This window comes from Cryobacterium adonitolivorans (genome assembly GCF_004402695.1).
GTDB lineage: Bacteria > Actinomycetota > Actinomycetes > Actinomycetales > Microbacteriaceae > Cryobacterium > Cryobacterium adonitolivorans.
In genome coordinates this window covers 1-57,255 of sequence record NZ_SOFL01000002.1, presented here as the reverse complement: position 1 = coordinate 57,255, position 57,255 = coordinate 1, and the positions used below count along the sequence as shown (strand labels likewise).

The following is a 57,255-nucleotide window of genomic DNA, read 5'->3' as shown; positions in this document are numbered from 1 at the left end:
GATCACGACCACTTCATCGACCCCGACGAACGGCTCCGCATCGCCATGGCCAGGCAATAGCTGCTCCGCTCACAACTAGCCCACGACGGACCAGGTCGGCCTGACGATCTGGTGGTTCGCAAGCAGTGAGGGAAGCGCTGTGAGATTGAACTTGAGGCGGCCGGTGAGGTTTTCGATCATGCGACCATCCGCAAGTTGCGGAGGAAGAGTTTGATCTACACCAGATACCGTAGCGCGCTTGGGCGCGCCATCGTCATGGGCCTACTCGTCGCCGCCGATTTTATCAAGACGGTCGCGATCAATCCGTCCCTCGAAGCGCCTCACTGACCTCGGCCTCGTCGTGCTGACCCGCACCTAGCTCAGTTGGATGCTCGAGGTGGAAACCGCCCACAGGGCCTCATTCGGCACGCCGACTGCCACCGCGCGACGCAAGCTAGAGGCCTCGGTGAGTCTGACGCGGCGCTACGCGTGCCGTCACTGCGAAGAGGCTCGAGTCACGTTGTGTGTGCCACGTGTCGAGCGAGGCTCAAGGTTACTCTGCGGCCGTCAACGGTGCGCGACTTAGGACTCGAGATACGAGCTCCCCGCCTCGCGTATGCCGGCGCCACGCTGGCGGCCCAACTTGCGGACAAACTTCGGCCTGGAGACTCTGCTACCCCAGTCCCGCCGTAGTTCACGTCATTGCTGCGCAGCCGGGGCCGACGGCCGCCGGAAGTTGAGAACGAGAATGAGGATGCTTACTCCGAGCACCCACGCAGGGAAAATGAGGCTTACCCACCAGCTGAGGCTGGTTACGAACAGCAGCACAATTGCGACCCCATAGGTGGTTGCTGCGATCCATCGAGGCATCACACCGGTGCGCAGCCACATCGTTCCAAGGGAGATCAGAAGCACTCCCGCCATCCTGAGCGCGTAGATATTGCTCACCTGCAGCATCATCGCGCGGCCGAAAGTCGTCACCTCCGTGCCCCCGCCTTCATCGGTGACCAGCGGGATCGTGGCGACGATACCACCGGCGATGGCCGCGGAAACGAAGATCATCGCAACAAAGAGCAGGCCGCTGCCGATGAACACGAAGGAGAAGAGCTGATCTTCGGTCTCTTTGAACCGGTCTCGGACGACGCCCATAAACCACAAGAAGGCGATTCCCGCGAACGGCATAAGCGCAAGTCCTAGGCTTATTCGTGTCGTCGCGCCGTCATCCAGAAAATTGACGTTGGCCTCGATGTCGGCGGGCAAGGCGGAGCGGATCAAGGCAAGGGCAGCGGTGAATAGCAGGGCAAAAAGCACCCCTGCTACTGCTGCCGCGCGGGGAGAATCGACGGGCCGTCTGACGCTGGAGCTGCTTAGCTCGGACACAGGAACACCTCTGTGCCGATTGCCCTCTGGGCGTACCGCCGTGGCATCCCCACGTCGTCGATGAGGTGCCGGGTGGTCGTGGAGACAGGAAGGACGAGCACATCGCGGAGCCACCGGCCATACCGGCGGCCGCGCTTTGAGCGAAGTCGCGCGAGGCACACAATGAGGTCGACTCCGAGCAGTAGGAGCATCGCGCTGCGCATCCTGACCTCCAATTCATTTGTGATCGGTGGCTTCCGAATCGACCGGCACCCATCAACGTCAGGCATTATGGCTGAGAACGCTGTGGTGCTTCTGTCTCCAAGGCTTGCCGAGTCCGACGTCTCAACTAGATGCGGCGCCGCCGTCCAGGGGTGATGGCGGCCCCGACGACTGCGGCCTTTGCGATCGGGGATGGTCCTGGGCGGACCGCCGCCGTTACGACGGCTGCTTTGGCGACGGGGGCGCCCACGACGCCGACCCGTCCAACTCGTGCCGCTCTGAGTGGCATCTCATGCTCCTGTCGTCTCGAGTGCCTCATCCGCCTCGAGCGAGGCGATGATCGCTTGGATGGGGATGCGGCCATTGGCGATAAGTTGACCGCCGGCTCGTCGTGTAGCGGACGCGAACGGCCCCGCCCACACGTTCTCATAGACGAGCACTCCCGCGACACTGCCGGGGTCCATGGCGTTCGCGAGCTTCTCGACGTCTTCGGCGGCCAGTAATTCCGCCAGCTCGGCTTCGAGTTTCACAAGCTCACCGAGATCGCCAGCATCGGCCAGCTCGCTGGCGTCGACATTACCGTCCTCGTCTTTGGTCAGAATGATGGCATCGATCACCCGAATCGTACCGGCCTCGGCCAGCCGGAGAAGTTCTTCAGCGATCTCGCCACGGAAATTTTGATGACCCGCCGGAAATTCGATGACGAGGTAGTCAACGGGTCCTAGTTCCGATAGTTCGTACTCACTCATGTTGTGTCCGTCCTCGTGTTTGTCAATCAGAAAATGCGCTTCAGGTACTCCACGTCCGGTCCCGTGCTCGGTGCCTCACCGCCTGTTCTGCGCGATTGCATTCACCACAGCGCCCAACGGACCCAACGGACCCGCGACGGTGGACCCCACGTTCTGCGATCACGCCGGAATGAGAGCGCGAGTTATGAGCGTGTCGAACTCGGACTGAGAAATGGCGCCCGAGTCCAGAAGGCGTTTCGCGGATTCGATTTCGGCGCCGGGCGAAGAAGTACCGGCATCTTCGCGAAGGTAGCTGTTCGTGTCCCCCTGAGCCTGTTGCGCCTGGTCAGCCTGCCGTCGCGACATTTTCTTTCCCCGAGCGATCAGATTGATGAACGTGCCCAGGAACGGCAAAAGGACCAGGAGCAAAACCCACAGGACCTTGGCCCCGCCGCCAAGATCCGAGGAGCGGAAGACGTCCATGATGACGGTGATGAAAACCCAGATGCAGGAGACGGTGACATAGAACCAGAACATCCACACGAAGGAGGCGAAGATCGCGCCGACGCCTTGCATGACTCCGAACATTCCGTTGATCAGGATCATGAATGCGGCGAACCCGGTCCATCCGGATTTGTCTTCGGTGCTCAAAGTTCGCTCTGCAGCGCTCATGGTGTGGCCTCTTGCTCTAGTGCTCTAGATCCTGCGTCGTCGTGGAGTGACGGCTGCGGCCACGACCGCGGTCTTGGCCACGGGTGCAGGTCCGGGCGTGACGGCACGAGTCACAACCGCTGCCTTGGCGATAGGGGCTCGAATTACTCCAACTCGTCCTACTCGTCCTGGTCTCATCTCATGCTCCTAAGTTCTCGAGTTCGCGTTCAGCGTCGATTGCCGCTGCAAGGTCTTGGGTATGAATCCGTCCGTCTGCGACAAGCGTGCCGCCTGCACGCCGAGCAGCCGCGGCGAACGGGCCAGCCCACACGTTCTCGTAAACGAGGACGCCGGCAACGGTACCGGGGTCCATGGCTGCCGACAGGTTGCCGAGGTCGTCTTCTCCGAGGAAATCGCGAAGCTCGCTCTCGAGCTCCGCGAGGGGCCCATCTGCATCGACCTCGCTGAGTTCAAGCGCTTCGACGACTCCGGCGGCGTCCTTGACCAGAATTATCGCGTCTATAAGTCGGATGGTGTTCGCGTCCATCAGTTCCCCGAGTTCGTCAATCATCTCGCCGTTGAAGTTTGATTCCCCTGCCGGGAATTCGACGATGATGAAATCGATCGGGCCCACCACTGTGGGGTCGGTATCCGTCATTTCTTCCCTCCAGCTGTGAAATTCTTTATCGTCGGCTGCCCAATGCCGCTCGGCGAGGTCTGCACGATCAAATCGCCGATGTCGATTGGTTGAGTGGGCAGCGAATCACTCGCTGCAGAATCCGACGCATTCATGAGGACCTTTCCCGATCTGTCTTCGCTGAAGGTATTCCTGCCAGAACACAATGACATCACCCTCGCGGGATGAGCTGGCCAGCGTGAGGAAACACGGTTCGTTGGAGCGAATTTGGGCGTGCTGGCTATTCGAGCAGTCCCAGCTCATTGGCGCGCTTGATCGCCGCGTTCCGATTCGTGACATCCAACTTGCGATAGATGTGCGACATGTGACTCTTGATCGTGTTGACCGAGACGAAGTAGCGGGCGGCGAGTTCTCTATTCGAGAAACGGGTCGGCAGAAGGACCAGCACCTCCATTTCGCGCTCGGTAAGCGGATCAGTCGGCATACTGTTGGCTGAAGTATGAGTTCTGCCCGCTGCCTGACGAAGCACGGTCCCGGCGATTGCAGGGAGCGAGGGGGCGCCGAGAGCGGCGATGCGAGTGGTGATCTCAGGGCCGCTGTCGCTGAACACGGAAATCAAGTTGTATTGGTCGGCCACACTCAGCGCCTGAAATACGAGCGAATCGGTTTGCGCCGTGCGGCCGGAGGTCGTTGAGAGCCACGCGCCGAGGAGCAACCTACGGATTCTCGGTAGTGGGTCGTCGGCATCAGGCAATTGGGCCAGCGACTGTTGGACCTCGCGGGCCTCACTCGAGTGACCCAATGAAAGCTTGGCAGCACCCAGCTCGAACAGCACCGAACTGGAGTGGCTTGGCCGTTCGGACAGGGTTCGGACCGCTGCGCCCGGGGAGCCGTCGAGACGCAGCTCTCGTGCCCGCACAGCCAACAGCAGGTCCGCCACGACCGGCGGGGGAACCCCCGGTGGTGGAGCCTGGATGTGCGGGTGCGACTGCGCGAACCGAAGTCGAACCGATAGGCCATGCGCGACCCAGAGCAATTGCAGGCGCTCGTTCGCTTCCACACGTGCCCGGGCTTCCTGTAGCTCGAACTCCGATTGGTCCGCGTCACCGGCATCGAAGGCAATTAGGGCACGGGCGAGGAACGCATCTGCGGTTGCTGGATGGACGTACATTTCCGTGGTTTCGGCGACGGCGAGGGCCTCGTCAGCGCATTCGATAGCGCGGAGCGTTTCTCCGCACCAGGCCTCAGCGAGCGCTAGCGAGCCCAGGGCGCTGATCCGCCACACCGAATAGCGGGCGCCCTGACTGGAGAGTCCACGCTCGAGCCAGTCCCGGGCCTGCTCAAAGTTGCCGGCCAGGAAATGTGCACGGCCTCCAGCGATCAACGCCACTGCTGTGAGTGAGTGTGTGTCGGTGAGTTGCAGGAGGTGAGGGGTAGGGCCGTCTCCGAGCCGGTCAAGCGCGTCCAAAGCTCGCTCTGCGCAGTCGATGGATGCTTGGGGATGTGGCCGCCATTGTGCCAGGTCGGCCAGAAAACTCAGGGCGCAGGCCGATTGACCGAGAGTCGCCTTGGGGTGGCTGGCAGCGGTACGAAGCAGGTTCTCCGAATCGGCGGCATGGCCGTCCATGCCGGTGAGGATGCCGTGGAGGAGCAGTAAGTCGACGCTGTCGGCCCGGAAGCTTTGCGGTATGCGGCGGATCCAGCCAATGAGCTTTGCCATCTCGCCTTGCTCGAACACGCTGGAGCCGTGAGCAAGGATTGACTGGGCCGCGCGTTCCCATCTGCCTGCGCGAAGGAGGTACTCGATGGCGGTGGCGGAGTCACCCTGTCGGAGATGCCACTCGGCTGCTTCTGTCAGAATCCGATTTTCAGCCGCGGCATTTTCTGAGCGGGCACGAACGCGAAGGAGATCACGAAACAGGTGGTGAAAACGAAACCATTCCTGATGATCGTCGAGCGGGATCACAAACCGTGAGTCTCGTTGCAAGCGGGCCAGGAGTGCCAGGAGCGCTGGTGCGGACGATACCTCGGCGACCAACGGCAGGCTCATCCTGTCCAGGATCGACAACTCGAGCGCGCCGTTGCGGTCTTCGTCGCTGAGTGTGGCGAGAACCTCGTTGCTGAGATATTCGGCCACAAGTCGGTCTGATCCGCTGAACTCCGCAATGAAGGTACTCGGTTCTGGATGGGTCCGGAGCGTGACTGCGGCGAGGAGCAATCCCGCCGGCCAGCCTTCTGTTCGCTCGACCAACGCCCTGATGCTGGCGCCATCCAGGTCGAGCTTGGTGACGCGGCGCAGGAGTTCAGCCGTCTGTTCCACCGTGAATGCCAACTGAGCTTGCCGGATCTCGTGCACCTCGTTGCGCAGACGTGCGCGGCTACGTGGAAGCGGAAGATCGACACGGCTTGACGTAATGACGTGAACATTGCTGGGAAATTTCCCGATCAGTCCGGCCACGTCGAGCACGTTTCCCGCATCAGCGAGGTGGTGGATGTCGTCGAAGATCACAGTGAATTCACCTGCGGCGCGCAGCTGGTCGACGATCGCGTCGGCCAGCGAGTCGGTGATGCCGACCCGAGACAGGGTCTCCGGTGATGCGATTCCAGCTATCCCCGGGGCAACGTCCTCGAGGGCACTGAGGAAGTGCTGGAGAAAATGGCCAAAGTCGGCGTCATCAACTTCGAGGTCAATCCAAACCAAGCGAACTTCAGGATGGGAATCCGCCCACTGTGTCAGCAGTACGGACTTTCCGGCGCCCGCGCCGGCAACGAGGACCGTCAGGGTCCGCACAAGTGAGACATCCAGCTCGCGACGAAGATCCGGTCGGTCTACTGCATGCGCGGGAACAAAGCGGCTCGAATCCATTCTGGGTCTCCCTCCACGGAGTGCCCACTTTTGCACGCCGTGCCGACGGCGGCTAGGAGCAGGCGGGGCAATCATCCTTCGGGGATGACGACCGCTGCGGTGCCATGAAGCAGCATGTGAGCTAGAGCATCGCAGACGATGCGCTAAGGAAGGCAAATCGTGCGTGCCGGAACCTTCGAGCTTGTGGTCTCTACGGTGCTGAGTCCTGCTCTCGTCGCTGCCTTCGACGGCTTCACGGTGAGCAGGATTGACAGCGGCAGAACCTATCTAGTGGGATGGGTCGACGATCAGGCGCGCTTGAATGGTCTGCTCGAACTTATGGCTGACCTGACCATCGAGTTGGTCTCTGTAAACCGGATACCAGACGTCTCAATGTCCGATTGAGGGCACGGCAAATAGCGGCGCGAAGCGTTACCGCAGATGGGAAATTCATGATCACCGGCACAAATGTGCATCTGATCATGACCGCCGACGTCGGCGCCTTGCACCACGGATCAGTGGGCGCGGGGAACACCGAATCGATCAGAGCAGCCATGTCTACGGTCGCTCCCCCGGGGATGATGTGGATACCTGGCGGCGACCTTTTCTCCTCTTTCGTCGCCAGCACGGGCTACGTCACCGTCGCCGAGCGCCGCCCCAATCTTGCGGACTACCCGGGCGCGTCGGAGGACATGCTCGACCCTGGGTCGTCCGTCTTCATCAAACCGACGCACCGAGTGAGTCTCGGTAACTCCTACAACTGGTGGTCCTACGTGCCGGGCGCCCAGTGGCGCCACCCCCATGGACCAGACAGTTCAATCGCCGGTATCGAAAGCCATCCGTTGGTGCACGTCGCTTGGGAGGACGTCGAGGCTTACGCCACGTGGGCCGGTAAGGTTCTTCCGACTGAGGCCGAGTGGGAATTTGCGGCCCGAGGTGGCCTGGAGGGCGCCGAGCACGCGTGGGGCGCTGAACTATCCCCTGGCGGGACGTCGATGGCGAACACGTGGCAGGGTGGGTTCCCGATCTAGAACACGATGGACGACGGCTTCGAAGGAACAGCCCCTCACGGCTCGTTCCCACCCAACGGCTACGGGTTGTAAGACATGATCGGTAACGTCTGGGAATGGACCGCCGACTGATTCGGACGCCACGAGGCGATGGCGCACGCCTGCTGCAGCATGAACAATCCGCGCTGCGGAAGCGCCGAGAATAGCGTTGACTCAGCAGAGGGCTTGTCCATTCCGCGAAAGGTGATGAAGGGCGGCTCTCACCTGTGCTCACCCAACTACTGTCAACGCTAGCGACCCGCGGCGCGGATGCCACAACACATCGATACCGCCACATCTCACCTTGGATTCCGCTGCGTGCTACGCCCTGACGTGAAATCGTTCGGTGACTATGACGCGTCGAATGATGAGGTGAGTGCGGCGATCGCTGCGCGATTGGTGGGGTAGACGGTTTCGTCATCGAGTAGGCCGAGGTGACGCATCCGCTTCAGCAGAGGGGGTCGGCCCCGGCTGAACGCGAGGGTGACTCCTTGCGCGTGTAGCCATTTCTTCAGAACGCTGAACGCTTCGGCCCCGGTGACGTCGACGTCGGTCACTGCTTCAAGGTCGAGAACGATTTGACGCACGCCGGAGCCGCTCGTGCGTGCACCGGTCACCGCCCTGGTGACGGCGTCAGAGAACACTGTTCCATTGGCGAAAAAGAGTGGCGCGGCCAGTCGGATGACGAGGACACCCGGTGCGGTGGTGGTGCCGTCCGCTGCTGAGGCCAGGAGGGAGCTGCGGGGGTTGTCATCGGCCGCGAGGACATCGATGGCCGGCGCAGATGCGCGTCGAACGAGGTTGATCAGAGCTAGCACGAACGCGACGACTATGCCAGGGATCGCTCCGATGAACAGCGTCACGAGAAAGCAGGCTGCGCCGACGGCGAATTCGAAACGATCCTGCCTCCACAGCTTCCGGAATTCGCCGATGCCGAGGAGCGGCAGGACCGCAACCCCGACGATCGCGCCGATGGCGGGAGAGGGTATGGGCTCCAGGAGCGCGGTTCCGAACAGCAGCAGCAGCAGGGTGCCAGCCGCGACGACGAGCGTGGGCAGCTGCGTTCGAGACCCGGCCTGGTCCATGGCCGCGGTTCGCGATGTCGACGAGCCGAGCGTGAATCCCCCGGTTGCGCCGGAGGCGACGTTCGCCACACCGAACGCGAGAAGGTCACGGTTGGGCTTGGTGGCGTACCCGTTCTTCTCCCCGTAGCTGCGAGCGACGAGAAGGCCCTCGCCCATCGTGACCGCGGTGAGTGCTATCGCCGGAGGCACCAGGGCGAACCATGCGCTCAAGTCGAGTATCGGCCAAGAAAGCCTCGGTGGCCCGGCCTCGACGGGGCCGAGTACGGCGACCCCGTGTTCTTGTAGTCCGGTCGTGACCACCAGAACGGTCGCGGCGATGAGGACGACCAGGGCCCACGGCACTGCCCGCGCGAATCGGCGGCCCAGCAGCAACACCGCTATGGCGACGGCAGAGATCAGCACTGACCAGAGATTCATAGTGCCCAGCCCAGTCACGATGCCGACGACCTTGTCGACGAATTCGCCGCCGGAATCGATCTTGATGCCGAGCATCTTCGCCAGCTGACTGACCAGGATGTCGAGCGCGAGGCCACCGACGAAGCCGATGAGGATCGGCTTCGACAGGAAGTTCGCGAGGAATCCAAGTTTGAACAGCGAAGCGAGGAGGAACAGGACACCGCCGATGATGGCCTGCGCGAACGCCATGGTGGCGTAGTCCTCGCTGCCGGCCACGGCGAGCCCGCCTACCGACGAGGCGACAAGGGCGGCCGCCGCGGCATCCGGGGATGCGACGAGTTGGCGAGAGGACACCAGCAGCGTGTACAGCACCGCCGGAACGATGAGGGCGTACAGGCCTGCCGTCGGCGGAAGACCCGCGATCTGGGCGTATCCGATGTTGAGCGGCACAGCGATAGCGATCAGTGTGACTCCCGCGACAACCTCCCTTAGGGCGGTTTGGGCTGTCAGGCCTGCAACTATTGCCATGGTCGTGGGTTTTGTTGGGGGTGGAGCGTTCCACGGTGGATCTCGTAGCAGCGGGAGTGCCCAGGCTCGTCCGGATCGTCAAGAATCGGTTGATCGGCCATGAACTGGCGGATGATATGAGCCAGTTCGCCGGGGTTGCTGAAATTGATTGCGTGCGCCGCCCCTTCGATGATCACCACAAGGACGTGGTTGTCCGTGCGGCTTGCGACCTCGCGAACCCGGGCAGGGCTCGGCATCAGCGGATCTTGGTCACCGAGGACCACCAGGGTCGGGATTTTCAAGGCCAGCAATCGATCGAGCGACGGGTAACGGGTGAGGGCCCGAAACATCCTGACGGTGCTGGGGACACCGAATCTCAGGTAATCCGGGGCGGCCACTCGCATCATTCCGACGGGCTCGCGGGTGCCGTCGCGAGCGAGTTGCCGCATGGCACGTCGTAACGGCTGGTTGTGGACTCCCCCGGCCGGCGAGACAAGTACCGCCCGGTCCAGGCGCTCGGGATAGTGGTACGCGAACTCGCAGATGACCGGGCAGCCCATTGAATTGCCCACGAGAGTGGCCGACGAGATGTGACGATCGTCGAGGAACCTGGCGGCCGCGTGAGCGAGATCGGGCACGTCGAGGGGGTTGATCGGCTTCCCGCTGCGACCGAATCCTGGCAGATCAGGAACCAAGGTGTGGAACTCGTCATGGAGTCGTTCTGCCGTGGGAAGCAAGTACCGGCCTGAAAGGCCGAAACCGTGTACGTGCATCATGACGGGCGCATCCGGCGGGGAGGGTGATTCCCGGTAGAAGACGTCGACTCCGTCGACCCTCGTCCAACGTTCCGCCAACGCCGAGGACGCCCGTCTGGGCAGCCGGCGTCCCCGACGGTGGGATCCGGGTGGGTCTGGCAAGTTGGTCGTCATATCGACTCCGATCGGTCAGGGAAGCAGTTTGGCTTTCGCCGCAGCGAACTCATCGTCCGAGAGGATTCCTTGACCGTGGAGCGCAGCGAGTTGTTGGATCTGCGCCACCAGGTCCGGAACCGCATGTGGTGCCGGAGCGGCGGCCTGCTGCGCGGCGACGGCTTGCTGGGCACCCATGTCTATCTGTTCCTGCTGGTGTTGTTCCTCATAGGCTGCCGACTGAATCCCACCGGAAACCGCTGACGCTGTACCCGCCACGACCGCCGTCGTCGCCACCGTGCGCAGCAAACGGCGCCGCCGCATTCTTCGACCTAGCATTTTCGCTCTCCTTTAATCGTCATTCTGAGATGGTTGTTGTCACGCCGAGGCGTTCATAGAAGCGAGGAGTTCGTTCACGACAGGTGCTGGAACTCGTTCCGTGTGCAGGACCTGCCCTCCGGCGCGGTACAGCGCTTCGCCGAAGTCACGGGCACACCCGTGCTCGACGGCCAGGACCGCGGCGGATGCACCAGGCTCGAACTCGTTCAGCCCGTACTGCTTGGGCACCTCGTCTAGTTCCAGCACGGTGAGGTCCCCTGCACCTGGTCTTGTTCCGCATGACGTTGTCCTTTCTTATGGGATTGTGAGCGCGTTCAGAGATGCGCCAGCCCGCTCCCGACGACGACCGCTCCGATCAGGAGCATGATCAACACGCTGACAATGCGATTGTTCTGGGTGACCCACTCCCGTGCGTCGATCAGCCATCTTTCGGTTGTCGCCGGGCGGGTCATGTTGGCTATCACCGGCACCGCTACCGTCGAGGCTGAGATGGCGGTGAATATCAAGACCACCACCGTGAACTGACCGAGAGTCAGGTCCTGTGCCCGAAGCGAGAGTCCGGCTGCTGCGCTGAGGAGCAGTCCCTTGGGCCGGAAATTCAGTGCCAGGGCGAGGCCGAAAGCCTGCCAGGCGCCGAGCGACCCGGCAGCTGAAAGCCATTTCGGTACCCCGGCAGGATCGGGCTTGGCCGCTCGCCTCCAGACCACTATTGCGAAGACAATCAAGGCAAGGCCGACAACGATTAGTGAGACCCCGATCGCCACCTGGGATTTCCTGGGCGGAACTGCGGGGATCACGTAGGCAAGCGCGGTGAACACCACCACAGCCAGAGCGATCCCGACGACCCAGCCGATCAAAAAGGCCGGGCCGCTCCTTCGCCTGTTGGGTGAGAGGAGGATGGAAATGGTGACAAGGATCGGCACGGAACTTAGCGCGGCAGCAACTGCGATGGGAAGAACTTGGCCCAATGCAGCCCACATGACTTTCCCCTCGCGGATCGCTGGTCAACATGCGTCGACGGTAGTGCTCACGCCGGCGTCTCACGTCATTCCCCAGGGATGATGTGAGAGGCAGGGCATCGCCATAGCGTGGGGCCATGATTCGTGGATGGCGATGAGTACCGCGTTGCCCGGGGCGGACGCACCGGATGCCCCCGACGAGCCGACGGCCAGCGCCGCAGGTCGCGGCCCGGCCGTTCGGCGTGGAACCACGGTCCTGGTTGCTCTGGCGGCAGCCACGGTTACCGCCATAGGGATCAGCGCGCTGCGCGGCATCCTCGCACCGACCCTTCTGACGCTTGTTCTGGTGATCTGCGCAAATCCGGTCCGCACTCTCCTGTTGAAAAAGGGTGTGCCGGGTGGGATCGCGACAGGTTCAGTCATCCTTGTCGTCTTCGGATTCCTCGCCGGCTTCACCTACACGATCCTGATCGCGTTCGCGCAGTTCGTCGCGATGCTGCCCAGTTACTCCGCGGAGTTCGCGGCGATCGGCGAGCAGATCGCGGCCTGGCTCAGCGACCTAGGCGTTGCACCTGCCGAGATCCAATCGGTTTTAGCCAGCCTCAATCCCGCCAGTATCGCAGCCGCCGTGAGAGGAGCCCTCGGCAGTGTCCTGGGCATCACCGGCGCCCTGGTCATCATTCTGACGATGATGATCCTGATGGCCGCCGACGCCGTCTACTCTCGAACTATCCTCGGCCAGTTGGGCACCCACGAGCCCCATCTCGTCGTCGCCGTCGGCCGGTATGCGTCCAACGTGCGCCACTACATGGTGGTCACCGCCGCACTGGGGCTGGTGCAAGGAGCTCTGAACGCGGTTGCCCTGTATCTCATGCAGGTGCCCGCCGCATTGCTTTGGGGCCTACTCGCCTTCCTCTGCAGCTTCATCCCCAACATCGGCTACTTCTTCGCGATAATCCCGCCGTTGGTGTTCGGCTTCCTGGTTGGGGGGTGGCCAACGGCAATCGCGATCATCGTCATCTACGGGCTTGTCAATGCAGTCATCCAGTCAGTCATCCAGCCACGACTGGTGGGCCAGGCTGTTTCGCTCAGCCAGACCCTCACGTTCTTCTCAGTGCTTTTCTGGGCGGCAATCATCGGACCGATTGGGGCCATCCTGGCCATTCCACTCACTTTGCTGGCCAAGACCGTTCTGGTCGACGCCGACCCGGCCGCCCGTTGGTGGCAGCCCGCACTGGGCCCAACCGATGTGACACGCGCACTCGCCAGAACCGCTGCAGCTGAGGCGAAGCGCGAACGCCGGCACCGACGTGTCGCTCACGCGAAGCCACCGACCAGCCCGGACCTCCCAACCGACGACGTAAAGGCAGACTGATGAATCCAGTACTCAGCACAAACCTCGCGTGGATCATCGCGGTGCTCGCCCACGTCGCCGTCTGCATCACTGCGCTCATCATCATTCCAAAGCGGCGCAAGCCCACCGCAGCTATGGCATGGCTTCTGGCCATCGTATTTCTCCCGGTCCTTGGCGTGGTTTTCTACCTCGTCATCGGCTCAGCCCAACTTCCGAAGAGACGCCGGGCGGAACAGCAGCGGATCACAGCTCTCATCGCTGCCGCTGCTGCAGGACTGGATTTAACCCCGCAACGCGACAGCTGGCCGGAGTGGTTTACCAACGTCACCCGGCAGAACCAACTGCTCGGCGGCATCCCGGTCGTCGGAGGCAACACGGCCACTCTCCTCGGTGACTATCGACAGACCATCGAGTCCATGGCCACGGAGATCGACACCGCAGTACGGTTCGTGCACGTGGAGTTTTTCATTGTGTCGTTCGACGACACAACTAAGAGCTTCTTCAGAGCGATGGAGGCTGCCGTGGCCCGTGGCGTGACGGTGCGCCTGCTCGCCGATCACGTCTCTTCCGCCAAGGCAGTGCACAGCAAGGAGACCTTCGCTGAACTCGACCGCATCGGCGTGCAGTGGAGCTACATGCTGCCGGTGATGCCGTTGAAAGGCAAGTATCAACGGCCCGACCTCCGCAACCACCGAAAACTGGTGGTGGTCGACGGGCGGGTCGGATTCATGGGCTCCCAAAACCTCATCGACCGCAGCTACAACACCCCCAAGAACCTCAAACGAGGCCTGCAGTGGCAAGAGCTGGTGACACGGCTCGAGGGACCGGTGGTGACAAGCCTGAACGTCATTTTCCACTCCGACTGGCTGATCGAGACCGGTGAGCACCTTGACCCGGCGTCGCCGACCGCGAATGTGCCCATTCGCGATGCAGCATTCGACTGGTCCCCGGATGCGGTCGAATGCCAGGTGGTGCCCAGCGGACCCTCCTATGAAACCGAAAACAACCTGCGCCTGTTCCTTTCCCTGCTGTACGGGGCGTCCAAACGGGCGATTATTACCAGCCCGTACTTCGTTCCCGATGAGGCGATGATGTACGCCATCACCTCAGCGTGCCAACGCGGGCTCGACGTGCAGCTCTTCGTCTCCGAGATCGGCGATCAAGGTCCGGTCTTCCATGCGCAACGGTCCTATTACAGGGATCTGCTTGATGCCGGTGTGCGGATCTTTCGTTACCCGGCGCCGTACATCCTGCACGCGAAGCATTTGTCGATCGACGACGACATCGCGGTCATCGGTTCCAGCAACATGGACATCCGGTCCTTCAGCCTGGATCTTGAAATATCGCTCCTGGTACGCGGCCGCGTCTTCGTGCAGCGGATGCGCGACGTGGAAGAGGAATACCGAGCGCTCTCCAGCGAGTTAACCCGCGAGGAGTGGGCGCGGGAACCGCTCTCCTCGACTTCCCTGGACGGTGTCGCCCGGCTGACATCTGCATTGGAGTGACGCTCCAGCCAAGAAGCATCATCCTCACAGGATGACGTAAGCAGGAGCGCTGTGGAGCTACCGTCAGTGCGCCGCGACACCGCCGGCATCCAAACACAGAACGGGTCGACTCATGAATATCTGGGACATTTTCGCGTACTTCTTCTGGACCTTTGTGTTCATCTCCTACCTAATGGTGCTGTTCTCCGTCATCGGGGACGTGATGCGCGATCGCTCACTCAACGGGTGGGCAAAAGCCGCCTGGATGCTCTTCCTCATCTTCGTACCGTTCCTCACCGCGCTGATTTACCTGATCGCCCGTGGAGGCGGTATGGGGGAACGCCAGGGAGAAGCGGTACGCGAGGCGCAGACAGAGACAGACAAGTACATTCGCGATGTCGCCGGCGCAAGCTCATCACCCGCCGATGACATCGCAAAGGCCAAGGCTCTCCTGGACGCCGGAACGATCAACCAGAGCGAATTCGACGGGCTGAAGAGCCAGGCGCTGTCAGCGCGTCCGACACCCGTAGCCGTCTAATCCGCTTCCGAGCGGCTGCGGCGCCACCGAGGCCCTCGAGTCTCGGTGGCGCCCGGCTGTGTCACGTCATGCCGGGGGGATGATGTCGCCGGGGGTAGTCGTGGCTACTTTGACCTCATGTCAGATTCGACGAACGAAGCCCTTCTGTGACGGGTAGAAGAGCTGGAGATCGAGAACACCCGGCTTCGCCTCCGAGCCGAAACGGTGCCCTCCCCCGAATCCGAAGAGCTCGGCCTGCGCGAGAGCACCGGCGGGCGGAAACGGCGTCGAGCGGGCTGGACGGTGCTGGCGACACTGCTGATCGTAATTGGGGCGATCCTTGCCCCTGTCGCCGTGGTCGCTTCCTGGGCGAAGATTGCGCTCGTCGACACAGATCGATTCGTCGCCACCTACGCTCCCCTCATTGACGACCCTGCCATTCAGAGTTACATCACGGACCAGACGTTGGCAGTGATCAATGAACAGGTCGACGTGCCCCAACTCACCAGTAACGCGATCGACGGCGTAATCTCACTCAAAGCAGCGCTACTCGCGCAGGGCATTGAGCTGGCCAGCCAAATCCCTGCAATTGACCGAACAATCGTCGTTACGCAGGCAGAGTCACTGCCGTCGATCCAGGTGGCCTACGGACTCGCCATCGCGGCCGGGGCGTGGTTACCGTGGATCGCGCTGCTGCTCCTCGCGGCGGGTGTCATCGTCGCGCGCCGACGCGCGGTAGCGCTCATTTGGGCTGCTGTGGCGCTTGCCCTGGCAATGGCACTCACCGTCGCCGCGATCGCCGTCGGCAATATTCTGCTCACCACGTCAGTCAGCTCGGCGGCGATCCCGCCGGACGTAGCCTCTTTGCTCTACGAGACCCTTTCCGATGACGTTCGCACAACATCCGTGGCCGTGCTCGTATTAGCACTGGTCGTAGCGGTAGTGGCCTGGCTGGCTGGACCCTTCACTTTGCCGCGTCGATTGCGAGGGCTTGCTCGCGACTGGGCGGGTCGTATCCGCCTGGCAGCGGAGCGCCGCGGTTTGACCACGGGGAAAGTGGGACGGTGGATGTATACCCAGCGGGTGTTGCTCAACGTCGTAGTGGCCGTCGTTGCCGCCACGGTTGTGCTCTTCGTACGGCCGTTGACTCCAGCGCTGACGATGTGGACTCTGGTCATCGCCGCGTTGGTCATCGGCCTCCTCGAAGTGCTGCAACGGCCGCTGGAAACGCCGGCAAATCCCGTACTGATGACCGCGCAACCCTAATTTCGGGCAGGAACCCACCCCGACAACGAGATCGTCCTGGGGTATGACGACGCGGCCCTGGCATCCGCGGCGTCGTCCGGCAGGATCACCGTCGACGTCTGAAGGTGCCTGGCAGAACTAGCCTCACAGTTGACGTTCCTTGGTGCCGTCCAGGCCCGCCACGCAAATTCGCTCTTAAACGTCTCATGGTTGACCGGATCACTCACGTCCTTCATCCAGGGTGGGTGACGCGCGCGGTGCTGTGGCGCGTCAGCCTTGACATGCTGGAGGGCGACTCCCCCGGGCGGAGGTCAAGAATGGTAATCGCGCTGCTCGTCGTTCTCGGCGTCGACCTCGCCGTGCTGCTGGCTTTCCTCGTGGTGGTGCTCGCCCGCAGACGATGGGTAATGAGCCAGCCTGGAGCTTTCCGTGGCGTGATCCGGGTAGTCGGCGGAGACATCCACGGTCTGCGTCCGAAGTGGAGTCGCGGGTACGGTCGCTGGGTCCGCGACGTATTCGTGTGGACCAAGGCACCCTTCCTCTTCCGCAACGAACTGCTTGAGGCCGACGGCTTGAACCAGGAACGACCCGCCCGTCCGAATGAGGTGAAACGGCTCGGCGAGGAGCCCGTCGTCATACAGGTCAGGGCGAGTGGGGCAACGGTCGAACTTGCCGCCAACGCTGATGCCCGCGAACAGCTCCTCGGTCCTTACCGCAAGCCCGTCGGCACCATGGGCAGTGCGTAGTCAGACCAGCATCTCCCACCTCTCGGCCGCCATCCGGTTTCGTTCGACCTGAGGCGCTCTTCCCTGAGGATCATTGGCGATGGATCTGCCGGCGTGCTCGAGGGCCTCCGTCGGCCTGCACATTGTCGCCGTATTGGCCGGCGTAACGACTGCCGAGCGGGCCGGCCGACACCCCGTGCAGGATCACGCTCAGAAAGACCGTGAACGCCACAACCGATACCGCTTTACCGACAATTTCGGATTGTCCGAGTTCTTCGACCGCGAGGAGCGCGAACACCACAGAGGCCAAGCCACGCGGCCCGAACCACCCCATGAACAGCACTGTCGCCTTGTCTTGCCGAGCTCCGAGAAGGGCCAGTGCGACGGGGAGAAGACGCACAAGGGTCAGACTCACGGCCGCGTAGACCAGGGTCGATCCGCTGGAGTACTCGAACGCGATTGGTACGAGCGCGGCACCGAAGATGAACCACACCCCGAATGAGAGCACCTCCCCGACCAGTTCCGGGAGTTCACCGACCTTGTCTCGGTCGCTCATGTCACGCGGCAACGCGGCGCCGAAGGCGATGCCGGCGACGAAAGCGGCGATGAAACCATTGCCGCCGAGCGTCACCGCGAGGGCGAAGCTGCTGAGCGGAACGGTCAAGGCGGCCAGTCGCCGACCACCGGAAAGCATCCAGCGGCGCCGAGATCCGAGGGCGATGAGCTTGGCGCTGCCCAGCCCGATCACAGCGCCGACCAGGATGCCGATGCCCAGCTCGAGCAGAGGCCCGATGACGGTGTCGGCGTGGTCGCTGTCGGTCGCGCCGAGTTGGCCCGCGGCAACCGAGAGCATGAACACGACTACCGGGGTGACGATGCCGTCATTGAGGCCGCTTTCAACGTTGAGCGCGAGGCGGACCCGCAGCGGAATCCGTGCGTCGTTGATCACTTGTGCGCTGAGGGCCGCGTCGGTTGGGGCGAGGGCCGCGCCGATGAATCCCGCGAGTGCCCAGGTGAAGTCATCGAACAACAGGGCCGCAGCGAGCGAGCCGAGAAGCACCGACAGCGGAAGCCCGATGCCGAGTAGCCGTCCGGGCACTCGAAGATTTCGGCGGAGTGAGGCCATGTCCACCCGGGCGGCATCGGAAAACAGGAGCAAGGCGAGCGTCACTTCGGCCAGAAGATGCACTTGCGGAGCCTCAACATCGACGGGTAGCGCGCCCCAGCTGGGGTTCGCGATTAGGAAACCGGCCACGGTGAACACCAGCGGTGCCGTGATGTTCCACCGAGCCAGACGTTCCGAGATGACGGCCCAGCCGAGAATCAGGAGCATCAGCACGCCGAGCGTCGATGCTGTCACGGGTTGTCCTCTCCACGGCCATGGTTCCGGTAGTCCTGGCGCGTCAGCCAAACGTGTTTCTGCTGAATGTATGCCCGCGCCCTCCCGCCTACGTCACCCCGGCGGGATGACCCGCGAGCGAACACCGGGCTGGGAGCTCATCCGGGAACGAACCATCCCGGCAGGGTGACGCGTCTGCGTGGTCATCCGTGATCTATGAAGTCCAGGAGCACTGTAGAGACCTACGATGACGGACGGCCTTTCACTGGAGCCCCAGGTCCAGAAACTGACCCCCGTCGGGGCAGCGGTCCGGTCCGGCGGCAACGTGCCGGAATGGTAGGCCATCCGTGTTTTCGCCGCCCACCTAGCGAGAGCCTGCTCGAACACGTCCGCATTTCGCAGCCTGGGCGCGTGTCCTTTGGCAGCGGTATAGCGAGCGTGCTTGTCGCAGTTCGCCCGCCAGGCGTCTTCTCTGGGCTGGAAGCTGAATTCCGGAATGCACAGCAGCCGACGCACCTGATAGGAGCACAGCCGCCCCGCGGCGAAACTTGGGCGCTGGGAACGAACAGTGTTGCAGCGCTGCTTCTCTTCGACGGAGATCGCGCCCTCAGGAAACGTCTGACGAGACCGGCGGACCACCCCTACAAACCTGACCGTCGAAGGTCGGCGCGCTACCGCCCGAGTGGGCAAAATCCCAGCTTTCAGGACAATATGTCGCGCGCTAAAACGCAAAAATGCGTCGATCGCACACTCTCACCTCAACACTCGCGGCCGAACAAGGCCATGAGAAGCACCCAAACAAGAAATCGCCCCTGAGCACCCTGAAGGTTTTGGCCTTAATTTAGTCGTTGCCGAATGTGTCCGAAAACCCGCGGATTCCCTTGTGTTTACAGGGAACCGGGCGGTTCGCTGCCTCCAATTGTAGGCCATCGTTTTGGGTCAAATAGAGATGAATTAGATGGGTAAATGATGGCCTTGTGAACCGCCTTGGGCGGTCCCATGGACGGTGCTGGCGATCGGTCGTGCACTCGGGGGCCGCGGTCTGGTTCGCATCAGGGACGGCGCTATACACTGGGCGCGATTTAGGGCGTCGATCAGAAACGGACCCGGCAATCGACTGAGAGTGGTGCAACGAACGTGGGGCACCCATCAAAGGAGAGCAACGAGATGAGACCACTCCGATATTCGATCAACGTCACGCTCGACGGCTGCTGCCATCACGAGGCAGGACTCCCCCCGGACGAGGGGTCGATGCGCTACTGGACCGCTCAGCTGGAGCGAGCCGATGCCCTGCTATTCGGCCGGGTGACTTACGAGATGATGGCGTCGGCGTGGCAGAAGCCGGCCACGGGCACGTGGCCCGACTGGATGGAGGACTGGCAGAAACCGTTCGCCGAGACTATCGACCGGGCGAAGAAGTACGTCGTGTCGAGCACGCTGAGCGGGGTCGATTGGAATGCCGAGCTGGTGCGAGGGAACTTGGCGCAAGCGGTTCAGCGGCTCAAGCAGGAGTCAGGCGAGGGCCTGTGGGTCGGTGGCGTGACCCTCCCCCTGGCCTTGGCAGATTTGGGGTTGATCGACGAGTACGAATTCCTGGTGCAGCCGGTCCTTGCCGGACACGGGCCGACGTTGCTTGCCGGTTTGCGAGAGCGCATCCAGCTCGAACTCGTGGACCGCCAAGAATTCCGGTCGGGGGCAGTCGCCGTGCGATACCGACCTAAGCGAGTTACGGCTTGACATTCAGGTCGTCATTCCGGAACGCTCCGACCCGGTCGCCAACCGGAAACGCCGCGGTCGAAACGGGGGCCGCCCGGTCGACCTCGACAAAGAGGCCTACAAGCGCCGAAACATCATCGAGCGTTCGTTCAACACCCTTAAGCAGTGGCGCGGACTCGCCACCCGCTACGACGAACTCGCACTCACCTACCGAGGCGGAGCTGTACTGAGCGCCATCATCGTCTGGTTACAAGAATTAGGAAGCACGCCCTAGGCGCTCTGTCTGGGCGTGGTCCTCCGCTGTCCTGATGATGATCGACCAGGGCGAGCCGTCAAGCTCCGACAACATGGCCGCATTTTGCCAGACGTACAGCCACAGGCCGCACATGGCCTCGTCGACTGCGGCCGGAGACTTCAGATAGTGATTGCAGATCGCAAACGTCGGAACACACAACTGATCGTAGATCAGGCCGAACGCGGCCTGACTGCCCGAAGCCATGCTCAGCATCAGCTTCTGCTGATCGGATGCCTCGGGCAATGACGTCACCACACTATTTCGCTTCGAACACCAGCATCGGATATCGCTGCACTACACAGAGGACCTCCGCTGCTGGAATGCCCGGGTTCGCGGCAGGCGAGGGGCAAAGGGTTGTGACCGGTCGATCTACACTCGATGCCTGTTGAGATGCCATCCCCACACCACCCGCCGCCGGCCCACTCCGGCCCGACTCTTGCCGCAGAAACCACACCCCTTAGAGGGACATGACCAAGGAACATTCGAACTGTGTTCTGAATCATCTGGATTGGCCTCGACTATTCATAATTTTTCCGGCGATATCGCTCAATCGCTTGTCCGTCTTTCGCGCATGAGCGCGCAAGATTGAGAACGCGGCGTCCATGGGCACTCCATACTGCTGAGCGAGGACCCCTTTGGCTCGTTCTATCGTCACCCGAGCGTCGAGCGCTCGGTACAGTTCTTCGTTGAGGTTGGTTGTGGCGGCTCGGACAAGGGCCTCGATCGACACCGCATCTTCATCGCTCAGTGGGCCGAGCTGCTCCGAAAAAAGAATCAGTCCCCCGAGGATTTGGCCGCGGTGGCGCAGGGGGACGGCGTGAGCAGCGTGGAAACCACGGTCTTCGGCAAGGGCAGCGAAGGCAGGCCAGTCGAGCCTGGAGGCGGCGATGCTTGGCACGTCCACCGTTTCACCGGTACGAAATGCCACCACGCAAGGTCCTTGCTCAGAACCCAGCTGCGCTTCCTCCACGTCACTGGTTCTCTCGCTGGTAGAGGCGACGACGTGAAGATGCTGATTGTGATCAGCGAGCAAAATGCCAGCCTCGACACCAGAGGTGAGCGAGGTGGCGCTCCGCACCAAGAGGTCAAAAGTGTCGATGGCTTCGTACCCCGGTTTCGAAGTGTCCGCGAGTGCGCTAGTCACCTCGACTAAAACCTTCCCGCCGTTGGGCATACTCATTTGGCGAACGCTAGGCATGACACGGACGCTCTATACTTTTTTCGCCGCAACCTTAAACCAATAGGCGCACGCCCAGCGATGAGGGCATCGTGCCCGCCTGGTCGGGCCCAGCTGAAGCCCGCCAGATGGGCCAAGCCGAGGCCGGATTTCTGACCCGTGCGTAACGCTGATAACCGGATCCGTCTGCGCCGTCGCGTCGGCCAGCACTCCGGTGCCCTCGGGCGAGTCGTCGTCGACGATGAGGACGCCAACGGCGCCGGTCGTGCGCACGCCCTACTACAGCAGCAATTCGCCGCGTCCTCGGTTGGATCGGCAGAAGTCGTGTTCCTGGATGCGACATCGGTGCCTAGGCAAAGCCGACTATCAAGCATTTATGCTCCTCGGATCGCTGCGGACAAACCGCTGCCGAGGGCTGGAGCAACAATTAGACCCTACGGCGGAGAACGCCTATGAGTCAATTTTCGTCGTAATCAAGGACACAACCATTTCGCCGTTCCGGATTCAGGCGCGTGAGGCGGCGGCTGGTGATCTCTCAGCCGACGCGGCGGATCCGCGCGACGAGCTGAGTGGCGGTGTTCGTCCAAGCGACGACATCCTCGAGGATCGTTGAGTCCAACGCCCGACGTTTCCGAGTTGCCTCTTTGGGCCATTTCTGCGAGTTCGAGTAGCCTAATCGCACCGTTGTAAACCAAACGGGTGAGGTAGGACGCATTGACGTGGTTTTCAAGACTCGTCGCATCGCGCCTCGACGTGCGGTCGACGTGATGCCTGACAGCAAGAAAGTCGTCGTCGTTGATGCCACGGATCTGTGCTTGCCGTTCATAGACGAGCTTGGCGTCACCGGTGTGTCCATCGCCGTTTTCAGCCCGACGGGCGGCCAATCCACCATCTGCTCGAGTGATGCGGTCGCCGCGCGTATCGATGAATTGCAGTTCGACCTTGGCGAAGGCCCGCAGTGGGCCACACTCAAAACCGGTACCCCGACGCTCGTCCCCGATGTTTGCACAGGCACCCATGATCGCTGGCCGATTTTTGCAGCTTCGATTGGGGCGCTCGACGTAGGCGCACTCTTCGCGTTTCCTTTGCTTATGGGAGCAGTTACTATAGGCACCGTCGGGTTATACCGGCGGACTGCAGGCGCCTTGAGCCCGCAGCACATGGAGATCGCCGTGACCCTAGCGTCGGCCTTGTCGGATGTTGCCGTGAGCCACGCCATCGCGGGTGCCGACGATGAGGGCGCTTTAGAGTCGGCGATGACCCCGGCCATGAGGCGCGAGGTTCATCAGGCAACAGGGATGATCCTGGTGCAACTGGATACCACCGCGACCATCGCCTATTCGCGCCTGCAGGCCTACGCGTTTGCCAACGGTCGAACCGTTCAAGACGTCGCCCGTGACGTCGTCAGTAGGCAGTTGAGCTTCAGATTTCTCCCCAAATAAATTCCGCTTCACCCACTTCTGAGAAATGAGCAAGCCATGGCTGACTTCACGCGAGAGTCGAAGCTGAATAGAGCGTTCGTCAAACTTGCCGACACCCTTACGGACGATTTCGACGTCGTTGATCTTCTCCAAACCCTGGTGGAGCAATGTTCGGAAATTCTCGACACCCAGGCTGCGGGTCTCATGCTTCTTGATGGTTTAGGCGAGTTGCAGCTAGTGGCGTCGACCAGTGAAGAAGCGACTCTCATAGAGGTTATGCAACTGAACGCGGGGGCCGGACCGTGTGTCGAATGCTTTACAACCGGGCAGCCGGTTGCCGTTGGCGATATCCAGCGTTCCGGGGATCGGTGGCCTGCCTTTCGTCTAGAGGCGATGCGACAGGGGTTCAAATCCGTGCACGCGACGCCAATGCGTCTCCGCGGTCAAGTGCTCGGTGCCATGAACATGTTCAGCATTCACGTGGGTGAACTTGTCGCCGCCGATGTCGCTGTTGCGCAGGCCTTGGCCGACGTTGCCACCATCGGGCTGCTGCAGGAGCGAGGAAGCAGAGAGAAGACTCTCGTCGCAGCGCAGTTGCAACACGCCCTCAACTCCCGAATTCTGATCGAGCAAGCCAAGGGCGTCGTATCGGAAAGCGCTGAGCTGACCATGCACGAAGCATTCGCGGCTTTGCGGAAGCATGCGCGCGACCACAACCTCACGCTCACCACCGTGGCCACCGCAGTTATCGACCGCAGCATCGATTTGGGAAGCCGCGTCGGGGCGAAAGGCGAAGCCGCCTCACGCGCCTGAATCCGGAACGGCGAAATGCTTGTGTCCTTGATGACGACGAAAATTGACTCATAGGCATTCTCCGCCGTAGGGTCTAATTGTTGCTCCAGCCCTCGGCAGCGGTTTATCCGCAGCGATCCGAGGAGCATAAATGCTTGATAGTCGGCTTTACCTAGACACCGATGTCGCATCCAGGAACACGACTTCTGCCGACCCAACAGAAGACGCGGCGAACTACTGCTGCAGTCACGGCATGCCAACCACTCAGGTTTCGGCTTATGGTTGGCTGGTTTGGGGAACTCTTCGGCTGCGTAGGGTCACGCACGTGACATCACGGGCAGAATCTGGATCCGCCCGGCTGGTGAGCGCATGACCGCGATCACTACTGTGCGAGTTTCGACGAATGGTTTCGATCACCGGCCGGCGCTGCCGCACTCTGCCACGCGCGCCCTGGCCGGCGAGGACGTGATGTCACTCCACGACGTTGGCACGCTGCAACTTGAGAGAAACACTGATGGTGTTCTTGTCAACTACGCCGTCGCGGGAAACGAAGCTGCCTTTGCGATCCTGGTGCGCCGGCATCGACCACTGATGCGCTGTTGCGCTGTGCGGCTACTCGGCTCCAATGCTGAAGCCGACGACGTCGTGCAGGAGTCGTGTATTACCGCTTGGCAAAAGCTATCGACATTGCAGAACGGCAATTGTTTGAAATCCTGGTTGATGCGGGTCGTGCGGAACAAGAGCATGGATCGGCTGCGAATGCGGTCTTCGTCTACTTTCCCGCTTGACGACAACACACCCGAGACCCTCCACATCGGGCCTTTTCAGTTTGTTGAATCGATCTTGCAGTCCCCTGAGCGCTGCCGGGCGGTGCAGGATCAGCTGGCCTTCGATAGTCGGGATAGGCGCGGCCGAGCGGTGCCCCATCGACCGGGTCTCGCCCCAGGCCGATCAGTCTCTGCAGCTGGGCCTCCGTGACCTCGACGCCCTCGAGGACAGGACCCGAGCCGAGGCCCGGCAGACCGCTTCCCATCCATCGACCCGGCGGGCTGCCCTTCGCACTGTAGTAACGGGTCAACGGCGTGGACAGCGAACGCTGACCGTCGCCGGCCGCGACGGTGCGCAGCAAATACTTGTAGCCATTGCCGGCGCTCATCACCCGCATCGACACCGTCACCACGGCCTCCTCCGCTTTCACGTAGAAGGTGTGCCGCCTCGATCTGCAAGAGGCGTGGCAATTCGCGGGCCAGCCTTCGTTCGGCTAGACAATCCGCCAATAGTCAGGTACCTGGCTAGATCCCGCAGGATGAATGTTCGCGCGACTCGCTGGGTCGAGCAAGCCGCTTTGGACACTAAAGATGTCTGCACGGATTGCCGAAGAGTCAATGATGTAGGCGTGCCCCATGGTTGAGAAATTCACCGTGCTCGTCTCGATCGTATCGATATTGCGAGCCGTAACTACGGGCGGCATAAGGCCTGCACGATGCACCCCTCGATGAGTGACCAAGGAGGCCAGGAGCGCCGTGTCGGAGTCCGAAGCGTAGAGCGTCGTCTTCGTTCCCGCACGCGCATAAATGTTCGCGTGGTGGAGAAACTCCGGCTGATCAACGTCGGGTGCGCCGAGGTAGAGGTTCCGTAGCGGAATCTTGTCAGGAGGTGACCCACCAAACCAATCGACTAGAGATCGCAACAATAAGCGATTGCCGAGAGAGTGCACTACGAGATCGATGTGCTCGAGCCCGGCACGCGTCGATAGCGTGACGAGGAAGTCAATGAGTTGTTGGCGGCTTTGTTGGACCACCCGCTCATCGTGACCGTAGGCATTCGCACGCCCTTTTGAGGCCCATGTGAACATTGCAGTGGGGCCCCGGTGCTTGACATGCAAAGAAAATTCAGCGGCGTTAGTTGCTGCATCAGTGAAGCTGGTTGCGAAACCATGAATAAAGACGAGACCAGTGCGCTCGCTGGGTGCTTGAGCCGTTTCGCTCCCGAACGCGCTCAAGAACTCGTCTGGACCGTCGAAACGATAATAGCTTTCCACTCGCGATCCACCACGTGGAGCGCCTCGCCGCAGCCATTTGGAAGCGAAGGGACGTATACCCCCCGAGATCCTTTTAATCCTAGGGATATTGACCTGACAGACGCCGTAGAAGAGCTCGCCTGCGGCCAGTCGATTCGAGTAGGTGCTGTTCAAGTCTTGCTTCGAAGTTGGCTCGCGATTCGTTCCAAACCAAACCCGAATCCGCCTCGCGTCGTCGTAGGGTTCCGCGAGGTCTAGCATCGTCCATTCCGGAACCGGCGCCGCGGATACCTCACTCGGCACCGACATCTCATACTTCGGCTGGAGACTCAAAGTCGAGGCCAGCCGGAACCTGATCGAGTCAAGTGCGCCCGCATCTGTCGCCCGGATCTTCTTCTCCACGGCGAGTAGCGACGGAAGCGCAGTTGACGGCACGGGGCCGAGATCAATCGGAGTTTCGGGAGCAGCGAAGGTAATTAGCGACGCCCACAGCCGATCCGCACGAGCGGCCTCCACGTCGATGAAGAAGCCGATGGCGTTACCGATCTCGTTGGCAAGCTTCCAAATCTGTTCCCAAGGACCTCCAATTTCGACGCTGGCTTCGATCCGTCGTCTGCACTCTCTCACGATGTCGCCCACATCACCGGAATCCGCTGAGAGCCGCCGCGTCGCGATCCCGATGCTGGCGAGGGATGCAGCCGAAGCACTCATCTCGCTGTCGGGATCCTCGAAGTCATTGAGGACACGCCAGACGTCCAGCACCGCAATGCCCACGGCGACCTTTGCAGGTGAGGCCCGCTGACGCATCATGGCAATGCGCAAATACTCCCTTAGCTCCCGCGCCGTAGTCACGAGGTCAGATTCGAAAGCGGAGCGACGATCTGACGCAGGTGCGTCAATCAAAGAGCTCACTTCAGCAAGGCTGTACGCCAAGACCAACCCCCGAGTCGCGTCTGTAGGCCGTGCGCTTAGGCGCGCGTGGTCTCTTTCACACCATAACGCAGAGGCTTAGCGACGAAACGAATTGGATCTCATTGGGTTTGCCCGTTGCTGAGCGAAACTTGTGGAGGCGCACAGGAAGACACATCTGGTAGGTGCGTTTGACTCCGAAGCCCGGCTGTTCGACTCTTCAAACACAGCGCTGTGGGTCACTTTGCGGAGCGATATCGCACTCTACAATCCCCGATCATCAATCCAAATGTTCGACCGGGACGGGCCTCAAACCTAGTGCGTCAGCGAACGATCCTGTCTCAATGACCTCGAACGTAAGTGCCACCTGCTGATCGATGAGGACAAGCAAATTCATGACATCGTGTCGCACGCCGCGGTTTTCCACTGTAATGGCCACTGGTAGACGCATTCTGCTTGATGCCTCTGCGATGGGAGCATCCGTGCGTACCTCGAATATAGGATCCCCATCAGACGCCGGCTCGGACGACGCGAGCCACGTCCACGGATCTCCCTCAAGGTGTTCCAGGATCGATTCGCCGCTTTCTAGCGCGATCGCATACTCCACCTGACGCTTGTCCCTAACAGACACTGCTGCGCGAATGAGCCCTTTGTGTTTGTCGGCGATATCCAGCTCGTGCAGGTGGAGAAAGATCCCTTCACTCACTGGCTCAACGCCGTAAGGCTGCACGGAATGCATCCGCTCCAGAACGTCTTCCGGCACTGAACTCAACGATCCTCTCGCTTGCGCAAGCCACGCCGCGCGTGTTGTGGTGATCGGAAAGTAAATTTTGCGTTCGTTCGTTGCACTCGGTTTGTTACCCTCCAGATGCGCCATCTCCCAGGCAAGAGCGTCAAGGGCCGTGCGATAGTTGTGGAGAATATCCGCCAGGAGCAAAGACCACTCGAAGACTGGCGCGGCGTTCGGCAGGCGTGCGCGATAGACCACCGACATACGGTCCTCGGAGATTTCCGCGATCAGGCCCCGGGGGACACTAGTCGACCACAGTTCAATTCTTGAGTTAAGCTCCGAGACGAGTTGGCGAGCACGACTCCATTTGAGCTGCGGCCAGAGCGAGTAGTCGATTCCTGGGGAAAGCTGTCGCGGGTTAGCCATGCCACTTAGTCTGGCCGACTTCAACACCTTCCAGCCCCGAACCATGCCGATCAAGATGTCGAGTCGCACGTGCAGGTTCCTAAATGTCGTGGACTTCTTTCCAAACGTAAAGGCGCCCCCTAAGCACTTCACTCCTAGGAGTGGCGAATAGAGCAACGATGGAGGCGGCTCCCCGCCAACGGTTACGATGATGCTATTGCGGCAGTGCAACTACAACAACGATCGTTACTCGGAAATCAACTGCCGTGAATTGAGGGCAAATGAGTCACACTGTCGCCATTCTCCTCGGTGCCGGGAGCTCCTTCGACGCGGGACTCCCGCTCACGAACGAGCTTGCGAAGCGTTTGGTGGAAGATGTAAATCGACAGTCAGGTGAGGTTCACGACGTAACCAAGGCATTGAACTTTGTGTACGGGGCAATGGTCAATCATGCGAGTCAGCAAGGGCGGAATCCGCTTGACGCAGTAAACGTCGAACGGCTCTTCTCGGCGGTTCGACTATTGCGCAGTCGTTTCGACCACGAGGCCGCCCCATTCGTGACGAATTGGAATCAGGCCATTTCAAACATCGATCGTCCTCGCTCTCCGTACTCCGACCGTGACTTGATGGAGGTCATCAATTCAAATCTGGGAAGTCGGTCTCGCGGCGGTGACCTTACGCGGATGATTCAATCGATCGCCTATCCCAGGGCTGGGAGCGCATCCAACAACGTCTTCGCGAAGCTCAACGATGCGTTGATCCTGCGAACATGCCGCATCCTAAACGACCTCAAGTCGGTCGAGTACTTGCAGCCACTCGCGGATCTCGCGACCTCCCAAAAGGGAGGCCTGACAATCGCGACCCTGAATTACGACTTAACGATCGAGACCTTCGCGAAGCAAGCGGGAGTGCCTGTCACGACGGGTATCGAGGGGTGGGAAGTGGGTGCGAAAACCCTCTCTCGTCCCGTCGACGGCCAGATCAACCTGCTCAAGTTGCATGGATCGATAAATTGGTGCTGGACCAGGTCAGAGGGACGGCCCACCGACTTCCGTCGGATCTCCGCAAAGAGTATTAAGGAGATTGACGATCCAGTGTTGAATAGGTCGCCGGTCATGGTGATCGGTGATCGCGAGAAACTGGAGACGGAGGGCCCCACGATAGCCCTCTTGACGGCATTTGAGCGATCCCTCGACAACATCGACCGTCTAGTCGTGGTCGGCTATTCATTCGCCGATGACCATGTCAACCGGATTGTGACCGGCTGGCTGAACGGCGGCGGGCACCGAAAGTTAGTGGTGTTGGACCCCGGCTGGCCAGCAGGCAACAATTTCCCGAGTGGAGACTACCGTGCGCAGCTGCACCGCTTAGCGACGTCTAAGGCGGGCGGACCTAACAATGGTGATTGGCCTGTGCGCGTATCGGTGATTCGGAAATCGGCGGCCGACGGGCTCGCAGCAGCCCTCGTCGAAGACCCAGAAGCTCCAGTGATCGCCGTTCAAGCAGTAATCTGCCACGCTGAATCTGGCCAGAGCATTCTGCGCCTGACCAATAGAGGAGCATCACTTTCGCAAATCACGCTCACGGTTGCTGGCTCCAGCTACTCAAGCTTCGGGCAGGGGCAGGGGCAGGCGATCCAGTGGTTAGACGGTCCTGGTTCAATGCCAGATGATCGCGGGACTATGGCTACAGCAGCAGAGTTTAATGAGTTCCCGAGCGGTGGCGTCCTCAGCGTGGCCGTTCGGCCAGCACCAGGATCTACTAGTGGTTTTGGATACATCTCGCTTCGCGGTTGGAACACTATTGAGAGTTTTGACCAGACATTTGAGTTTCTATTCCCCGAGAGCTAGCTCCCTCCTGTGTAAGGAGGCGGCAAATTCAAGCTAACCTCACACCACCTGCAACAAGTCTCATCAACCTCCGCCGAGCTTTCTGAAGGACTCCCGTTGCGTAATCGTTCGCTGCAAACTAGGTGGCAACGCCTTATCTGCACTTGGTCCTGAACCAAGAAAATGCGTCTCTCAACCCTTCTGAGATAGCATCAGGGGAGGTCGATGACGCTCGTTTGCGAGTACCGCGTCGGCATCTTAATCGTTGACCGGACCAGTCCCTTCGTGGCAGGTCCATCAGGGATCACATCAGCTGTACTACGTTCCCGCTCCCCGGCGTTGCCCAGGAAGATGTCGATGACATCGATACGACTGACCGTTTGTCCTCGTCGCTTGGAGGCTAGGTCCTCCGCACACAGTCGCGACTCCAACGAACGAAAGTAGGTCGGCGAAGCCGATGTCGGGGATCACCGTCGTACCCAATACGATTGTCATCGCATCGCCGTTCGGAACCCTTAGATCCGGTGATCATTGAATCTTGATGCCTTAGGCGATGCACAACCCGCAGCCTTTGACGAAGTATTCAGCTTCGGGATCAACGTCTCGTGCCCCCGACACCTGGCACGGACGTGACTTGAACCATCCACGCCGCGACCCGGCGCTCGTCGAGGTCGTCCACTGACGCGAGCTCCACACCCCGGGTTGACTTACCCATTCCTGTCGGCGTCACCGGCGGTATGGGTTCGAGCGCTGCGCCGTTGATGAACATGAGCTTGACGTGGCCGGCGAAACCGCCACAGCTAAAGCACCATCCGTCGCCGACGCCGTAGTACGCCATGCCCCACTTCACGGAGCGCTCGAGGTCGGGCAGTGTGTCGGCCGCCAGCGCGTCGACCGCCTCGGCGATAGCGCGCTGCGGCTGCGGGAGGCTGGCGATGTAGGCGAAGACAGGCTTATCGCCGACCGCCGCTTTCGCGGGGCTCGCCCGGCCTGTCATGGCTTCCGGCAGCGTCCAGCCGGGATCGCCCTGGGCCGTGCCCGCGGCCTGACCTTCGCTCTTCCCGGTCTCCTTACCGTCCATGGCGAGATGGTAGTCCTTCTGCTTCGCGGGTGGGGCGATTGTGCGCGATGGATTGTCGGCGCACTATGGACAGCGACGAGCGGACTGGCCAGCTGTATTGACGCCTCGTCTCTGCGAATTCGGCGGTGTCGGTCCCGGCGGTGAGCCCTGGTTCACCGAAAACGGGACGCTTCCGACGCTTACCTCATCGACGTGCTCACGCTCTTCCTGCCGCCGCAGGCCCTCGGCTACTGCCGCCTTCGTTGATGACATCACAACGCACGGAGTACTAGAGATGCAACGCTCGTTCACGGTCCCCCTCCAGCCTTGCTGCCTGCTCGACGAGTCGGTACCCTTCTACGAAGTTCTGGGGGCGATGTAATGACCGGAGAACGGACCTACCCGGTGCTCCCTTGCGCCGATTTGGACGACGCACTCGAGTTCTATACCGCGCTCGGATTCATCGTCACGTTTAAGCAGCACCGCCCCTATGCCTGCGCGGTCGTGGAGCTGGACGACATCGCGATCCACCTGTTCGCCATGGACAGCTTCGACCCGGCGACCTCGTACGGCAGCGCCATCATCACCGTCGCAGAACCCGGTGAGCACCACGAGGCGTTCAAAGCCGGACTGCGGGAACGATACGGCAAGGTCCCCATCAAGGGCATCCCGCGCCTACTCCCCCCGCGGCGCAAGGCCGGCACCGCGACCGGGTTCTCGGTCGTGGATGTCGGCGGCAACTGGCTGCGCTTTTACCGGCACGGATCGTCCGAAGACGACCCGGTAGAGCGGCGCTCCGGCCTCCTCCGGGTGATCGACGTCGCCGCCCGGCAGGGCGACTCGCGCGGCGACGAAGCCCAGGCGATCACGGTCCTTGACGCAGGTCTCGCTCGCTACTCCGACGCGCCGCCGATCGAGGTGTTCGAGGCGCTGCTCTACCGCGCGGAACTCAGAGCGAGAATGGGAGCGGACGCGGCCCCCGACCTGGCCGCCGCAAGGGAGCTGCTCGCCGAGCATCAGCTCGGCGCGGAGGCAGAGCGGGCGCTGACCCTCGCGGTCGAGGCCGAATTCACGACGGAACAACAGAGTGAGATACGCGAATTGGGCGAAGACGGGGAGCACGTCCAATAAGAATGTCAGCCCCACAGGATGACTGCCCAAGAAGTTGCGGGCGTCCTTCCGCTTTCCGGGATGCAACGATTGCAAACGCTCGATCCTCGGCGCAAAATGGAAGGTAGACCTTAGAAACCCTGCACGTTGGATCGACGACCTGATTCTCGGGCATTCGTTAAAACTCCAGATGGGACGGTCGGGCCACCGTGGCACAACCGTGAACGGTGGTTATCTCTCGCCAACGCCGGTGCTGTGGACCGAAGCGAAGATTCCCTGCGGAAGGGCAAAACCCCAGATGGCACGGTGCCGCCGCGGTGGCGGCACCGTGAGAAGACAGCCTCCATCGCGAACGCACAGTCGCGATAGCTGCGGCGCTCGGCCCACAGATGCAGGTCGAAGAGGCGAAAGCCCAGATGGCATGGTGCTGCCACCGTGGCAGCACCGTGTTCAGTCTTCATCCTTTGCAAACGCCCTATCGAGGAGCGCGGCGGTGGCCGGGTTCACGAGTTCGCTGCGTTGGATGTAATGCATGACTGTGACCCTGGTGTCAGTGTGGCCGAGCAGTTCCGCGGCGAGTTCAACGCTGGCGTTGGTGTTGACCGCGGTCGCTACGGTGCGGCGGAACATGTGCGGGGTCACCCCGTTGATGCCCGCACCCTCGAGCACCTGCCGCAACTGCCGGCGCACGTTGCCCGTGGTCAGCGGGGTGCCGTCCCGGGACTGGAACAGCAGGTCATCCAAGCCCATGCTCCCGACCGTGGCGAGCCGGCGGCGGACCGCGTCGGCGGTGAAGGTGGGGATGGCGACGACGCGGGTGGACTTGGCGGTTTTGGGGTGGTCTTGCCGGAAGGTTTGCTCGCCCTTGCGGCTGACGATGGTGCCGGCCAGGCGGATGGACGGCACCGGGCTGGTGATGTCGACGTCCCGGCGGCGGATGGCGAGGACCTCGCCGATCCGGGCCGAGGTGCCGAGCATCACCTCGATCATCGCGCCGAGCTGCCCGTCAGGTTTGGGGCCAGACGTGTGATTGACGGCGCTCTCCCACTCGGCAATCGCGGCGCGGATCACGTTGACCTCCGGGGCCATCAGCGCGGCGGGGACGTGCGGCTCGCGGTGCAGGCGGGACACGTGGTCCATGGGGTTGCGCGGCAGGACTTCGTGCCGCACCGCCAGCTCCAGGGCGAGCCGCAGCACAACCCGGGCCTGCTTGGCGCGATTGTAGGAGATCTTCGCGAGCTGCTTGATGAACTTGTCGCACCGGGCCACCCCGATCTCCCGCAAGGCCAGGTGGTCGAAGGCCGGTGAGACGAGGGTGCGCATGTTGCGCTCGTAGAGGTTGCGGGTGGTCCGGGAGATCCGGTCCTCCAGGTCGATGTCCTCCAACCAGTACGTCACCAGGTCACGGAAGAGGCTGTCCGGCGACAAGCTCGTGTCGGCGGGTTGGAACAGGTCCCGGTCGGCGAGCTTGGCCTTCAGCGCCCGTTCGGCGGCCTTGGCGGTGGCGCCGGTGCCTTGCACCAGGCGTGCGTGGCCGTCCCAGTCTCGGTAGCGAGTTCGCGCCTCGTAGCGTCCGTTCGGCATCTGGCGGGTGCTGATGTCGCCGAAGGTGCCGATCGTCAATCGCTGCCGGGGCATCTCAGCTCACCGCCGATCGGGGCGCCTGAGCTCGCTGGTGGGTTCGCGCTGTTGGGCGATCCACGCCCCCACATCGGAGATGGCGAACTTGAGGTGCTTGCCGAACCTGTAGGCGGTAGGGCCTTTGCCGTGCACCCGCCATTCGTAGACGGTGGAGATCGGGATGCCCAGGTACGCGGCCAGCTCGTGGACGTCTATCAGGGGCTCCAGACCCCAGTCGTCGGTGGGAGGGCAGGTTGGGTTCTCGTTGTGAATGCTCATACCCAGAAGGTGTGCCGGGCGATCCCGGATGATCGGGAGGAACCGAAACCGACCTCAGCGCCTCAGACGACAGGGCCGGCTCAACGGCGGAAATGGGCTGATAGTGATGGGGTAGTGATGGGAACATCAAATCTCTTAACCAAAAAAGTCCCGGAAACCCTTGAGTTTCCGGGACATTTGGTCGGGCTGACAGGATTTGAACCTGCGACCCCCTGACCCCCAGTCAGGTGCGCTACCAAGCTGCGCTACAGCCCGCCGTTCCCAGTAAATTCCCGCGAGGGCATCTACCGGAGACAACTGGACTAGCTTACCGCGTCGGAAGAGTACTCGCGTTCACTTTTGGGGTGCATCTGGTCGCGGGGTGCTCAGAAAGGCGGTTGACAATGTTGTAGGGCGACGTACTCTCTACCGGAGGCAGGTCACCGGATCTCGACAGGCTCGATCAGCGGGTCGGAGCCGGATCTCGACAAGCTCGATCAACGGGGGCGCTCGATCAACGGGTGCGCTCGATCAGCGAAGGTGGCTGCGATTCCCTGCTCGCACATAGGTTTTCCATAGGAATGGGTTGTAGCGTGACGCGAGGTCGTCACCGGCCGCTCATACAACGAAGGAAGTTATGTCCCAGAACAGCTCACGTCCCCTGTCCAAGTTCAACCTCGTCCTGGCACTGCTGTGGCTGGTCGACGTGGTCGTGACCGCCGCGGGGTACCTGATCCTGACCTCCTCCAACGCCACCCAGGCCGAGTTCTACACCTCGCAGTCCGCGGACTACGGGGCGTACTTCTCCGCCCAGTCCGGCAGCGGGCTCGGTGCCACCCTGATCGGCACCGGCATCCTGGGCTTCATCGTCACCCTCGCGGCCATGGTCGTGTCCCGGTCGATCGCCAAGAACGCCGTCGCGGGTCCGGCGGTCATCGATGACGAGCCGGACTTCGGCTTCGACGACACCGACTTCGACACCGACGAGAAGACCGCCGTACAGGCGCAGGCCGCCGAGGCGCCGACCTCCGCAGCCCCGGCTACCACGACCGCGGCTACCGCGGCCCCGACCGCTGTCGCGCCGACCGTTGAGGCGCCGGCCGCAGAAAGCACCACGGGCGACAAGCCCACCGACGAGCCCAAGACCGCTCGCTAACTCCCCCGCGCGCAAGCGCAGACGTGGGAATGCCCGGGGCGGTGCCCTAACAACCGCCCCGGGCATATCTATGTTTGGGCCTCCCCCGCCCAAAAACTATTGGGGAAGAGCCTCGAGCAGCTTCTCCACCTCGGCGTCGGCCAGCACCGACCACGGTGAACCGTCCGGGTCCGCGGCCGCGGCATCCGGGCTCTCGCCCTGATTCCACCACTTGCTCTCGTAGGGAACACCGTCGAAGAGGATCAGGGTGCCCTTTTCGTAGATGGCGGTGCCGTCCCAGGTGGGGTAGGTGCCGGCGGGCAGGGTGGGCTTGGGGATCGGGGTCTCCCCCGGCATCACCGGGCCGATCAGCACCCACGGCGTCTCCCACTCGTTGAGCACCGGGTTGTCGGGCAGGTCGCCGCGCGTCCACCACTTGGTCTGGTAGACGTTCCTGTGCCAGACCACTTTGGTGCCCTCGAGGTAGGAGGATTCCTCCGCCCAGATCGAGTACGGGCTGGTGTCCGGGTCGTCGATGATCGACTCGATGTCCTTGGCCTCATCGGTGGTCACCGACGCCGCCGCGGTGACCGGGCGGCCGGTGAAGCCCTTGCCCAGCACGCCCACGAACGTCTCGTCGCCCTGGTCGATGCCGCTGCAGGAGTCCGACACCCGCGTGAGGTCCGCGTAGTTCGACCCGCAGGTGGTGTCCCGGTTCAGGGACCACAGCGACATCCGGCCGATCTTCTGTTCCTTCGCGAACGCGTTCACGGCGCGGGCATCGTCGAGGTCGAAGACCTCGTCGGGCACGTCGTTCTGGCCGGCCATGGGCGTCATGCCGATCTTCGACCACACCGTGGCATCCGTCAGCTCGGTGCCGGCCCGGCTGTACAGGGTACCGATCTGCCCGTGCGCGGCCGTGACGGCGCGAATGGATGCCTCGGCCATCGTCTCGTCCGCATCTTTGCTGCTGCCGTAGTCCATGGTCATCAGGTTCACCCCGGCCAGGTCCACCTTGGCGTCGAGCATGGCGGTGACCGCGTCGGTGCCGTCTTCGGTGAGGCCGAAGGTGCCCACGGGCAGGGTCAGCCACACCGCGAGGTCGTCGCCGGCGCCGCGGCGGTCGGCCTGCAGCTCGGCGATCGCGGTGGCCCGACGCTTGGCCGCTGCGCTGTCGGTGAGGTTTTCGCCCTCGAGGTCGAGGTCGATGGTGGTCACGTCGTACCGGTCGAGCACCGCGGCGTAGGCGGCGGTGAGCTTCGTGGTGTCGGTGCAGCCGGTGCCCAGTTCAGTGTTGAGCAGGCCACCGAAGGAGACCACGACCTGGCCGTCGAGCTGAGTGACCCGGGCCAGCCTGCGGTCAAGGTCGAGCTCATCCGCGGCCTCGTCGAGGGTGTAGTAGGTGCCCCAGCTGGGCGTGCAGGGCTCCTCGGCGTCGGCGACGATGAAGGAGAGCACCACGTCGCTGCCGGCCCGCTCGGCCGAAGCCTCGAAGTCGTAGGTGGGGGTGGCGGTCACGTCGACGTAGCCGGCGAACCAGGGGTCGTAGGCATCGGCGGCCTGCGCCGAACCCCACCACTGCCAGCCGAGGTAGCCGCCGCTGGACAACGCTACGACGAGCACCACGCCGAGTAGCACCCGCACCACCGAGAGGCGTCGGCGCGGCTTGTCGACCTGGCTGAGGGTCTCGGGCGCGCTGGGCGCTGTTGCGCCGGGTTCCACGGCGCTCATTTGAGCGCTCCCTGCTTGGCACCCTTGGACGCGGGCTGGCTCACGAATGGCCCGGTGATCACTTCAACGTCGCTGGGCAGCTCGCCGACTGCATGGCCGTGATAGATCACCGCGCGCCAGTCGAGAACGGGCTCCACCGGTAGCGCTGCCGCCACGGCGGTGCTGCGGCGGGGGGCGCGTTCGACGAACATCCACTGGGTCATGCCCAGCCAGACGTCCACGATCGAGTTCCACGGGCCGATGTAGGCGAGGATGGCGAAGATGGCCAGCAGGGCGTTGAACCCGGCGAACACGGCGTTGCCCCAGTTCTGGTTCGACGCATCCCGCCACAGGGTGAGCGCGGAGAACGCGACGATCAGGTACGGCACCACCACGAACAGCAGCGGGGCGGCCGTGCGGTTGCGCACCTTGGGGGTGCGGGCGAACGGGATCTTCTTGCTGGTCACGGCCTGCTGCATCGACTTGAGCACTCCGGCGAGGTTCACCGGCAGCAGGATCAGGTTGAAGCCGTAGATGCGCAGGATGTCGCTGAACTTGTAACCGCAGGAGCGCAGGTCGCTGCCCATCGCGAGGAAGTACGGCACGGCGGCGAGCACGACGACGGGGCTGAGCAGCCGGCTGTCGTAGGGGTAGGCGAGCAGGAAGATCAGGCCGAAGCTGGCCCAGGCGATGCTGGCCATGTAATTCACCCGCAGCGCCAGTTCGATCACGCTGATCGGGTGCCCCTGGCGGCGGCGCTCACGCATCTGGCGCCAGAGCTTGGGCAAGATCAACAGACCACCGTTGGCCCAGCGGCGACGCTGCACGATGAGCGAACCGAAGTCGGGTGGGGTGGCGCTGTAGCTGAGCCGCTCGGGGTAGTTCGTCAGCGACCAGCCGTGGGTGCCCAAGTCGATGCTCGACTCGGTGTCCTCGATCACGGTGCGGTCCTGCACGTAGCGGCGCACCTCGAAGCCGCCCACAATCTCGACCTCGACGATGTCTTCCAGGGCGACCTTGCGGATCACGGCGTTGGCGCCCACCCAGAAGGTGGCGCCGTAGTGGGACAGGCCCTGGTGCAGGATGTGCTGGATGTCGGTGGTGGCGCCGGCGAGCCGCTCGATGCGGGTGGGGGCGCCGCGGAACGACGAGTACGGCGTTTGGGTGACGGCGACCTTGGCGTTGTCGGGCTGCTCGAGGAAGTAGACCAGGCGCAGGCAGTAGTCGCGCAGCAGCAGCGAGTCGGCGTCGAGGGTGAGCAGGTACTCGGAGTCGCGCACCACGTAGTCGGCTGGCGCGTCGTCGGCGACCGGGCGCAGGATGGTGCCGTCCGGCCCCTCCTCGCGCTGGAACCGGCGACCCATCAGGCCGATGTAGGCGTTGAGGTTCATCGCCTTGTTGGCTTCGTGCGAGAGCGAGGAGAACAGTTTACGCTCGAAGGTGTCCAGCTCCGCGGAGAAGGTCCAGAGCAGCCGGCGGTGCAGTTCCAGCATCCGGGCGGCGGTGGGCGCGGTGCCCTCCCGGGCGGCCGCGGTCAGCGCCGCGCCGGTGAGGGAGAGTTCCGCGGCGAGTCCGCCGAGCACTTGCTCCACGAAGAAGGTGTCAACGTGGTCGTCGATGGTCTCGGCGGAGGCCATTGCCTGCAGCCAGCGGGCGGCCCACTGGTAGCTGCCGGCGAGGCGGTGCACGGCCCGCTGGGTGGGCTGCGGGTCGTCGGTGAGTTCGATCTCGCAGATCAGCAGCTCCTCGGCGAACCGGTTCTTCGGTTCGGCCAGGGCCAGCTCGATGTCGCGGGCGATACTGCGGGAGGCCTGCAGCTGCGCGGCGACGGCCGGATCGCTCGGGTGCGGCGGGTCGTCCAGCAGCAGCACGATGCGCAGGTCGGGATACTCCTGCAACGCTGCCGACCACAGGGTGGCCCGCACCACGCCGGGTTCCTCGCTGTAGGAGGGCACCAGCACGGTGAGAGAGCCCTGGTGGCTGGCGAAGTGGCCGTCGAGTTCGGCGCGGGGTACCCGCACGTGGTCGCGGAAGCGCTGCAGCGCACCCTGGCGGGCGATCAGGTACAGCAGCGCGGAGAAGGTGAGGAACGTCACCACGACCACGTATGAGATGGCCTCGGTGGTGAACCGGAAGCTCTCGGTGCCGTTGTTGAGGAACTGGCGCAGGATCGTGTAGATGACGTACGCGAGCCAGGCCAGCACGGTGGTGATGATGGCGAGGCGACCCCAGATGATCTTGGCGTCGCTGGGAATGTCGTGAACGGTGGGGAGGGGCTGGGTGTTGCGTTCGGCGCCGAGTTGGCGTTTGCGGGCAGGCGAAGCTAGGGACTTCGAAGGCACAGTAATTCATCCTTGGAGTAGGGCCAGGGATCTCGCTGGATCAACGGTCGGGAGATTCGGGTTCTCGTTCAGACCAGGTATCAACGAAATGCAGGGACACGGAAATGTCGGAAGGGCTGCGTTGTGCGCCCAGCGCCGCTCTAGGGAAGCGGACGGCTGAGAAGGAACAGGGGCGGTAGCGCACCGTTCGGGCGGTGCGGCGGCGATCTGGCGGGTAACCTGCGGGCTTCGGGGCCGGCGGATACTGCGGGTGATGCGGATGGGTCACGGGCCGGGTGGGGTTCGTGACGTGTCGGTGCCGGTAGAGCCGGGTGGATTCTGCCTGCATGAAGAACTTAGAACATTCGCACCGTCGAATGAAGACCCCCGGACGGGGGCACCTTCAACCTTGGCTTGGGGGTTCGGGGATCAGTTCCGCACCAGCGCTGGGATCGGCTCGTTCGGCTTGCGCCGCCCTTGGGAGGCCCTTGAGTCAACCTTGCGGCAACCTTGCGGCGCGATCGGGCGCTTTGTGGGCCGCGGGCGCACGAAAAAGCCGCATGCCGGCATCCGAAGATGGCGGCACACGGCCTGGTCGAACCGGCCGGTCGGGTTAGCGCTTGCGCTTCTCGCGCACTCGCATGCTGATGTTGATCGGGCTGCCGGCGAAGCCGTAGACCTCGCGCAGGCGACGCTGGATGAACCGGCGGTAGCCCGGGTCCAGGAACCCGGTGGTGAAGATCACGAAGGTCGGCGGGCGGCTGGAGGCCTGGGTGCCGAACAGGATGCGCGGCTGCTTGCCGCTGCGCACCGGGTGCGGGTGCTCCGCGGCCAGCTCGGCGAGGAAGGCGTTGAACTTGCCGGTGGCGACGCGGGTGTCCCACGACTCGAGCGCAAGCTCAAGCGCCGGAACCAGCTTCTCCATGTGACGGCCGGTCTTGGCCGAGATGTTCACGCGCGGGGCCCAGGCCACGTGGGCCAGGTCCTGCTCGATCTCACGTTCCAGGTAGCGTCGACGGTCGTCGTCGATCTGGTCCCACTTGTTGAACGCGAGCACCAGCGCACGGCCGGACTCGAGGACCAGGTCGATGACGCGCACGTCCTGCTCGCTGATGACCTCGGTGACGTCGATGAGCACCACGGCCACCTCGGCCTTTTCCAGGGCCGCGCTGGTGCGCAGTGACGCGTAGAAGTCGGCGCCCTGGGAGAGGTGCACGCGACGGCGGATGCCGGCGGTGTCGACGAAACGCCAGACCTTGCCGCCGAGTTCGACCTGCTCGTCGACCGGGTCGCGGGTGGTGCCGGCCAGCGCGTTGACGACAACACGCTCTTCGCCGACGACCTTGTTGAGCAGGCTGGACTTGCCCACGTTCGGGCGTCCCAGGATGGCGACGCGGCGCGGGCCGCCCACTTCCTGCTTGGCGACGTTGGAGATCTCGGGGAGCTTCTCGAGGATCGCGTCGAGCAGGTCGGCGACGCCGCGGCCGTGCAGTGCGGAGACCGGCCAGGGCTGGCCGAGGCCGAGCGCCCACAGGCTGGCCGCTTCGGGCTCCTGGCGGATGTCGTCGACCTTGTTGGCGATGAGGAAGACGGGCTTGCCGCTGCGACGCAGCAGCTTCACGACGGCCTCGTCGGTGGAGGTGGGGCCCACATTAGAGTCGACGACGAACATGACGACGTCGCACAGCTCGATGGCCAGTTCGGCCTGCATGGCCACGGATGCGTCGATGCCCTTGGCGTCGGGCTCCCAGCCGCCGGTGTCTACGAGGCTGAAGCGGCGTTCGTGCCACTCGCCCTTGTAGGTGACCCGGTCACGGGTCACACCGGGGGTGTCCTCTACGACGGCCTCGCGGCGGCCGAGGATGCGGTTCACGAGCGCGGACTTGCCCACGTTGGGGCGGCCGACGATCGCGATGACCGGCAGGGCCGGCAGGTACTGGATGGCGTCGGGGTCTTCGCTGACGTGGTCGAGGACGTCGAAGTCCTCGTCGTCGAGGTCGTATTCGTTCAGGCCGGTGCGCAGCGCGGTGGCGCGCTGAGTGATCAGGGCGTCGTCCTCGTCGAGGTCGGTCAGGCGCGAAGCGATTTCCGGGTCGAGTTCGGGGATCGTCGTGTCGTCGAATTGATTAGTCATGCGAGTTCCTCGCGGTATTGATGACCTCTACAACCGCGTCAATGGTCTGGTCGAAGTCGAGATGGGTGGAGTCGACGGTGGTCACACCGTCTGCGGCGCTCATGAATTCCACTACCTGGGAGTCGGCGCGATCCCTCGATCGCAGCTGTTCCGCCACGGTGTGGGCCGATTGGGTTGATATTTCCGCAGAGCGCCTCGCCATTCTAGCCTCTTCGGTTGCTGTGAGTAGAATGCGGACCTCGGCCTCGGGGGCGACGACGGTGGTGATGTCTCGGCCTTCGACCACCACGCCGGGCTGCGGAACAGCCCGGGCGATGTTGCGGAACAGCTCGGTCAGGTGGGTGCGCACCGCGGGGACCCGGGCGATGGCGCTGACCGCGGCCGAGATCTGCGGCTCACGGATGGCGTCGGTGACGTCGCTCTCCCCCACCCGCACGAAGTAGGCATCCGGTTCGGTGCCGATCGTGTAGTCGAAGGTGGGCAGCATCGCGCTGACCGCGGCGGAGTTCTCCGGGTCGACCTCCTGGTCGATGACCAACCAGGCCAGCGCCCGGTAGGCGGCTCCAGTGTCGAGGTAGCCGTAGCCGAGGCGGCGGGCCACGGCCCGGCTGACGCTGGACTTGCCGCTGCCGGCAGGCCCATCGATCGCGACGAACAGGGGGTAGGAATGCTTACTCAAACGTCTAACCGACAATCCGCCAGCCGCGCGCGGCCAGCTCAATGGTGAGGCGGCTGACCGCCTCGGGGAGGATGCTGATCTCGGCGAGCCCGATCTGGGCTCCCGGGGAATGCTCGAGGCGCAGGTCCTCGAGGTTGACGCCCGCCTCGCCGATTTCGTTGAACAGGCGGGCGAGCTGGCCGGGGGTGTCGTCGACCATCACGGTGAGGCTGGCGTAGCGGCGGTCCTGGCCGTGCTTGCCGGGCAGCCGGGCCACGCCGGTGTTGCCGCCGGCGATCTCCTCGGCCACCTGGCGGCGGGCGCCGGGCGCGGCCGGGTCGGCGAGGGCGCCGATGAAGCGGTCCAGGTCGTCGCGCAGTGCGAGCAGGATCTCCCGCACCGGCGCGGGGTTGGCGCCGAGGATCTGCACCCACAATTCAGGGTCGCTCGCGGCGACGCGGGTGACGTCGCGCAGGCCCTGCCCGGCGAGGTTGAGTGCGGAGGCGGGCGAGTCGGTGAGGCGGCGGGCCATCAGCGTGGACACCACCTGGGGCACGTGCGAGACCAGGGCGACACCCTTGTCGTGCTCTTCCGGGGTCATTTCCACCAGGGTGGCGCCGAGGTCCAGGATCAGGTCGTCGATCGCGGTGGCGCGCTGGTAGCTGATGTCGTCGTGCGCGGCGACCACCCAGGGCCGGCCGATGAACAGGTCGGCGCGGCCGGCGAGCGGTCCGCCGCGTTCCCGGCCGGCGAGCGGGTGCGAGCCGATGTATCGGGACACGTCGGCGCCGCGGTCGCGTAGCTCGGTCAGCGGGGCCAGCTTGACGCTGGCCACATCCGTCACGATCGCGTCGGGGAAGGCCTCGAGTTCGCGGGCCACGATGTCGGCGGTCACGTCCGGCGGCACGCACACCACGATCAGCTGCGGGGCGTCCCCGGCGGTGGCGGCGCGGCCGGCGCCGTAGTCGATGGCCAGCGACAGGTTGGTCGGCGACGCGTCGGCGAGGATCACGTCGATGCCCCTGGCACTCAGGCCCAGGCCGATGCTGGTTCCCAGGAGCCCGGCGCCGACGACACGCACCGGCCCGATCAGGCGAGACTCGACCACGTTCGGCTCCAAACTTGCGCGGTTGACAGGGGTGAAACGGATGCTGCGCCCTACTTCTGCCCGTTACTTCTGAACTTCGGCGCGGGACACCGTGAGCAGCTGGCCGAGTTCCACCTTAGTGAGGTCGCGCACGGCGCCGGAGCGGAGGGTGCCCAGCTGCAGCGGCCCGAACTGTCTGCGCACCAGGTCCACGACGGGGTGGCCGACGGCGTCGAGCATCCGGCGCACGATGCGGTTGCGGCCGGAGTGCAGGGTCAGCTCCACCAGGGTGAAGCCGTCGCCGGGAGGGCTGGTGAGGATGCGGGCCTTATCGGCGGCGATGGGGCCGTCCTCCAGCTCGATGCCGGTCTGCAGCTTGCCGATGGTCTGCGCCGAGACGCGGCCCTCGACCTTGGCGATGTAGGTCTTGGCGACGCCGAAGGAGGGGTGGGCGAGCACGTGGGCGAGGTCACCGTCGTTGGTGAGGATCAGCAGCCCGCTGGTCTGGGCGTCGAGGCGGCCCACGTTGAACAGGCGCTCCTCGTAGCCCTCGGTGAACTGGCGGAGGTCGGGCCGGCCGCTCTCGTCCTGCATGGAGGAGACCACGCCGACGGGCTTGTTCAGCATCACGTAGCGGCGGCTGGTGTCCAGCTGCACCGCGACGTTGTCCACGGCGATCTTGTCGATGTCGGGGTGCACGCGGCGGCCGAGTTCGGTGACGACCTTGCCGTTGACCCGCACGCGGCCGGAGCTGATCATCTCTTCGCTGACCCGGCGGGAGGCGACGCCAGCGGCGGAGAGCACCTTCTGCAGGCGGATGCCGTCGACGGCGGCGTCGGGGTTGGTGGCGAAGTCCGGGTTGGTGCTACTGGTATCGGTGTAGCCGTCGTTGTGGTCGACTGTGTTTTCGGGCATGTTTTCGGTCATGGTAGATCCTCGAATCCGTTCGCACCGTCGGCGAGCAACGGCGAAATTAGTGGCAACTCGTCGAGCGAGTTGATTCCCAGCTGGGTGAGCAGCAGGTCGGTGGTGGCGTAATTGATCGCGCCGGTCTCGCTATCGGTGAAGGCCTCGGTGATCAATCCGCGGCCCAGGAGGGTTCGCACGACCGAGTCGACGTTAACGGCCCGAATCGAGGCTACCGCGCCGCGGCTGATCGGTTGCTTGTAGGCGATCACCGCGAGGGTCTCCAGCGCGGCCTGGGAGAGCCGGCTGGGGTTCTGGGTGAGCACAAAATCGGCCACCACCGGGTCGTGCTCTGCGCGCACGTAAATGCGCCAGCCGCCGGCCACCTCGCGCAGTTCGAAGCCGCGCCGCACGGAGCCGTGCACCCCGTCGAAGTCGGCGACCAGCCGCAGGATGGCCTCCCGCACGTCCACGAGCGGATGCGCGACGGCGGTAGCCAGGTGCACCAGGCTCTGCGGCTCATCCGCCACCATCAGGATGGCCTCGAGCCGCCGCTCAATCGCTACGGCTCCCCCACCGCCGGAGGTCGAGCCCATCCCGTCGGTCCAGCTTGTCGAGACCCCGCGCTCGCTGGTCGAGCTTGTCGAGACCCCACCACCGTCGGTCGAGCCTGTGGCGACCTCGTCGAGTGTGGTCATGCTGGCATCAGGCGTCATAGTCGGCTCCGAGGTTCGCGAGATTGTCGTCCGACCAGCCGTCGGCGTCCCAGTGCAAACTGAGCTCGCCCAGCGGTTCCAGCTGGTCGAAGGTGAGGGCACCGTGCCGGTACAGCTCCAGCACGGCCAGGAAACGGGCGATCACGAGCCCCTTCTCGGAGCAGTCCACGATCAGCTCCCGAAACGTGAGGCTCTGATTGGCCCGCAGCATCGCCACAACAATCGCCGCCTGTTCCCGGATGCTCACCAGCGGCGCGTGCAGATGCTCCAGTCCCACGGTCGGCAGCTCCCGCGGAGTGAGCGCCAGCGCCGCCAGCGCGCCGAAGTCGTTCAGCGACAGCGTCCAGACCAGCTCCGGCGTCGTGGTGCGGTACTTCTCCTCGAGCCGCACCGAGCGCACATGCCGGGTGGCTTCGTGTTCGAGGTGCTCCAGGAACCAGGCCGACGCCGTCTTGAACGCGCGGTACTGCAGCAGCCGGGCGAACAGCAGGTCGCGCGCTTCGAGCAGCGCTACGTCCTCGGCATCCACCAGCTCGCCCTGCGGCAACAGGCCCACCAGTTTGAGGTCGAGCAGGGTGGCCGCCACCACGAGGAACTCGGTGGCCTGGTCAAGCTCCTCTGTGGCGTCGAGCCCGCGCAGGTAGGAGATGAACTCGTCGGTGACCCGGCTCAGCGAGATCTCGGTGATGTCGAGTTCGTGATTGCCGATCAGGGAGAGCAGCAGGTCGAACGGTCCCTCGAAGTTCTGCAGCGCCACGGAGAACCCGGGCGCGGGGGTGCCGGCCTCGCCGATGGTGCCGAGCGGGCCGATGCCGGCCGTGCGGGTGTTGGTCGTGGCGGTGGTCGCCGCGACGCGGGCCGGAGCGGCCGAGGGCCGCTTAGGCGACCGCGCCACGCTGGATCAGTTCCCGCGCCGCCTGCTTGTAGGCCTTGGCGGCGGCGTGTTCCGGAGCGAACTCGGTGATCGGCACCCCCGCGACACTGGCATCCGGGAATTTGACGGTGCGGCCGATGACGGTGTCGAGCACCCGGTCGCCGAACGCGTCGACAACCCGCTCGAGCACCTCACGCGAGTGCAGGGTGCGCGAGTCGTACATGGTGGCCAGGATGCCGTCGAGCTCGATGGCCGGGTTGAGGCGGTCGCGCACCTTGTCGATGGTTTCGATGAGCAGCGCCACACCGCGCAGGGCGAAGAACTCGCACTCCAGCGGGATCAGCACGCCGTGGCTGGCGGTGAGCGCGTTGACGGTGAGGATGCCCAGCGACGGCTGGCAGTCGATGAGGATCACGTCGTAGTCGTTGGAGACCTTGCGCAGCACCCGGGCCAGGATCTGCTCGCGGGCGACCTCGTTGACGAGGTGCACCTCCGCAGCGGAGAGGTCGATGTTCGCCGGGATGATGTCCAGACCCACGACGGAGGTCTGCTGGATGGCTTCCTTGGGGTCCTTGGAGCCGCTCAGGAGCAGGTCGTAGATGGTGGTGACGTCGTGCGTGGGTACGCCGAGGCCGGCCGACAGGGCGCCCTGCGGGTCGAAGTCGATGGCGAGCACCCGGCGGCCGTAGCCGGCCAGCGCCGCTCCCAGGTTGATGGTGGTCGTCGTCTTGCCGACGCCGCCCTTCTGGTTGCACAGCGAGACGATGCGTGCCGGGCCGTGGCTTTTCAGCGGCGCGGGCTCATCGAATACCTGCAGGGGCCGACCGGTTGCACCGGTGGGTGGTTCCTCGAGTCCGGGAAGCTGCGTCCGGCTATCCGTTCTACGCGCCACTGGGCTGTCCTCGATCCGTCATGCAGTTCACTTGGTAGATTCTACCGAGCCGACAGGCCCAGCCCGGCCAGATTCGCCGGTGCGCCGCCACCTGCCTCACCATCCCGTATCCGGCACCACGCCGTCTCACCCGCCGCCTCTCGCGCGTCTGGTACGCCAGCTGTTCCCCGTGCGGACGTTTGCGTCTGGTGCGCCGGACCAATTGTCCGCTTCGGCAACGGTCATGGGCGGATGCGTCAGCCGGCCTTCTTGTCGTCGGTGCCCCGGCGCACCCGCACCACGGTCTCCCAGCCGGCCACGAGCACGAGAACCGCGGTGGTCACCGTGCCCAGCTGCAGCGGGGTGAGCACGAATGCCGCACCGAACGCCGCCAGCAGCGCCCCGATGCCCACCAGGTACGACACGAGCAGCTCCCGGGCCACGACGAGCCGGAACAGCAGCATCCCCACCACGTAGAGCGCCGGCCCGCCCACCAGGACCACCGCGGTCGACAGGGTCATCTCCGCGTGCGGATGCGTGAGGACCTCCTTGTCGGCCACCGAGGTGAGCGCAATGCCGGCGATGATCACGGCGTGAACGTAGGTATAGGCGAGCCGGGCGATACGGCCGGGCTCCGCCGCGGCGGCGATGGCCCTGGCGCCGGCGCGTTCGCTGCGGTCGAAGTACAGCCACCACATGGCCACGGTCGCGCCGAACGCGAGCAGCATGCCCAGGATGCTCGCCGCCGACGACTCCTTCGCAACGAACGCGAATCCGGTGACCAACAGCGATTCACCGAGGGCGATGATCACGAACAGGGCGCTGCGCTCGGCGATGTGCGGGCCGGAGAGGTTCCAGTGATCGATGCCGGACGCGCCGAGCCCCGGCACCCGGAAACCCACCCCGGCGGAGAGGTACTCGATGGCCAGGGCGACCAGCCAAAGCGGCAGCCGGTACTGCAGGGGCAGCAGCGCCCCGACGATCCAGAACGCGCTGGAGAGGGCCAGCCAGGCCAGGACGCGCACGAAGGTGCGGCGCAACTCGGTGTCGTGCCGGGCCACGGCGAGCACCATGAAGGCCGTTCGACCCAGTTGCAGCACCGAATAGGCCAGCGCGAAGACGATGCCGCGGTCGCCGAACGACTCGTAGATCGACACGCTCACCACGAAGCCCACCAGCGACAGGCCCAGCACCACGCCGCGCACCGGCAGCTTGGCCGGGTCGAGCCAATTGGTCACCCAGGTCGTGTACACCCAGACCCACCAGAGCGCGAGCACCAGCATCGCGGACTCGAGGGCGCCTTCCCAGGACTGGTTTTCGTAGAGGTAGCGGGAGAGCTGGGTGAGCGCGAAGACGAAGATCAGGTCGAAGAACAGCTCGACGTAGGTGACGCGGTCGGCGCCGTCGGAGTCGTCGGGCCGCAGCAGATTGCGGCGGATGCCGAAGCGGCCGGCCGGCGTCGGTGCGGGCGGTGGCGGAGAGGTGCGGGTCACTCCCCCATTGTGGTCGAGCTTGCCCGCGAAGCGCACCCATTCCGTTGGTCGAGCTTATCGAGACCCGGTGAGCCGATCCCGGGTCGCGCCCGAACAGGCACCCTCACGCGGTCTCGACAGGCTCGACCAACGACGGGGCGCGGGTCAGCGGGCGCGGGGGTGCGCCGTGGTGTACACATCGCGAAGGGTGTCGATGGTGACGAGGGTGTAGATCTGGGTGGTGGCCACCGACGAGTGGCCGAGCAGTTCCTGCACCACCCGCACGTCGGCACCGCCGGAGAGCAGATGGGTGGCGAACGAGTGCCGCAGGGTGTGCGGCGAGACCTCGATGCCCAGCTGGGCGCGTTCGGCCGCCGCCCGGATGATCAACCAGGCGTTCTGCCGACTCACCCGGTGCCCGCGCACCCCGAGGAACAGTGCAGGGGTGGCCTTGCCGCGGGTGGACAGCACCGGCCGGGCCCGCACCAGGTACGCGTCGATCGCGGCGCGGGCGAAGCTGCCGACGGGCACGATGCGCTGCTTGTTGCCCTTGCCGGTGAGCCGCACCACGTCTTCCTCGAGCATGTCGTCCACGTTGAGGTTCACCACCTCGGACACCCGCGCCCCGGTGGCGTAGAGCAGTTCGAGCAGCGCCTTGTCGCGCAGCTGTTGCGGTTCCTCGCCGTCGGTGGCGGCCAGCAGCGCGTTCACCTGCTCGATCGAGATGGCCTTGGGCAGCCGCAGGCCGAGCTTGGGCGGTTTGGTCTCGTGCGCCACGTCGACGTCCACCAGGGATTCCTCGAGCAGGAACCGGTGGAAGCCGCGCACGGTGCTCAGGATCCGCGCGACCGAGGCCGCGGTCAACGGTGATTCGGCGCGGCTGCCCAGGTGTTGCACGAACGCGCTCACCTGCGGCCCGGTCACCGTGCGCAGATCGGTGACCTCGGCATCCGCCAGCCAGCCGGCGTAGATGACCAGGTCGCGGCGGTACGCGGCGACAGTGTTGGCCGAGAGCCCGCGTTCAATCGAAACATGCCGCAGAAACGAGTGCACGGCCGCATCGACGAACGCGGGGCCGGTCACACCGTGTGGTCCCAGTTCTGCGGATGCCGCGGCCAGGGCAGGTCGGCCGGCGCCAGGCTCGCCCAGCCGCGGGAGCGGGAGGCGGCGGCAGCCAGCACGCCAACGACCAGCGCCGGGTTCTGCACCCTGCGGGCGAGCGCGGCGTCGACGGCGTCGTCCAGGGACACCCAGCGGGTGACCATGTCGGCCTCCTCGTCGGTGCGCTCGAAGGCCTCGGTGGCCGGCGAGAGGCCGCGGGCGAGGTAGATGCGGATCACTTCGTTGCTGCCGCCAGGGGACGTATAGAACTCGGTGAGCACGTTCCACTCGGCTGCGACGACGTCGGTCTCCTCGGCCAGCTCGCGCTGGGCGCCGATGAGGGCGTGTTCGCCGTCGACGTCGAGCAGGCCGGCGGGCAATTCCCACTCCCGCATCCGCACCGGGTGCCGGTACTGCTGGATCAATAGCACCCGGTCCTGGTCGTCGAGGGCGAGGATCGCGACGGCGCCGGGGTGGTCGACGTACTCGCGTACGATCTCGGCACCGTTGTAGTCGAACGCGTCCTGACGGATGTTCCACACGTGGCCGTCGAACCGCACGGCGCTGGAGGTCAGCGCCGTTGGCGCCGGCTCATCCTCGATGCGGGGCAGCAACGCGTCGATCTCCGCGCGGGCGGCGAGGGTCTCAGGCATCTTCCTTGACCTCGAACAGGCGGCTGGCCTGCTGGCGGTCCAGGGCCGCACCGATCAGGCCGCGGAACAGCGGGTGCGCGTGGCTGGGGCGTGAGCGCAGTTCGGGGTGGGCCTGGGTGCCCACGTAGAACGGGTGCTCGGCGCGGGGCAGCTCCACGTACTCGACGAGGTGGCCGTCGGGTGAGGTGCCGGAGAACCACAGACCGGCCTCGGCGATCTGGGCGCGGTAGTTGTTGTTCACCTCGTAGCGGTGACGGTGACGCTCTGACGCCATCGGGGCGCCGTAGAGCTCGGAAACGATGGAGCCCTCGGCGAGGTTGGCCGGGTACAGGCCCAGGCGCATGGTGCCGCCCAGGTCGCCGCCGGCGATGATCTCGACCTGCTCTTCCATGGTCGCGATCACGGGGAACTCGGTCTCCGGGTCGAACTCGCTCGACGAGGCGCCGTCGAGGCCGGCCTTGTTGCGGGCGTATTCGATGACCATGCACTGCAGGCCCAGGCACAGGCCGAGCACCGGGAGGGCGTTCTCGCGGGCGAACTTGAGGGCGCCGAGCTTGCCCTCGATGCCGCGCACGCCGAAACCACCGGGAACGCAGATGCCGTCGAGCTCGCTGAGCATCGCGGCGGCGCCCTCCGGGGTCTCGCAGGTGTCGGAGGCGATCCACTCGAGCTTGACCTTGGTCTGCTGGGCGAATCCGCCGGCGCGCAGCGCTTCGGTCACCGAGAGGTAGGCGTCGGGCAGGTCGATGTACTTGCCGACCAGGCCGATGGTGACCTCGTGCTTGGGTTCGCGCACGGCGTCGAGCACCCGCTGCCAACCGGTCCAGTCCACGTCCTTCACCGGCAGGCTCAGGGCGTCGGTGATGTACTTGTCCAGGCCCTGGTCGTGCAGCATGGTGGGGATCTCGTAGATGCTGGGCACGTCGATGCAGTTGACGACGGCATCCTCTTCGACGTCGCACATCAGGGCGATCTTGCGCTTGTTCGACTCGGAGACGGGCCGGTCGCTGCGCAGCACAAGCGCATCCGGCTGGATACCCAGCGAACGCAGCGCGGCGACGGAGTGCTGGGTGGGCTTGGTCTTCTGCTCGCCGGAGGCGTTCATGAACGGCACCAGGGACACGTGCACGAAGAAGACGTTCTTGCGGCCCAGTTCGTGGCGCACCTGGCGGGCGGCCTCGATGAAGGGCTGCGACTCGATGTCGCCGACGGTGCCGCCGACCTCGGTGATGATCACGTCGGGGCGCGGCTCGTCGCTGGCCTGCAGGCGCATCCGTCGCTTGATCTCATCGGTGATGTGCGGGATGACCTGCACGGTGTCGCCGAGGTACTCGCCGCGGCGTTCGCGGGCGATGACCTGCGAGTACACCTGACCGGTGGTGACGTTCGCCGCCTGGGTGAGGTTGATGTCGAGGAAGCGCTCGTAGTGGCCGATGTCGAGGTCGGTCTCCGAGCCGTCGTCGGTGACGAATACTTCACCGTGTTGGAACGGGTTCATCGTGCCGGGATCGACGTTGAGGTAGGGGTCCAGCTTCTGCATCACGACGCGCACGCCGCGAGCAGTCAGGAGGTTGCCGAGGCTTGCCGCCGTCAGGCCTTTACCCAATGAAGAAACGACACCACCGGTCACAAAAATGTGCTTGGTCGTTTGAATAGGTACTGCGCCGTCTGACTTGTCCGCGTTTATATTGTTCACCACGGGCTTCGATCCTATCACCTAGCGGGGGCCTCTCCGTTGGAGCGAGTTGAGTGGGCAAGTTCGATGAGCTCGCGAGCGTGCTCGAGCCCGCTGGCGGAGTCGGGCAGTCCGGAGAGCAGCCGGGCCATCTCGGCGGCCCTGTCGTCGCCGCTGAGCTGGCGTACGCTGCTCGCGGTGACCGACCCGTGGCTGTCCTTGACGACGCTGAGGTGGTTGCCGGCGAAAGCGGCAACCTGGGCGAGGTGGGTGACCACGATCACCTGGGCGGTCTCGGCGAGCCGGGCGAGTCGCCGGCCGATCTCGATCGCGGCCGCGCCGCCCACTCCGGCGTCGACCTCGTCGAAGACGAAGGTGGGCACCGGGTCGGTGGCGTTGATGACGACCTCGATGGCCAGCATCACCCGGGACAGCTCTCCCCCGGATGCGCCGCGCGCCAGTGCCCGCGGCTCGGCGCCCGCGTGGGGCTGCAACATGATGCGCACCAGGTCGTGGCCGGTCACGGAGACCTCGTCGAGCCGGTCTATCTCCACCACGAGGCGGGCGTCGGGCATGGCCAGCGCGGCCAGTTCGGTGGTGACGGCGGCGCCGAGCGCCGAGGCCGCCGTGGTTCGGATGCCGGTGAGCGCCTCGGCGAGCCGCTGCACGAGGTCGCGGTCGGCGGCGGTGTCGGCGCGCAGGGCGTCGATGCGGTCGGAGTCGCTGTCAAGCTCGAGCAGGCGGCTGCTGCCGGTGTCGAGGAAGTCGATGGCCTCGTCGAGACCTCCGACGAACTTGCGGGAGAGCACGCTCAGTTCGGCGCGGCGGTCCTGCACCACCTCGAGCTCCCGGGCGCCGTCGGCGTCGAGGCCGGCGAGGTAGCTGGAGAGTTGGGCGGCGATGTCGGCGACCACAAAACCGGCGTTGGCGAGGGCCTCGGCCAGCGGCGGCAGTGTCGGGTCGTGTTCGGCCGCGCGTTCGAGCTGGCGGCGGGCGGAGTCGAGCAGGGCGACGACGTCGGGAGACTCGTCGCCGGACTCCTCGGCCGAGAGCAGTTCGCGGGACGAGGCGGCGGCGAGCCGGAGTTCTTCGAGGTTGCCGAGCCGTTCGGCACGGCTGGCGAGTTCGTCGTCTTCGCCGCGCTGCGGGGCCGCGAGCTCGATCTCGGCGATGCGCAGGCGCAGGTCTTCGGCTTCCCGGGCCCGGCGGTCCTGCTCGGTGATGAGCAGGTCGAGATCGGCCTGGTTGGCGTGCCAGCGGTGGTAGACGTGCTGGAAGGCCGTGAGGGCGTCGGTGAGCTCGGGGCCGGCGAACCGGTCGAGCGCCCCGCGCTGCGCGGAGGTGGACCGCAGGCGCACCTGGTCGGACTGGCCGTGCACCACGACGAGGTCGCCGCCGAGGTCGCCGAGCACCCCGGCGGGGGCGCTGCGGCCGCCGACCACGGCGCGGCTGCGGCCCTCGGCCGACACGGAACGGCTGAGCAGCAGCTCCGGGCCGTCGAGGTCTCCCCCGGCGTCCCGCACCCGCTGGGCGACGGGTCCGTCGGGTGCGATCAGCCAGCGGCCCTCCACCCAGCTCTGCGGCTGGCCGGCCCGCACGGTGCCCGGGTCGGCGCGTTCGCCCAGCAGCAGGCCGAGCGCTGTGACGACCATGGTCTTGCCCGCGCCGGTCTCACCGGTGATGGCGGTGAAGCCGGGGCCGAGCGGGAGGGTGGCCTCCTTGATCACGCCGAGGTCCCGGATGACGAGTTCTTCGATCATGCGGTCACCTCACTCACGTCCGACCGGGCCCCGCCAGCCCGTGATGGGCAGGTTGAATTTGTTCACCAGCCGGTCGGTGAACGGGCCGCTGTGCAGCCGGGCGAGGCGCACCGGAACCGGTGAGCGTCGCACGACCACGCGGGCGCCCGGCGGCAGGTCGTGCACCCGGCGTCCGTCGGCGCAGAGCACCGCGGTGCTGTCGCCGCGGGCGAGGACCTCCACGGCGAGGGAGGAATCCGGCCCGACCACGAGGGGGCGGGCGAACAGTGCGTGGGCGCTCAGCGGAACGAGCAGCAGGGCGTCCAGGCTCGGCCAGACGATGGGTCCACCGGCGGAGAACGAGTAGGCGGTCGACCCGGTGGGGGTGGACAGCACCACACCGTCGCAGCCGAAGGCGGACAGCGGGCGACCGTCGACCTCGATGATGACCTCGATCATCCGCTGCCGGCTGGCCTTTTCGATGGTGGCCTCGTTGAGCGCCCAGGTTTCGTAGACCACCTCGTGGTCCACCTTCACCCGCACCGAGAGCGTCATGCGCTCCTCCACGAGGTAGTCGCGGAGCAGGGCGCGGCGCACGGCCTCGCCGAGGTCGTCGCGTTCGCTTTCGGCCAGGAAACCCACGTGGCCCAGGTTGATGCCGAGCAGCGGCGCGGAGCAGCCGCGCACGATCTCGGCGGCGCGCAGGATGGTGCCGTCGCCGCCGAGCACGATCACGAGTTCCAGGTCGGTGGCCTGCACGGTCTCGCCGAGCACGGCCGTGCTGCCGTTCAGTTGCGGGCAGGACGCGAGCAGGTCGGCGCGCTCCTCGGCGGCCAGCACCGGCACGGCGCCGGCGGCGATCAGCTGTTCGCACACCGTGGCCGCGGCTTCGAGGGAGTCCTGGCGGCCGGTGTGGGCGACGACGAGGATGTGTCGTGGCGTTGCGGTCATACTCGTCACGCTCCCACCAGTGCGGTTATCCGGTCGATCCATTCTGTCGGATTGGTGCCGGTTTCACTTCGCAGCCACACGAGATATTCATGGTTGCCCGCGGCCCCGGCGATCGGCGAGGCGATCAGGCCGTTCACGCGCAGCCCGAGGTCCCAGGCGGCCCAGAGCACCCCGGCGACGGCGTCGGCGCGGAGGCCCGCACTGTGCACGACGCCCTCCCGGATGCCGCCGCGGCCGACCTCGAATTGCGGTTTGATCAGCAGAACGAAGTCGGCGCCTTCGGCCGCGGTGGCAACAAGAGCCGGCAGCACCGTGGTGAGGGAGATGAACGAGAGGTCGCCAACGACGAGGTCTGGGCGGTCGGTGATACCGGAGGCGCCCGCGATGGACTCCGCGGTGGCGTAGCGCAGGTTGAAACCCTCGACGAGCACCACCCGCTTGTCGGCCCTGATGGTCGGCGACAGTTGGCCATGGCCCACGTCGACGGCGATGATCCGGCCGATGCCGCGTTCGAGCAACACCTGGCTGAAGCCGCCGGTGGAGGCGCCGGCATCCATCGCCGTGCGACCGGTGACCGGCAGGTCGAACGCGTCGAGCGCGGCGACGAGCTTGTGCGCGCCGCGGCTCACGTAGTGGTCGGTGGGGGCGACGGCAATGACCTGGGTGTCGCGCACCTTGGCGGATGCCTTGACGACCGGGCTGCCGTCCACGGTGACCAGGCCCTCGGTGATGAGCCGGGCGGCCACGGTGCGCGAGCGCACCAGGCCGCGTTCGAACAGCGCCGAATCCAGGCGTTGCTCCCCTGTCGGCGAAACCGCGGGTTCAGCGGCGGGCGCTGCCGGCGTGCTGATCGGCACGCTGGTGGGCTGTGGCGCCGACTTTCTCGGGTCCGGCGCGTCCTCGTGCTGGGTCCCCATCCCGGGGTCTGGCTCTGGCGTGCTGGAGGTGGTCATTCGGCCTTCGATCGGGGCACGTCGCCACCTTCGAGGTGGTCGCGCAGACTGTCGTGCAGCTGGAGATACCCCGCGGCCCGGTCCTTGAGCGGCAACGCCTCGGCGGCCGTGACGCGGGCCTCGAGCTCACCGTCCAGCACGGGCGGGGCTGGTGCGTCGTCGGAAGGCGCTGGCGCCGCTGCAGACGGCGTCGGGCGCGGCCCCGGGCGACCCGGGGTCGGCGCACTGGGCGGGCGTGCCGCATCTACTCTGTCTGCACTCACGCTTCCTAGGCTACCGTCCGAGATAGAGACTCTCCGGAACGTTGAGGCCGTAGATCGGTCGCCCGGACGCCCAGATCACGGCGCAGGCGGCCCGCAACAGGTTGATTCCGTCGTCTCCGACCGCCATGATTTCCACGTCGGCGCCGTGGATGCGCACCGAGGCGCCCTCGACCGTCGCTTGGGACTTGTCCTTGGAGAACACGGTCACCGGGTAGGGCTGGTGCAGCTGGCGCAGGTCCTCGAGGATGAACGTCGGACGCTCAGTGGGGCCGGCCGCCAGGGCCTGCTTGGCCTTGTCGATGCCGGTGAGCACGAGCACCGACGGCATTCCCGCGCGGTTGGCGCCGAGGATGTCGGTGTCGAGCCGGTCGCCGATGAACAGCGGCGCGGTAGCATCAAAGCGCTTGATGGCCTCGAGGAAGATCGGGATCTCCGGCTTGCCGGCCACAAGCGGCAGGCGCCCCACCGCGGTGTGCACCGCGGACACCAGGGTGCCGTTGCCCGGCGCGATGCCCCGGGCCTGCGGAATGGTCCAGTCGGTGTTCGTCGCGATCCACGGGATACCCGCGTAGTCGCCGTCCTGGGTCACGCCGGCGTTCAGCGCGAAGCTGGCCTCGGCCAGCTGGGTCCAGCCCACCTCGGGAGCGAAGCCCTGCACCACGGCGGCCGGGGAATCCTCGGCGGACCGGGTCACCGTGAAGCCGTGCTTCTGCAGTTCGTCGACGAGCCCATCGCCGCCCACCACCATGATGAGGGATCCGGCCGGCACCTGCTCCACGAGCAGCCGCATGGCGGCCTGCGGCGAGGTGACGACATCGGACGGCGCCACGGTGAGGCCGAGGTCGGTCAGGTGAGACGCCACGGACGCATCCGTGCGCGACGCGTTGTTGGTGATGTAGCCCACCCGGATGCTCTCGGCGGCCTTGTTGAGGCCGTCGATCGCGTACGGGATGGCGTGCGGTCCGGCGTAGACGACCCCGTCGAGGTCGGCCAGGACCACATCGATGCCGGCCAGGGGTGTGGCCGGCTCAGTCAACGGGCGTCGTTTCAGGATCTTCGTCCACGCCCTCGGCGTCGTCGTGTGATTCGTCATCGGATGAAGCAGCGTCCTCGGTGTCAGGGATTGTGATGGTGTCGTCGGCGGTCTCGAGTTCGTCGGGCGAGTCGGCGTTGTCCTGATCGGACTCGTCCTCGTCCTCGTCGGTGTGCTCGTCCTCGTCCTCATCGAATTCTTCTTCGTCGAGTTCGACGATCTCGATGGTCTCGTCGACGTCGCCGTTCAGGGCGGCGTCCGCACGGGAGGCACGTTCGTTCCAGATGTCGGCCTCGTCGGTGCGGCCGAGTTCTTCGAGAACCTCGGCGTAGGCGGCGAACAGCTCGGAGCTGTAGGAGAACGCGGTCTTGGGGTCGAGTTGGGCGATCTCGAGTTCGCTCAGCGCGGCCTCGGTCTCTCCCAGGTCCAGGCGGGCGCCGGACATGGCGATGGCCAGGGCCACCTGCACACCGGCGGGCAGGGTGGAGCGGTCCACCGAACGGCCGAGCTCGAGGGCGCGGTCGGGGCGGCCCACGCCGCGTTCGCTGTCCACCATCAGCGGCAGCTGGGCGTTGGAGCCCGAGATGCGGCGGTAGGTGCGCAGTTCCCGCAGCGCCAGGGCGAAGTCGCCGGTGGCGTAGGCGGTGATGGCCAGGCTCTCGCGCACGACGGCGATACGGCCGGCGCGACGCGCGGCGCTCATCACGTGGCGGTGAGCGAGCTCCGGGTCTTCCTCGATGACTCGGGCGGCCATGGCCAGGTGACGGCCCACGGCTTCCGCGTTGTCCTTGGTGAGGGTCTTGAGCTCGTTGCGGGCGATGCGGTCAAGGTCCTCTGACGTGATGTCGTCGGGCAGCTCGGGGTCGTCGTGACGCGGGCGCACCGAACGCAGCTCGCGCTGCATGCGCTGCTCTTCGGTCATCTCCTCTTCGACGACGCGGGCGTCGCGGTCACCGCGGGCGGGGGCGCCTTCGCGGGTCCACAGCTTCTTGCCGGAATCGCGGGGAGCGCCAGCACGGGTCGGCGAGCCGCCGCGGGCGCTGTCCTTCAGCCACGGCTTGTTCTCGGTGTCGCGCTGGGGGCGGTCGGAGTTGCCCTTGTACGCGGGACGGTCGCTGTTGCCCTTGTAGGCGGGACGGTCGCCGTCGCGTTGCGGACGGTCAGAGGTGCCCTTGTAGGCGGGGCGGTCGGAATTGCCCTTGTACGCCGGGCGCTCGGAGTTGTACGCCGGGCGGTCGCTGTTGCCCTTGTACGCCGGACGGTCACCGTCGCGCTGCGGACGGTCAGAGTTGCCCTTGTACGCGGGGCGGTCCGAGTTGTAGGCGGGGCGGTC

At 64.6% G+C, this 57,255-nt stretch carries 57 protein-coding genes, 1 tRNA gene and 1 pseudogene (1 of these 59 only partly in view); 20 read left to right on the top strand and 39 right to left on the bottom strand.

Annotation, left to right across the window (positions count from 1 at the left end):
• On the top strand, positions 1 to 60 hold the 3' portion of the coding sequence (locus tag E3O42_RS00545; protein ID WP_134451997.1) for an arylsulfatase. It extends 2,307 nt beyond the left edge of the window; 60 of the gene's 2,367 nt are visible here — the last part of the coding sequence; its start codon lies off the left edge, out of view; its stop codon occupies positions 58 to 60.
• Positions 61 to 195: 135 nt separating this feature from the next.
• Entirely contained in the window at positions 196 to 327 is a 132-nt protein-coding gene (locus E3O42_RS18865; RefSeq protein ID WP_420897833.1) for a DUF1622 domain-containing protein, read from the top strand.
• A 351-nt stretch (positions 328 to 678) separates the two neighbouring features.
• Here E3O42_RS18865 and E3O42_RS00535 read toward each other — a convergent pair whose 3' ends face one another.
• From E3O42_RS00535 to E3O42_RS00515, 5 genes are all read right to left on the bottom strand, one after another.
• Positions 679 to 1,290, bottom strand: a complete 612-nt coding sequence (locus tag E3O42_RS00535; RefSeq protein WP_198414016.1) for a hypothetical protein — start codon at positions 1,288 to 1,290, stop codon at positions 679 to 681.
• Positions 1,291 to 1,850: 560 nt separating this feature from the next.
• Positions 1,851 to 2,309, bottom strand: coding sequence for a DUF6325 family protein (locus E3O42_RS00530; protein WP_134451995.1), 459 nt, complete (start codon positions 2,307 to 2,309; stop codon positions 1,851 to 1,853).
• 159 nt (positions 2,310 to 2,468) lie between these two features.
• Positions 2,469 to 2,960, bottom strand: a complete 492-nt coding sequence (locus tag E3O42_RS00525; RefSeq protein ID WP_241984542.1) for a hypothetical protein — start codon at positions 2,958 to 2,960, stop codon at positions 2,469 to 2,471.
• A 178-nt stretch (positions 2,961 to 3,138) separates the two neighbouring features.
• The gene (locus tag E3O42_RS00520; RefSeq protein ID WP_134451994.1) at positions 3,139 to 3,597 is read right to left on the bottom strand and encodes a DUF6325 family protein; all 459 of its coding nucleotides are present in this window, start codon (positions 3,595 to 3,597) and stop codon (positions 3,139 to 3,141) included.
• Positions 3,598 to 3,856: 259 nt separating this feature from the next.
• Positions 3,857 to 6,442, bottom strand: a complete 2,586-nt coding sequence (locus tag E3O42_RS00515; RefSeq protein WP_166787846.1) for a winged helix-turn-helix domain-containing protein — start codon at positions 6,440 to 6,442, stop codon at positions 3,857 to 3,859.
• A 159-nt stretch (positions 6,443 to 6,601) separates the two neighbouring features.
• Here E3O42_RS00515 and E3O42_RS00510 point away from each other — a divergent pair, with 159 nt between their 5' ends.
• On the top strand, positions 6,602 to 6,826 hold the full coding sequence (locus E3O42_RS00510) for a hypothetical protein (protein WP_134451992.1): 225 nt from the start codon (positions 6,602 to 6,604) through the stop codon (positions 6,824 to 6,826).
• 47 nt (positions 6,827 to 6,873) lie between these two features.
• The gene (locus E3O42_RS18235) at positions 6,874 to 7,452 is read left to right on the top strand and encodes an SUMF1/EgtB/PvdO family nonheme iron enzyme (RefSeq protein WP_198414015.1); all 579 of its coding nucleotides are present in this window, start codon (positions 6,874 to 6,876) and stop codon (positions 7,450 to 7,452) included.
• Positions 7,453 to 7,820: 368 nt separating this feature from the next.
• On the opposite strand, the gene E3O42_RS00500 is transcribed toward E3O42_RS18235, so the two are convergent.
• From E3O42_RS00500 to E3O42_RS18795, 3 genes are all read right to left on the bottom strand, one after another.
• Entirely contained in the window at positions 7,821 to 9,479 is a 1,659-nt protein-coding gene (locus E3O42_RS00500) for a SulP family inorganic anion transporter (RefSeq protein WP_134451991.1), read from the bottom strand.
• The gene (locus E3O42_RS00495) at positions 9,470 to 10,234 is read right to left on the bottom strand and encodes an alpha/beta fold hydrolase (RefSeq protein WP_241984541.1); all 765 of its coding nucleotides are present in this window, start codon (positions 10,232 to 10,234) and stop codon (positions 9,470 to 9,472) included. Before E3O42_RS00495 ends, E3O42_RS00500 begins: the two co-directional genes overlap by 10 nt.
• Before the next feature lie 168 nt (positions 10,235 to 10,402).
• Positions 10,403 to 10,495: an SHOCT domain-containing protein gene (locus tag E3O42_RS18795; RefSeq protein WP_338144911.1), complete on the bottom strand. Its 93-nt coding sequence runs from the start codon at positions 10,493 to 10,495 to the stop codon at positions 10,403 to 10,405.
• On the opposite strand from E3O42_RS18795, the gene E3O42_RS18790 reads away from it, so the two are divergent.
• Positions 10,463 to 10,630 carry a hypothetical protein gene (locus E3O42_RS18790; protein ID WP_338144913.1) on the top strand — a complete coding sequence of 56 codons (168 nt, stop codon included), beginning with the start codon at positions 10,463 to 10,465 and terminating at the stop codon, positions 10,628 to 10,630. The genes E3O42_RS18795 and E3O42_RS18790 overlap by 33 nt on opposite strands.
• 114 nt (positions 10,631 to 10,744) lie before the next feature.
• On the opposite strand, the gene E3O42_RS18860 is transcribed toward E3O42_RS18790, so the two are convergent.
• Positions 10,745 to 10,837, bottom strand: coding sequence for a hypothetical protein (locus E3O42_RS18860; RefSeq protein ID WP_420897844.1), 93 nt, complete (start codon positions 10,835 to 10,837; stop codon positions 10,745 to 10,747).
• Here E3O42_RS18860 and E3O42_RS18685 point away from each other — a divergent pair.
• On the top strand, positions 10,808 to 10,942 hold the full coding sequence (locus E3O42_RS18685; RefSeq protein WP_255454875.1) for a hypothetical protein: 135 nt from the start codon (positions 10,808 to 10,810) through the stop codon (positions 10,940 to 10,942). The two genes, E3O42_RS18860 and E3O42_RS18685, sit on opposite strands and share 30 nt — an antisense overlap.
• Before the next feature lie 77 nt (positions 10,943 to 11,019).
• Here the strand turns inward: E3O42_RS18685 and E3O42_RS00480 are convergent, their stop codons facing one another.
• Positions 11,020 to 11,685, bottom strand: a complete 666-nt coding sequence (locus tag E3O42_RS00480; RefSeq protein WP_134451987.1) for a GAP family protein — start codon at positions 11,683 to 11,685, stop codon at positions 11,020 to 11,022.
• 127 nt (positions 11,686 to 11,812) lie between these two features.
• On the opposite strand from E3O42_RS00480, the gene E3O42_RS00475 reads away from it, so the two are divergent.
• From E3O42_RS00475 to E3O42_RS00455, 5 genes are all read left to right on the top strand, one after another.
• Entirely contained in the window at positions 11,813 to 13,039 is a 1,227-nt protein-coding gene (locus E3O42_RS00475) for an AI-2E family transporter (RefSeq protein WP_134451986.1), read from the top strand.
• The gene (gene cls / locus E3O42_RS00470) at positions 13,039 to 14,523 is read left to right on the top strand and encodes a cardiolipin synthase (protein WP_134451985.1); all 1,485 of its coding nucleotides are present in this window, start codon (positions 13,039 to 13,041) and stop codon (positions 14,521 to 14,523) included. The genes E3O42_RS00475 and cls overlap by 1 nt, the downstream gene beginning before the upstream one ends.
• Before the next feature lie 112 nt (positions 14,524 to 14,635).
• Entirely contained in the window at positions 14,636 to 15,040 is a 405-nt protein-coding gene (locus tag E3O42_RS00465) for a PLD nuclease N-terminal domain-containing protein (RefSeq protein WP_134451984.1), read from the top strand.
• Positions 15,041 to 15,244: 204 nt separating this feature from the next.
• Entirely contained in the window at positions 15,245 to 16,285 is a 1,041-nt protein-coding gene (locus E3O42_RS00460; protein ID WP_241984540.1) for a hypothetical protein, read from the top strand.
• A gap of 296 nt (positions 16,286 to 16,581) precedes the next feature.
• A complete protein-coding gene (locus E3O42_RS00455; RefSeq protein WP_166787845.1) occupies positions 16,582 to 17,010 on the top strand; it encodes a DUF2550 family protein in 429 nt (142 codons plus the stop codon).
• 70 nt (positions 17,011 to 17,080) lie between these two features.
• Here the strand turns inward: E3O42_RS00455 and E3O42_RS00450 are convergent, their stop codons facing one another.
• Positions 17,081 to 18,349, bottom strand: a complete 1,269-nt coding sequence (locus E3O42_RS00450) for a cation:proton antiporter (RefSeq protein WP_134451982.1) — start codon at positions 18,347 to 18,349, stop codon at positions 17,081 to 17,083.
• Between the two features lie 1,146 nt (positions 18,350 to 19,495).
• Between E3O42_RS00450 and E3O42_RS00445 the strand changes: the two genes are divergently transcribed.
• A complete protein-coding gene (locus tag E3O42_RS00445; protein WP_134451981.1) occupies positions 19,496 to 20,065 on the top strand; it encodes a dihydrofolate reductase family protein in 570 nt (189 codons plus the stop codon).
• Positions 19,962 to 20,318 (top strand): transposase, encoded by a 357-nt coding sequence (locus tag E3O42_RS18680; protein ID WP_134451980.1) that lies wholly within the window; start codon positions 19,962 to 19,964, stop codon positions 20,316 to 20,318. Before E3O42_RS00445 ends, E3O42_RS18680 begins: the two co-directional genes overlap by 104 nt.
• On the opposite strand, the gene E3O42_RS00435 is transcribed toward E3O42_RS18680, so the two are convergent.
• Both E3O42_RS00435 and E3O42_RS00430 read right to left on the bottom strand, forming a co-directional pair.
• Entirely contained in the window at positions 20,301 to 20,591 is a 291-nt protein-coding gene (locus E3O42_RS00435) for a hypothetical protein (protein WP_206751219.1), read from the bottom strand. The two genes, E3O42_RS18680 and E3O42_RS00435, sit on opposite strands and share 18 nt — an antisense overlap.
• Positions 20,592 to 20,838: 247 nt before the next feature.
• Entirely contained in the window at positions 20,839 to 21,519 is a 681-nt protein-coding gene (locus E3O42_RS00430) for a GAF and ANTAR domain-containing protein (protein ID WP_166787844.1), read from the bottom strand.
• Between the two features lie 373 nt (positions 21,520 to 21,892).
• Between E3O42_RS00430 and E3O42_RS00425 the strand changes: the two genes are divergently transcribed.
• The 4 genes from E3O42_RS00425 to E3O42_RS18345 all read left to right on the top strand — a co-directional run bounded on the left by E3O42_RS00425 (position 21,893) and on the right by E3O42_RS18345 (position 24,707).
• On the top strand, positions 21,893 to 22,129 hold the full coding sequence (locus tag E3O42_RS00425; protein ID WP_134451977.1) for a hypothetical protein: 237 nt from the start codon (positions 21,893 to 21,895) through the stop codon (positions 22,127 to 22,129).
• A gap of 106 nt (positions 22,130 to 22,235) precedes the next feature.
• Entirely contained in the window at positions 22,236 to 22,958 is a 723-nt protein-coding gene (locus E3O42_RS00420; RefSeq protein WP_134451976.1) for a GAF and ANTAR domain-containing protein, read from the top strand.
• A 36-nt stretch (positions 22,959 to 22,994) separates the two neighbouring features.
• Positions 22,995 to 23,750, top strand: coding sequence for a GAF and ANTAR domain-containing protein (locus E3O42_RS00415; protein ID WP_134451975.1), 756 nt, complete (start codon positions 22,995 to 22,997; stop codon positions 23,748 to 23,750).
• A 348-nt stretch (positions 23,751 to 24,098) separates the two neighbouring features.
• Entirely contained in the window at positions 24,099 to 24,707 is a 609-nt protein-coding gene (locus E3O42_RS18345; RefSeq protein WP_134451974.1) for an RNA polymerase sigma factor, read from the top strand.
• On the opposite strand, the pseudogene E3O42_RS00405 reads toward E3O42_RS18345, so the two are convergent.
• The 3 genes and pseudogenes from E3O42_RS00405 to E3O42_RS00395 all read right to left on the bottom strand — a co-directional run.
• Positions 24,619 to 24,906, bottom strand: a pseudogene (locus tag E3O42_RS00405) (relaxase domain-containing protein); the annotation flags it as partial. The gene E3O42_RS18345 and the pseudogene E3O42_RS00405 overlap by 89 nt on opposite strands.
• Positions 24,907 to 24,990: 84 nt before the next feature.
• A complete protein-coding gene (locus tag E3O42_RS00400) occupies positions 24,991 to 26,601 on the bottom strand; it encodes an alpha/beta hydrolase (RefSeq protein WP_134451973.1) in 1,611 nt (536 codons plus the stop codon).
• A gap of 337 nt (positions 26,602 to 26,938) precedes the next feature.
• Positions 26,939 to 27,883, bottom strand: coding sequence for a hypothetical protein (locus E3O42_RS00395; protein ID WP_134451972.1), 945 nt, complete (start codon positions 27,881 to 27,883; stop codon positions 26,939 to 26,941).
• A gap of 191 nt (positions 27,884 to 28,074) precedes the next feature.
• Here E3O42_RS00395 and E3O42_RS00390 point away from each other — a divergent pair, with 191 nt between their 5' ends.
• A complete protein-coding gene (locus E3O42_RS00390; protein WP_134451971.1) occupies positions 28,075 to 29,643 on the top strand; it encodes an SIR2 family protein in 1,569 nt (522 codons plus the stop codon).
• A gap of 574 nt (positions 29,644 to 30,217) precedes the next feature.
• Here E3O42_RS00390 and E3O42_RS00385 read toward each other — a convergent pair.
• Positions 30,218 to 30,703 (bottom strand): DUF1801 domain-containing protein, encoded by a 486-nt coding sequence (locus E3O42_RS00385; protein ID WP_241984539.1) that lies wholly within the window; start codon positions 30,701 to 30,703, stop codon positions 30,218 to 30,220.
• A 360-nt stretch (positions 30,704 to 31,063) separates the two neighbouring features.
• Here E3O42_RS00385 and E3O42_RS00380 point away from each other — a divergent pair, with 360 nt between their 5' ends.
• Positions 31,064 to 31,813, top strand: coding sequence for a VOC family protein (locus tag E3O42_RS00380; protein WP_134451970.1), 750 nt, complete (start codon positions 31,064 to 31,066; stop codon positions 31,811 to 31,813).
• A 429-nt stretch (positions 31,814 to 32,242) separates the two neighbouring features.
• Here the strand turns inward: E3O42_RS00380 and E3O42_RS00375 are convergent, their stop codons facing one another.
• The 3 genes from E3O42_RS00375 to E3O42_RS00365 form a co-directional block, all read right to left on the bottom strand.
• Entirely contained in the window at positions 32,243 to 33,430 is a 1,188-nt protein-coding gene (locus E3O42_RS00375) for a tyrosine-type recombinase/integrase (RefSeq protein ID WP_134451969.1), read from the bottom strand.
• Between the two features lie 6 nt (positions 33,431 to 33,436).
• Positions 33,437 to 33,691 (bottom strand): helix-turn-helix transcriptional regulator, encoded by a 255-nt coding sequence (locus E3O42_RS00370; protein ID WP_134451968.1) that lies wholly within the window; start codon positions 33,689 to 33,691, stop codon positions 33,437 to 33,439.
• A gap of 178 nt (positions 33,692 to 33,869) precedes the next feature.
• Positions 33,870 to 33,946: transfer RNA gene (locus tag E3O42_RS00365), tRNA-Pro, on the bottom strand.
• Between the two features lie 361 nt (positions 33,947 to 34,307).
• Here E3O42_RS00365 and E3O42_RS17840 point away from each other — a divergent pair.
• Positions 34,308 to 34,826: a hypothetical protein gene (locus E3O42_RS17840; protein ID WP_166787843.1), complete on the top strand. Its 519-nt coding sequence runs from the start codon at positions 34,308 to 34,310 to the stop codon at positions 34,824 to 34,826.
• Positions 34,827 to 34,922: 96 nt separating this feature from the next.
• Here the strand turns inward: E3O42_RS17840 and E3O42_RS00355 are convergent, their stop codons facing one another.
• The 19 genes from E3O42_RS00355 to E3O42_RS18340 form a co-directional block, all read right to left on the bottom strand.
• The gene (locus E3O42_RS00355; protein WP_134451967.1) at positions 34,923 to 36,536 is read right to left on the bottom strand and encodes a chitinase; all 1,614 of its coding nucleotides are present in this window, start codon (positions 36,534 to 36,536) and stop codon (positions 34,923 to 34,925) included.
• Positions 36,533 to 38,857, bottom strand: coding sequence for a glycosyltransferase family 2 protein (locus E3O42_RS00350; protein ID WP_134451966.1), 2,325 nt, complete (start codon positions 38,855 to 38,857; stop codon positions 36,533 to 36,535). Before E3O42_RS00350 ends, E3O42_RS00355 begins: the two co-directional genes overlap by 4 nt.
• 592 nt (positions 38,858 to 39,449) lie before the next feature.
• On the bottom strand, positions 39,450 to 40,970 hold the full coding sequence (gene der / locus E3O42_RS00345) for a ribosome biogenesis GTPase Der (RefSeq protein ID WP_134451965.1): 1,521 nt from the start codon (positions 40,968 to 40,970) through the stop codon (positions 39,450 to 39,452).
• Entirely contained in the window at positions 40,963 to 41,649 is a 687-nt protein-coding gene (cmk, locus tag E3O42_RS00340; protein ID WP_134451964.1) for a (d)CMP kinase, read from the bottom strand. The genes der and cmk overlap by 8 nt, the downstream gene beginning before the upstream one ends.
• A gap of 4 nt (positions 41,650 to 41,653) precedes the next feature.
• On the bottom strand, positions 41,654 to 42,736 hold the full coding sequence (locus E3O42_RS00335; RefSeq protein WP_241984538.1) for a prephenate dehydrogenase: 1,083 nt from the start codon (positions 42,734 to 42,736) through the stop codon (positions 41,654 to 41,656).
• Positions 42,737 to 42,799: 63 nt separating this feature from the next.
• Entirely contained in the window at positions 42,800 to 43,642 is an 843-nt protein-coding gene (locus E3O42_RS00330) for a pseudouridine synthase (protein WP_241984537.1), read from the bottom strand.
• Complete coding sequence (scpB, locus tag E3O42_RS00325) at positions 43,639 to 44,217, bottom strand: SMC-Scp complex subunit ScpB (protein ID WP_134452166.1); 579 nt, start codon at positions 44,215 to 44,217, stop codon at positions 43,639 to 43,641. Before scpB ends, E3O42_RS00330 begins: the two co-directional genes overlap by 4 nt.
• Before the next feature lie 109 nt (positions 44,218 to 44,326).
• A complete protein-coding gene (locus E3O42_RS00320; RefSeq protein ID WP_134452165.1) occupies positions 44,327 to 45,148 on the bottom strand; it encodes a segregation and condensation protein A in 822 nt (273 codons plus the stop codon).
• A 67-nt stretch (positions 45,149 to 45,215) separates the two neighbouring features.
• A complete protein-coding gene (locus tag E3O42_RS00315) occupies positions 45,216 to 46,103 on the bottom strand; it encodes a ParA family protein (protein ID WP_088455765.1) in 888 nt (295 codons plus the stop codon).
• A gap of 236 nt (positions 46,104 to 46,339) precedes the next feature.
• Entirely contained in the window at positions 46,340 to 47,575 is a 1,236-nt protein-coding gene (locus E3O42_RS00310; RefSeq protein WP_166787842.1) for a low temperature requirement protein A, read from the bottom strand.
• A gap of 144 nt (positions 47,576 to 47,719) precedes the next feature.
• Positions 47,720 to 48,637 carry a site-specific tyrosine recombinase XerD gene (gene xerD, locus E3O42_RS00305; RefSeq protein WP_134451961.1) on the bottom strand — a complete coding sequence of 306 codons (918 nt, stop codon included), beginning with the start codon at positions 48,635 to 48,637 and terminating at the stop codon, positions 47,720 to 47,722.
• Positions 48,634 to 49,308, bottom strand: a complete 675-nt coding sequence (locus tag E3O42_RS00300) for an NUDIX domain-containing protein (protein ID WP_134451960.1) — start codon at positions 49,306 to 49,308, stop codon at positions 48,634 to 48,636. The genes xerD and E3O42_RS00300 overlap by 4 nt, the downstream gene beginning before the upstream one ends.
• Positions 49,301 to 51,007 (bottom strand): CTP synthase, encoded by a 1,707-nt coding sequence (locus E3O42_RS00295; protein WP_134451959.1) that lies wholly within the window; start codon positions 51,005 to 51,007, stop codon positions 49,301 to 49,303. The genes E3O42_RS00300 and E3O42_RS00295 overlap by 8 nt, the downstream gene beginning before the upstream one ends.
• 14 nt (positions 51,008 to 51,021) lie before the next feature.
• Entirely contained in the window at positions 51,022 to 52,743 is a 1,722-nt protein-coding gene (recN, locus tag E3O42_RS00290) for a DNA repair protein RecN (protein WP_134451958.1), read from the bottom strand.
• Positions 52,744 to 52,752: 9 nt separating this feature from the next.
• Positions 52,753 to 53,673: an NAD kinase gene (locus E3O42_RS00285; protein ID WP_134451957.1), complete on the bottom strand. Its 921-nt coding sequence runs from the start codon at positions 53,671 to 53,673 to the stop codon at positions 52,753 to 52,755.
• Positions 53,674 to 53,678: 5 nt separating this feature from the next.
• Entirely contained in the window at positions 53,679 to 54,626 is a 948-nt protein-coding gene (locus tag E3O42_RS00280) for a TlyA family RNA methyltransferase (RefSeq protein WP_241984536.1), read from the bottom strand.
• The gene (locus tag E3O42_RS00275; RefSeq protein ID WP_134451956.1) at positions 54,623 to 54,889 is read right to left on the bottom strand and encodes a hypothetical protein; all 267 of its coding nucleotides are present in this window, start codon (positions 54,887 to 54,889) and stop codon (positions 54,623 to 54,625) included. The genes E3O42_RS00280 and E3O42_RS00275 overlap by 4 nt, the downstream gene beginning before the upstream one ends.
• A gap of 10 nt (positions 54,890 to 54,899) precedes the next feature.
• Positions 54,900 to 55,982 carry an HAD-IIA family hydrolase gene (locus E3O42_RS00270; RefSeq protein WP_134451955.1) on the bottom strand — a complete coding sequence of 361 codons (1,083 nt, stop codon included), beginning with the start codon at positions 55,980 to 55,982 and terminating at the stop codon, positions 54,900 to 54,902.
• A partial coding sequence (locus E3O42_RS18340; RefSeq protein WP_241984535.1) for a tetratricopeptide repeat protein occupies positions 55,918 to 57,255 on the bottom strand: 1,338 nt, incomplete at its 5' end. The genes E3O42_RS18340 and E3O42_RS00270, both read right to left, overlap by 65 nt.

Coding starts and splice junctions, on each gene's coding strand:
- E3O42_RS00390 (WP_134451971.1), top strand. CDS start 28,075: ATGAGTCACACTGTCGCCATTCTCCTCGGTGCCGGGAGCTCCTTCGAC.
- E3O42_RS00380 (WP_134451970.1), top strand. CDS start 31,064: ATGACCGGAGAACGGACCTACCCGGTGCTCCCTTGCGCCGATTTGGAC.
- E3O42_RS00425 (WP_134451977.1), top strand. CDS start 21,893: ATGCTCCTCGGATCGCTGCGGACAAACCGCTGCCGAGGGCTGGAGCAA.
- E3O42_RS18345 (WP_134451974.1), top strand. CDS start 24,099: ATGACCGCGATCACTACTGTGCGAGTTTCGACGAATGGTTTCGATCAC.
- E3O42_RS00495 (WP_241984541.1), bottom strand. CDS start 10,234: ATGATGCACGTACACGGTTTCGGCCTTTCAGGCCGGTACTTGCTTCCC.
- recN (WP_134451958.1), bottom strand. CDS start 52,743: ATGATCGAAGAACTCGTCATCCGGGACCTCGGCGTGATCAAGGAGGCC.
- E3O42_RS00525 (WP_241984542.1), bottom strand. CDS start 2,960: ATGAGCGCTGCAGAGCGAACTTTGAGCACCGAAGACAAATCCGGATGG.
- E3O42_RS18235 (WP_198414015.1), top strand. CDS start 6,874: ATGATCACCGGCACAAATGTGCATCTGATCATGACCGCCGACGTCGGC.
- der (WP_134451965.1), bottom strand. CDS start 40,970: ATGACTAATCAATTCGACGACACGACGATCCCCGAACTCGACCCGGAA.
- E3O42_RS00385 (WP_241984539.1), bottom strand. CDS start 30,703: ATGGACGGTAAGGAGACCGGGAAGAGCGAAGGTCAGGCCGCGGGCACG.
- E3O42_RS00520 (WP_134451994.1), bottom strand. CDS start 3,597: ATGACGGATACCGACCCCACAGTGGTGGGCCCGATCGATTTCATCATC.
- E3O42_RS00455 (WP_166787845.1), top strand. CDS start 16,582: ATGGTAATCGCGCTGCTCGTCGTTCTCGGCGTCGACCTCGCCGTGCTG.
- E3O42_RS00465 (WP_134451984.1), top strand. CDS start 14,636: ATGAATATCTGGGACATTTTCGCGTACTTCTTCTGGACCTTTGTGTTC.
- E3O42_RS00285 (WP_134451957.1), bottom strand. CDS start 53,673: ATGACCGCAACGCCACGACACATCCTCGTCGTCGCCCACACCGGCCGC.
- E3O42_RS00270 (WP_134451955.1), bottom strand. CDS start 55,982: ATGACGAATCACACGACGACGCCGAGGGCGTGGACGAAGATCCTGAAA.
- E3O42_RS00330 (WP_241984537.1), bottom strand. CDS start 43,642: ATGACCGAAAACATGCCCGAAAACACAGTCGACCACAACGACGGCTAC.
- E3O42_RS17840 (WP_166787843.1), top strand. CDS start 34,308: ATGTCCCAGAACAGCTCACGTCCCCTGTCCAAGTTCAACCTCGTCCTG.
- E3O42_RS00515 (WP_166787846.1), bottom strand. CDS start 6,442: ATGGATTCGAGCCGCTTTGTTCCCGCGCATGCAGTAGACCGACCGGAT.
- cls (WP_134451985.1), top strand. CDS start 13,039: ATGAATCCAGTACTCAGCACAAACCTCGCGTGGATCATCGCGGTGCTC.
- E3O42_RS00415 (WP_134451975.1), top strand. CDS start 22,995: ATGGCTGACTTCACGCGAGAGTCGAAGCTGAATAGAGCGTTCGTCAAA.
- E3O42_RS00280 (WP_241984536.1), bottom strand. CDS start 54,626: ATGACCACCTCCAGCACGCCAGAGCCAGACCCCGGGATGGGGACCCAG.
- E3O42_RS00475 (WP_134451986.1), top strand. CDS start 11,813: ATGGCGATGAGTACCGCGTTGCCCGGGGCGGACGCACCGGATGCCCCC.
- E3O42_RS00500 (WP_134451991.1), bottom strand. CDS start 9,479: ATGGCAATAGTTGCAGGCCTGACAGCCCAAACCGCCCTAAGGGAGGTT.
- E3O42_RS00480 (WP_134451987.1), bottom strand. CDS start 11,685: ATGTGGGCTGCATTGGGCCAAGTTCTTCCCATCGCAGTTGCTGCCGCG.
- E3O42_RS00375 (WP_134451969.1), bottom strand. CDS start 33,430: ATGCCCCGGCAGCGATTGACGATCGGCACCTTCGGCGACATCAGCACC.
- E3O42_RS00370 (WP_134451968.1), bottom strand. CDS start 33,691: ATGAGCATTCACAACGAGAACCCAACCTGCCCTCCCACCGACGACTGG.
- E3O42_RS00530 (WP_134451995.1), bottom strand. CDS start 2,309: ATGAGTGAGTACGAACTATCGGAACTAGGACCCGTTGACTACCTCGTC.
- E3O42_RS00430 (WP_166787844.1), bottom strand. CDS start 21,519: ATGAGTATGCCCAACGGCGGGAAGGTTTTAGTCGAGGTGACTAGCGCA.
- E3O42_RS00355 (WP_134451967.1), bottom strand. CDS start 36,536: ATGAGCGCCGTGGAACCCGGCGCAACAGCGCCCAGCGCGCCCGAGACC.
- E3O42_RS00300 (WP_134451960.1), bottom strand. CDS start 49,308: ATGCCTGAGACCCTCGCCGCCCGCGCGGAGATCGACGCGTTGCTGCCC.
- E3O42_RS00445 (WP_134451981.1), top strand. CDS start 19,496: ATGAGACCACTCCGATATTCGATCAACGTCACGCTCGACGGCTGCTGC.
- scpB (WP_134452166.1), bottom strand. CDS start 44,217: ATGGGCTCGACCTCCGGCGGTGGGGGAGCCGTAGCGATTGAGCGGCGG.